The sequence below is a fragment of the Botrimarina sp. genome (assembly GCF_040219535.1).
In the GTDB taxonomy this organism is placed as follows: Bacteria; Planctomycetota; Planctomycetia; order Pirellulales; family Lacipirellulaceae; genus Botrimarina.
This window is the reverse complement of sequence record NZ_JAVJSH010000001.1, coordinates 1-40,944: the sequence shown is the minus strand read 5'-3', so window position 1 is coordinate 40,944 and position 40,944 is coordinate 1. Positions and strand designations below refer to the sequence as shown.

The 40,944-nt window shown below is 68.7% G+C and carries 32 protein-coding genes, 1 tRNA gene and 1 pseudogene; 6 read left to right on the top strand and 28 right to left on the bottom strand.

The window, feature by feature from the left end:
* The 12 genes from RIC11_RS00175 to RIC11_RS00120 all read right to left on the bottom strand — a co-directional run.
* Nucleotides 1-899 (bottom strand): SdrD B-like domain-containing protein (locus tag RIC11_RS00175; RefSeq protein ID WP_350207794.1); only part of this gene is annotated, 899 nt, incomplete at its 3' end.
* A gap of 78 nt (nt 900-977) precedes the next feature.
* On the bottom strand, nt 978-2,021 hold the full coding sequence (locus RIC11_RS00170) for a WD40 repeat domain-containing protein (protein WP_350207793.1): 1,044 nt from the start codon (nt 2,019-2,021) through the stop codon (nt 978-980).
* A 111-nt stretch (nt 2,022-2,132) separates the two neighbouring features.
* Nucleotides 2,133-3,821 carry a hypothetical protein gene (locus tag RIC11_RS00165; RefSeq protein WP_350207792.1) on the bottom strand — a complete coding sequence of 563 codons (1,689 nt, stop codon included), beginning with the start codon at nt 3,819-3,821 and terminating at the stop codon, nt 2,133-2,135.
* Nucleotides 3,822-3,954: 133 nt separating this feature from the next.
* On the bottom strand, nt 3,955-5,802 hold the full coding sequence (locus RIC11_RS00160) for an ABC transporter permease (protein WP_350207791.1): 1,848 nt from the start codon (nt 5,800-5,802) through the stop codon (nt 3,955-3,957).
* 86 nt (nt 5,803-5,888) lie between these two features.
* The gene (locus RIC11_RS00155; protein ID WP_350207790.1) at nt 5,889-6,878 is read right to left on the bottom strand and encodes an ABC transporter ATP-binding protein; all 990 of its coding nucleotides are present in this window, start codon (nt 6,876-6,878) and stop codon (nt 5,889-5,891) included.
* Nucleotides 6,879-7,105: 227 nt separating this feature from the next.
* Complete coding sequence (tyrS, locus tag RIC11_RS00150) at nt 7,106-8,407, bottom strand: tyrosine--tRNA ligase (protein WP_350207789.1); 1,302 nt, start codon at nt 8,405-8,407, stop codon at nt 7,106-7,108.
* A gap of 48 nt (nt 8,408-8,455) precedes the next feature.
* The gene (locus RIC11_RS00145) at nt 8,456-8,857 is read right to left on the bottom strand and encodes a GxxExxY protein (protein WP_350207788.1); all 402 of its coding nucleotides are present in this window, start codon (nt 8,855-8,857) and stop codon (nt 8,456-8,458) included.
* 34 nt (nt 8,858-8,891) lie between these two features.
* Entirely contained in the window at nt 8,892-9,626 is a 735-nt protein-coding gene (gene ispD / locus RIC11_RS00140) for a 2-C-methyl-D-erythritol 4-phosphate cytidylyltransferase (protein ID WP_350207787.1), read from the bottom strand.
* Complete coding sequence (locus RIC11_RS00135; RefSeq protein ID WP_350207786.1) at nt 9,623-10,300, bottom strand: pyroglutamyl-peptidase I; 678 nt, start codon at nt 10,298-10,300, stop codon at nt 9,623-9,625. Before RIC11_RS00135 ends, ispD begins: the two co-directional genes overlap by 4 nt.
* Nucleotides 10,301-10,365: 65 nt before the next feature.
* Entirely contained in the window at nt 10,366-11,364 is a 999-nt protein-coding gene (locus RIC11_RS00130) for an aldo/keto reductase (RefSeq protein WP_350207785.1), read from the bottom strand.
* Entirely contained in the window at nt 11,364-12,440 is a 1,077-nt protein-coding gene (locus tag RIC11_RS00125; RefSeq protein ID WP_350207784.1) for a ferrochelatase, read from the bottom strand. Before RIC11_RS00125 ends, RIC11_RS00130 begins: the two co-directional genes overlap by 1 nt.
* A 132-nt stretch (nt 12,441-12,572) precedes the next feature.
* On the bottom strand, nt 12,573-13,010 hold the full coding sequence (locus RIC11_RS00120; RefSeq protein ID WP_350207783.1) for a VOC family protein: 438 nt from the start codon (nt 13,008-13,010) through the stop codon (nt 12,573-12,575).
* Between the two features lie 94 nt (nt 13,011-13,104).
* Between RIC11_RS00120 and RIC11_RS00115 the strand changes: the two genes are divergently transcribed.
* Entirely contained in the window at nt 13,105-14,466 is a 1,362-nt protein-coding gene (locus RIC11_RS00115) for a tRNA modification GTPase (RefSeq protein WP_350207782.1), read from the top strand.
* A gap of 148 nt (nt 14,467-14,614) precedes the next feature.
* Here the strand turns inward: RIC11_RS00115 and RIC11_RS00110 are convergent, their stop codons facing one another.
* The gene (locus tag RIC11_RS00110) at nt 14,615-16,009 is read right to left on the bottom strand and encodes a POT family MFS transporter (protein WP_350207781.1); all 1,395 of its coding nucleotides are present in this window, start codon (nt 16,007-16,009) and stop codon (nt 14,615-14,617) included.
* A gap of 254 nt (nt 16,010-16,263) precedes the next feature.
* Here RIC11_RS00110 and RIC11_RS00100 point away from each other — a divergent pair, with 254 nt between their 5' ends.
* Nucleotides 16,264-17,148 carry an NOL1/NOP2/SUN domain family protein gene (locus RIC11_RS00100; protein WP_502879361.1) on the top strand — a complete coding sequence of 295 codons (885 nt, stop codon included), beginning with the start codon at nt 16,264-16,266 and terminating at the stop codon, nt 17,146-17,148.
* A 56-nt stretch (nt 17,149-17,204) separates the two neighbouring features.
* On the opposite strand, the gene RIC11_RS00095 is transcribed toward RIC11_RS00100, so the two are convergent.
* From RIC11_RS00095 to RIC11_RS00085, 3 genes are all read right to left on the bottom strand, one after another.
* The gene (locus tag RIC11_RS00095) at nt 17,205-18,650 is read right to left on the bottom strand and encodes an SLC13 family permease (protein WP_350207779.1); all 1,446 of its coding nucleotides are present in this window, start codon (nt 18,648-18,650) and stop codon (nt 17,205-17,207) included.
* 156 nt (nt 18,651-18,806) lie between these two features.
* A complete protein-coding gene (locus tag RIC11_RS00090) occupies nt 18,807-21,245 on the bottom strand; it encodes a YidC/Oxa1 family insertase periplasmic-domain containing protein (RefSeq protein WP_350207778.1) in 2,439 nt (812 codons plus the stop codon).
* A 108-nt stretch (nt 21,246-21,353) separates the two neighbouring features.
* Nucleotides 21,354-22,106, bottom strand: a complete 753-nt coding sequence (locus RIC11_RS00085) for a metallophosphoesterase family protein (RefSeq protein ID WP_350207777.1) — start codon at nt 22,104-22,106, stop codon at nt 21,354-21,356.
* Nucleotides 22,107-22,459: 353 nt separating this feature from the next.
* Here RIC11_RS00085 and tsaB point away from each other — a divergent pair, with 353 nt between their 5' ends.
* On the top strand, nt 22,460-23,206 hold the full coding sequence (tsaB, locus tag RIC11_RS00080) for a tRNA (adenosine(37)-N6)-threonylcarbamoyltransferase complex dimerization subunit type 1 TsaB (RefSeq protein ID WP_350207776.1): 747 nt from the start codon (nt 22,460-22,462) through the stop codon (nt 23,204-23,206).
* A gap of 13 nt (nt 23,207-23,219) precedes the next feature.
* Here the strand turns inward: tsaB and hemL are convergent, their stop codons facing one another.
* Together hemL and RIC11_RS00070 are read right to left on the bottom strand one after the other, a co-directional pair.
* Nucleotides 23,220-24,521: a glutamate-1-semialdehyde 2,1-aminomutase gene (gene hemL, locus RIC11_RS00075; RefSeq protein ID WP_350207775.1), complete on the bottom strand. Its 1,302-nt coding sequence runs from the start codon at nt 24,519-24,521 to the stop codon at nt 23,220-23,222.
* 57 nt (nt 24,522-24,578) lie between these two features.
* Nucleotides 24,579-26,312, bottom strand: coding sequence for a serine/threonine-protein kinase (locus RIC11_RS00070; protein ID WP_350207774.1), 1,734 nt, complete (start codon nt 26,310-26,312; stop codon nt 24,579-24,581).
* Between the two features lie 192 nt (nt 26,313-26,504).
* Here RIC11_RS00070 and RIC11_RS00065 point away from each other — a divergent pair, with 192 nt between their 5' ends.
* Nucleotides 26,505-27,215 (top strand): hypothetical protein, encoded by a 711-nt coding sequence (locus tag RIC11_RS00065; protein ID WP_350207773.1) that lies wholly within the window; start codon nt 26,505-26,507, stop codon nt 27,213-27,215.
* 23 nt (nt 27,216-27,238) lie between these two features.
* On the opposite strand, the gene RIC11_RS00060 is transcribed toward RIC11_RS00065, so the two are convergent.
* Nucleotides 27,239-28,519 (bottom strand): HEAT repeat domain-containing protein, encoded by a 1,281-nt coding sequence (locus tag RIC11_RS00060; protein ID WP_350207772.1) that lies wholly within the window; start codon nt 28,517-28,519, stop codon nt 27,239-27,241.
* A gap of 294 nt (nt 28,520-28,813) precedes the next feature.
* Here RIC11_RS00060 and RIC11_RS00055 point away from each other — a divergent pair, with 294 nt between their 5' ends.
* Nucleotides 28,814-29,644, top strand: coding sequence for a hypothetical protein (locus RIC11_RS00055; protein ID WP_350207771.1), 831 nt, complete (start codon nt 28,814-28,816; stop codon nt 29,642-29,644).
* 24 nt (nt 29,645-29,668) lie between these two features.
* On the opposite strand, the gene RIC11_RS00050 is transcribed toward RIC11_RS00055, so the two are convergent.
* The 6 genes from RIC11_RS00050 to RIC11_RS00025 form a co-directional block, all read right to left on the bottom strand.
* Nucleotides 29,669-31,306, bottom strand: a complete 1,638-nt coding sequence (locus RIC11_RS00050) for an AMP-binding protein (RefSeq protein WP_350207770.1) — start codon at nt 31,304-31,306, stop codon at nt 29,669-29,671.
* Between the two features lie 117 nt (nt 31,307-31,423).
* Nucleotides 31,424-31,678 (bottom strand): hypothetical protein, encoded by a 255-nt coding sequence (locus RIC11_RS00045; RefSeq protein WP_350207769.1) that lies wholly within the window; start codon nt 31,676-31,678, stop codon nt 31,424-31,426.
* 50 nt (nt 31,679-31,728) lie between these two features.
* Nucleotides 31,729-31,801 (bottom strand) — tRNA-Lys (locus RIC11_RS00040).
* Between the two features lie 82 nt (nt 31,802-31,883).
* Nucleotides 31,884-32,957 carry a tyrosine-type recombinase/integrase gene (locus RIC11_RS00035; protein WP_350207768.1) on the bottom strand — a complete coding sequence of 358 codons (1,074 nt, stop codon included), beginning with the start codon at nt 32,955-32,957 and terminating at the stop codon, nt 31,884-31,886.
* 55 nt (nt 32,958-33,012) lie between these two features.
* A complete protein-coding gene (locus tag RIC11_RS00030; protein ID WP_350207767.1) occupies nt 33,013-33,369 on the bottom strand; it encodes a hypothetical protein in 357 nt (118 codons plus the stop codon).
* Between the two features lie 62 nt (nt 33,370-33,431).
* Nucleotides 33,432-33,644, bottom strand: a complete 213-nt coding sequence (locus tag RIC11_RS00025; protein WP_350207766.1) for a helix-turn-helix domain-containing protein — start codon at nt 33,642-33,644, stop codon at nt 33,432-33,434.
* Between the two features lie 232 nt (nt 33,645-33,876).
* Between RIC11_RS00025 and RIC11_RS00020 the strand changes: the two are divergent.
* Nucleotides 33,877-34,251 (top strand): annotated as a pseudogene (locus tag RIC11_RS00020) (hypothetical protein); the annotation flags it as partial.
* Between the two features lie 402 nt (nt 34,252-34,653).
* Here the strand turns inward: RIC11_RS00020 and RIC11_RS00015 are convergent.
* The 3 genes from RIC11_RS00015 to RIC11_RS00005 are packed head-to-tail and all read right to left on the bottom strand — an operon-like array spanning nt 34,654 to nt 40,782.
* Nucleotides 34,654-38,034, bottom strand: coding sequence for a helicase-related protein (locus RIC11_RS00015; RefSeq protein ID WP_350207765.1), 3,381 nt, complete (start codon nt 38,032-38,034; stop codon nt 34,654-34,656).
* A gap of 1 nt (nt 38,035) precedes the next feature.
* A complete protein-coding gene (locus RIC11_RS00010) occupies nt 38,036-39,538 on the bottom strand; it encodes a hypothetical protein (protein ID WP_350207764.1) in 1,503 nt (500 codons plus the stop codon).
* Nucleotides 39,539-39,579: 41 nt separating this feature from the next.
* Nucleotides 39,580-40,782 carry a GmrSD restriction endonuclease domain-containing protein gene (locus RIC11_RS00005; protein ID WP_350207763.1) on the bottom strand — a complete coding sequence of 401 codons (1,203 nt, stop codon included), beginning with the start codon at nt 40,780-40,782 and terminating at the stop codon, nt 39,580-39,582.
* Nucleotides 40,783-40,944: the final 162 nt, after the last annotated feature.

The following is a 40,944-nucleotide window of genomic DNA, read 5'->3' as shown; positions in this document are numbered from 1 at the left end:
CCCGCCTCTAGGTCGGTGAAGCGGTAGTAGCCCAACGCGTCGGTCGTGGCGTACACGCCCGTCCCCTGCCCCGACGCGTCGATCAGCTCGAGCGTCACCCCGCCGATCGCCTCCTCCCCCGCGTCCCGCAAACCGTCGTCGCTGCGGTCGTGGTACACGTAGCCAGAAAGGCTGGCGTACTCGATCTGCGCCGCGCGGGCGACGGCGCCGGCGGTGCGGTCCGTGAAGTCGTCGCCCGGCTGGTACGCGTCGTCGGGGAGTTGGCTCAGCTCGGCGCCGGCGGCGGATTCTTCGGCCGCGAAGGTCGCGTCGAACGCGTCGAAGTAAAGGGCCTGGACCGAAAGGTCGACGTGCCCGGGCGCGCTGAAGTTGCCGGTGAGGATGCTGCGTTGGAACTCGGCGCCTTCGACCAGCGAGTTGGTGTCGATCGTGTCGCCGGCGACGAACTGCGCCTCGTCGACGTCGACGCTGAACACGAGCACCTCGCCGGCCTCGAAGCCCTCAAAGGTGAACGCGATCGCGGTTCCGCCGTCGAGCACCTCGACGCCCGTCACCTGGAAGCCGACCGACTCGACGACCGACAGGCCGACCGACTTGAAGGAGCCCGGCTCACCGGGCTCGGTGTCGAAGAACACGTCGCCGGTCGATAAGCCGTCGCCGAGCTTGTCGCCGTCGATCACCAGGCGGTCGAGCGTGGTCCCCGCGGCGCCGCCGACGAACGAGACCTGCAGCAGGTCGGGCTGGCTGTCGTCGCCGGTAGCCTCTTCGAAATAGACCGAGCCGAGCAGCACGTCGGCCGCGAGCATCTGCCGCGGCTCCATACGCTCGACGCTCGCGCGGCGCGGCGCCTTGGGCAGGCGGCGGGCTCGTCGATTCAGCAGCGAGGAGATCAATCCCACGGGTTTCCTCCTTGAAACCTCGGTGAGCGGTCGATTAGCGGCGTGGCGACGCGATCCCTCGCGGCCCCGCGGCGACTGTTAGCGTTTTCTCGCGGCCGCGTCGAGCGCCGCCGCGGCCGCACGCGACCCGGCCCCCTCGACGTTCCAAACCCGCACGGTCGTGTCGAACGACCCCGACGCGAGCAGCCGCCCGTCGGCCGACGCGGCCAGCGCGGCGACCGTGCCCGTGTGGCCCTCGAGTTCCGCAACCGGCGAGCGGGCCGCGGTGTCCCACAGCCTCACGCTGTCGCGCGTGCCGCCAACCGCTAGCAGGCGGTCGTCTAGGAAGGCGACCGCGTGGACCTTGCCGGGCCGCACGAGCAACTCATCGGGCGCGTCGCTGATGGTGAGGCCGCCGGCCGGGGCTTCGGACAGCCGCCACAGCCGCACCGCGGGGCCGTCGCCGCCGGCGGCCAGCGTGGCGCCGTCCGGCGAGAAGGCGAGCGCGCGGACGCGCCGGTTGTCGCTCGGCAGGTCGCGCGGGCCGCCGCTAGCAACGCGGTCCCAAAGCCGCACCACCCCGTTGCGCCCCGCGGCCGCGATCAGCCGGCCATCGGGCGAGAAGGCGACGGCACGCGTGTCTTCGCACGGGCATCCGTACTCGGTCGAAAGGGTGGGCGCGCCGGCGCGGGCGTCGAACACCCGCAGCTGGTCGCGGAAGCCGGCGGTCGCGAGGCGCTCGCCGGCCGGGTCGATCGCCACCGCGAGCAGCGCCCCCTCGGCGAGCCTGCGGCTCGCGGGGCGGGCGGTGGCGGAGGCCGGCTCCCACAGGCAGAGCGTGTGGTCGGCGGCCACGCTGGCCAGGCGGTCGCCGCCGGGCGTGAAGCGTATGGCGCGGACCCAGTCGGTGTGGCCGCTGAGCCGGCCCACGAGGCGGCCGGTCTCCGCTTCCCACACGCGCAGGCAGTGGTCGTCGCCGCCGGCGGCGACGAGCCTGCCGTCGGGCGAGACCGCTACGGCCGTGACCACCGCCGGGCGCAGGTCGGCGCCGCCCTGGTCGGCCATCGACAGCACGATCGGCTCGCGCGCCATCGCAACGACGCACAGGCCGAGAACCACCGCGGTGAGAAGTGTTTGCCGCACGCCAGATGCTCCGCAATGTCGCCCGAGGACACAGACTCCTCCTCGGTATCGACCCGCCGCATCGGGCGGCCTCAGCCAAACAGCCGATCGTGCGGCGAACGAGCGGCGCCGTCAGCTAGCATCTTCTTGGCTCTCGTCCGCTTCGGGTTCGGGGCTCACGCGCGAGTCGCCGCCCTCGGGCGTGCCGGCGGCCGCTTCTGGGTCGGGCGGAAGGTTGGCGTCGGCCGGGTCGGCGGGGGTCGGCGACGGGCCCTGGCCCGCGGCCCGCTCCTTGAGCTCGGTCGCGAACTCTTGCTCGGAATCGAAGTACTCGATGATCTCCCAGAGCGGGAAGTCATCGGGGAACGGGTAGTCGCCGGCTTCCAGGACCTTCTTGTAATCGTAGATGTCGTACATGACGTCGTCGCCGGTCGTGCCCGAGGGGTCCTTCAGCTCGGGGAACTTCTCGAAGACCTGCGCCCACTGCTCGAAGGCTTCTTCGTACAGCTCCTTGGCGCCCTCGGTGTCGGTCTGCTCGCGGAAGAGCCGCTTCGCGCGGAAGATCTTCTCCCTGGCGGTGACCGCTTCTTTCGTCTGTTCGAAGACGGTCCGCAACTTCCAGTAGTCGTAGTTGGTGGTGTCTTTGTAGTTGCGGGTGAAGCGGAGGAGCTTCTCGGTCTCGGCCAGGTCGGCGGCGACCTGCTTGGCTTCGCGGGCGACCGACGGGTCGATCTGTTCGATTTTCTCGGCGATTTTCGTCGGGGTGAGCTTGATGAGCTCTTGCGCTTCGAAGGCGAGCTGCATCTGGTCGCCGGTCCGTTCGCCGATCGGCGTGTCGAGGGCCTCTCGTTGCTCTTCGGTGAGCTGCTGGCGGAGTTCTTCTTGGAGCATCGACTCGACGTCCTCGGCGAAGCCGACAAGGACCTCGCGGAGCTCCGCCGCCTTCTCCTCGAGCTGCTCCTCCTCGCCCAGGCGGAGGATCGGGCCGGTGGAGTGCTGGATGGGCGTCTGGCCGAAGTCGACCCACTCGTCCTCGGCCACGCGCCACGCGGCCACGGCGCGTTCGAACAGGCCCTCGTTCTCGATCGCCTCGGCGTAGTTCATCTGAGACTTGGCCGGGCTCGCGTAGAAGATGTTGGGGCTCTTCTTGCCCAGGCTCTTGCCGCGCTGGTCGACCGCGGCGATCGCTTCGAGGTGCGCGTCTTTGCTGAGCAGCCAGTTGTCGCGTTGCCGCGGCGGTCGGTCCTCGGGGTGGTACTCGTCGTCGGCCTTGAAGAGCCGGCGGTACTGCTCCTTCTCGTCGGAACGGCCGATCTTCTGGCCCAGCACCCAGCCCAGCTCCCACAGCAGCTCGGGGCTGTCGCGGTTGTACTCGGTCCCTTCCTCGAGGAACTCGATGCCGCGCCGGACCCAGTAGTAGCGGTCGCGGTAGTCGTCGAACTCGACCGACACGTTGTAGCTGAGGTTCCAGCTCTGGTACTTCCAGAAGGTGATGAAGTTCGGCTGCAGCTTCGCGAGCTGCTCGAGGGTGGCCGTGAGGTTCGTCCAGTCCTCGACCTTCTTGAAGTGCACCGCGCGGTCCCACAGCAGGTTCACGGCCAGCCCCCGCAGGCCGAGCGTGGCGAGCTTGATGGTCTCGCTCGCCGGGTCGATCTCGCCCAGGTCGGCCTGGCTGAGCTCGTTCTCGTCCTTCAGCTGCGCGAGCGTGCCGCCGGGGGAATCGACCGTGGCCGGCGCGCTGAGCAGCGAGAGCGGGAACAGCAAGACGGCGATCGCGACGCCGTAGGCGACCTTGCGGAGGAAGCTGCTGCGTTGGTTCATAGCAGATCGGCCGGCGCGAGAGCGGCGCCGGGTCGCGGTGGGTCGGTTGGTTGATTGCCCGAGGCAGGATCCGGGCCGCCCTGTGCCGAGGGCGTTGGCCCCGGGCGGTGCGACCGTCGGCTGTGGGGCCGTGCTATTTGGCTAGCTCGCGGGTGCGGAGGAAGAAGTAGCCGATGACCGCCGCGCCGAGCACGTAGACCGCGCAGACGACCAGGTCGCGGACGAGCGCGTCGGTCGGGATGGAGTACCCCTCGGCCACGTAGCGGACACGCCCGAGGTAGGTGCTGAAGTCCGGCAGCACGTACGAGAACGCCTGCATGCCGGCCTTGAGGGCCTCGTCGGCCGCTTTCATCAGGTCGATCGCGTCGAAGCTGTTTGGGTCTTGGCTCTTGAACGGCGACATCACGTTCATCTGGGTCACCAGCCGCACGAGCGATTCGACCGGGCCGCCGCCGTAGTTCTGGCCGGTGGCGATCTTCACGAACGTCTCGCGGAAGAACCCGAGCAGGATGAACGAGACCGTCGCGACCATGGCGATCGGCCCGTTGAGGAACGTGCTCGCGGTGACCGCCACCGCGACGACGATCACCATCTGCATGCCGATCGCCAGGTAGCCCTTCACGAAGTTCCACAACGGCGAGCCCTCGGGCAGCCGCAAGAAGCAGTCCGCTTGCGCGAAGCCGAAGTACTGCGCCCGATCCAGGCACTGCACGACGACCTCTATACGGCCGTCGCTGCTGATGAGGTCGTCCAGAATCGTGATTTCGTCTTGTTGCGTGTCGGTCTGCTCGTTGGCGAAGTCGAAGGTGTCGACCGTGGCGTCTTGGGCGGTGAAGATCTTCAACGACGTGGCGACGTCGGTCTCCGGGTTCCGCAGCTGGATGCTCCCCTGGATGCCCTCCTCGATCTGCCCGATGTACGAGCGGTACACGCGGACGATCAGGCCGATCGGCAGGTAGAGCCCGCCGTCGGCGCCCTCGCGGAGCACCGACCGATTGACGCCGTCGAACGTCCAGATCGCCGCGGCCGGCGTGGCGCCCGGGATGTAGCTGCGGTAGCCCCACTCGGCGCCCACGCTGATGCCGCGGCCGGTGCGGGCGTTGTCGCGGTTGATGAAGCCGAGCGAGCCGTACTTGGGCACCCGGGCGCGGATGAAGCCCTCGGCGGGGCCGACCGTGTACCGGTCGTCGTCGGCGTCGACGGTGTGGATGTGGCCGAGGGCCGCGTCGGTGACCCCTTTGCCGTCGACGCCCACGGTGAACGTGTGGCGGTGGAAGGCGTCGAAGCTCGTCGCGCCGCCGGAGCCGATCGGCTGGCCGTCGATGCCGGTGATCGGCTCGAGCGTCGTCGCGTCGACCGAGTGGGTGTGCGCCAGCGAGCCGGTCACGAAGAACCAACTGGCCACCGCCATGATCGCCAGGAGCACCGCGCCGATAGCGGAGAAGCCCAGCATCCGCCCCAGCACGATGTCGCCCGATCGGACCGGCTTGGTCGCCACGGTGTAGATCGTGCGGCTCTTGATGTCGCCCGGCAGGCTGAACGCCGCCAGCAGCAGGGCCATCAACAGCAGCAGGTAGGTGGTGGCCGTCATCACGAAGCTGAGGTACAGCCGCGCGGGCTCGGGGTTGTCCGTTCGCAGGTACCAGCTCGCGAACAACAGCACCAAAGCGAACACCACCAGCGCCACGAGCACGCGCCGGCGCAGCGACTCCTTGATCGCCAAGCCGGCCAACGCGCCGATCCTCCGGGCCGACAGGCGCGTGAGGTCGGTCGCGCCGCCGCGGAGTGTTCGGTAGGTGATCTCGCCTGCCGCCACCGGGCCGTGGCGGATCATCGACACCAAGAACCCGCCCACCAGCCCCAGCACGAACAGCACCGCGGCCAGCACCAGGAACTGGAACAGAGCCCCGTCGATGAACGAGTCTCCCTGCCCTTGCCAGAGCCACTCGAAGAACGGGAGGACTTGCTTCTCTACAACCATCGGGCGGTAGGGTCTCTAGAGGGCCAGCTACAGCGGCGGCGGGCAGAAGGGGACATCTCGGGCGAGCCGCAACGCGGCCGCCGGCATCAGGACGCGCCGCTGTCGTCGGGACCGGGGTCTCCCCCAGCGTGGTGGTGCGCGCCGACCACCCGACGCCCGGGCCGAACCTCGCTGTCCCGAACGATCGACAGGAAGAGCTCTTCGAGCGTGGTCGTCGGGTTGTCCAGCTCCAGCAGCTCGCCGCCGTGCCGCTGGATCACGTCCCGCAGCTCGTTGCGGCAGTCTTCGCTGAGGTTGCGGGCGCGGATCTGCGTGACGTCGGCCACCGTCAGCAGCGAGTCGACGCGGCCCAGTTCTTTCAGCTCGCCCTGGTGGAGGATCGCGATCCGGTCGCACACGTCTTGAACGTCGGCCAGCAGGTGGCTGCACATGACGACGGTTTTGCCCTGCGACTTGAGCTGCAGGATCATGTCTTTCATCTCGCGCGTGCCGATCGGGTCCAGGCCGCTGGTCGGTTCGTCCAGCAGGATCAGGTCGGGGTCGTTGATCAGCGCCTGGGCGAGGCCGATCCGGCGGGTCATGCCCTTGGAGTACTCGCGCAGCTGCCGCTTGCGGGCGCGTTCGATGCCGACGAGTTTGAGCAGCTCGTCGATCCGCTGGCGGCGGACGTCGGCCGGCAGGTCGAACAAGCGGCCGTAGAAGTCGAGGGTCTCCTCCGCGTTGAGGAACTTGTACAGGTACGACTCCTCCGGCAGGTAGCCGATCCGCTCGTTCTTCGAGACGTCGGTCGCTTGCTTGCCGAACACGAGCGCCTGCCCGTCGGACGGGAAGAGCAGCCCGAGGAGGAGTTTGATCGTGGTCGATTTGCCGGAGCCGTTGGGCCCGAGCAAGCCGAACACCTCGCCCGGGTAGACCTCCAGGTCGAGCGCCTTGAGCGCGCGAACCTTCTGCCGCCCCCAGAAGTCACGGTAGACCTTCGAGAGGGCGCGGGTCTCGATGACCGGGTTTTGGGTCGCGACGGTTTCGGGCTGCGAGGGGGCGTCGTCGGCAGCGGCTGCGGCGGGGGCGCCAGACATCGGCGGACTCGTCAGAGGAATAGGGTCGCGGGAGTGGCGGCGAGTGGCCTGGGCCAAGCCGGGCTTCGTGGCGAGCAGTTCGGCGTAGCCAGCTGTAAGTCGATTACCGGGAACGAGTTAGCCGTGGGCGCTGCCCGGCGAGCCTGTCACTATAGGCGGCGTTTTACCAGCTCCGCAAGCAGGCGACACGGGCCCGCCGGCCTCCGGAGGGCCACGGAGCCGCCGACTCAGACGAGCCGCAGCAGCGCGTACCGCTTGCGGCCGCTGCGTAGCACGATCACCGACTCGCTGGCCAGGTCGGCCTCGGTCAGCACGGCTTCGGCCGACTCGATCCGCCGGTTATTCACGTACGCGCCCCCCTGGGCGACGGTTCGCCGGGCCTCGCCCTTGCTCTTGGCCAGCCCGGCAGCCACCAGCGCGTCGACCACGCCGAGTCCCTCGCCCGCCAGCGCCGCCCGCGGCGACTCGCCGGAGGGCACGTCGGCGAAGATCTCGGCCAGCGCGCGGTCGTCGAGGCCGCTGACTTCGGCGCCGAAGAAGATCTCGGTCGCCCGCCGCGCGGTGGCGAGGCCCTCCTCGCCGTGGACCAGGCGGGTCAATTCTTCGGCGAGCCGCTTCTGGCTGTCACGCTTTGCGGCGTCGGCCTCGCGGGCGGTGTCGAGCTGTTCGATCTCTTCCAGGGGGCAGTCGGTCAGCCTCCGCAGGCAGGGGCCCACGTCGGCGTCGTCGACGTTGACCCAGTACTGGTAGAACGCGTAGGGGCTGGTGCGGGCCGGGTCGAGCCAGATCGCGCCCGACTCGGTCTTGCCCATCTTCGTGCCGTCGGACTTGGTGAGCAGCGGCCAGGTCATGCCGAACAACTGCCGCCCGCCGGGCTGGCTCACTCCCATCCGCCGCGCGAGGTCGACGCCGGCCGTGATGTTGCCCCACTGATCGCTCCCGCCGGCCTGAAGGTCGCAGCCGTGCTCTTTGGCCAGGTGCACGAAGTCGTACGCTTGCAGGAGCATGTAGCTGAACTCGGTGTAGCTCATGCCGCTGGCCGAGTCGTCGCCGCGGCCCAGGCGGCTCTTGACCGAGTCCTTGCCGAGCATCACGTTGACCGGGAAGTTCTTCCCGATGTCGCGCAAGAAGTCGAGGTACGACCAGGGGCCGGTCCAGTCGAGGTTGTTCAGCAGCAGGGCCGGCTGGGACGCGGCGTCGAAGTCGAGGAAGCGGCGCATCTGCTCGCCGATCGCGGCCACGTTCCGCTCGAGCGCCGCCTTGTCGAGCAGGTTCCGCTCGGCGCTCTTGCCGCTCGGGTCGCCGATCATGCCCGTCGCGCCCCCCACGACGGCGATCGGCCGGTGCCCCGCCCGCTGGAACCGCCGCAGCGTGATCAGCCCCATCATGTGGCCCACGTGCAGGCTGTCGGCCGTGGGGTCGAACCCGGCGTAGAGCGTACGCGGCCTCTCGGCGAGCCACGCGCCGAGGGAGTCGTCGGTCGTCTGGTGGACGAGGCCGCGGGCTTTGAGTTCGCTAAAGAAATCCATGGGTGGGTCGTTATTGCCCGCGAATGACGCGAATTTACGCGAATAGAGTCAGGTCGTGCGGCGTCGATCGGACAGGGCAAGCCGTCTCGGCTCGAGCTTGGGATGAGAACCGAAGTTAACCAGGATGCCTAGCTGCAGTCCCGTTGCATTGAGGTAGTTGAGCACCTGGGCGTCGTGCTGCTGGACCAGTCGATCGACGGCCTTGATCTCGATCAAGATGCGTTCGAAACAGATGAAGTCGGGGCGATAAATCTGCTCCAGTTTATGCCCCCGATAGGTCAGGTCGACCGCAGGCTGGGACGTGAACGGGATGCCTACCTCGCCGAACTCGATCGCCAAACACTCTTGGTACACCGCCTCGAGGAAGCCGGAACCCATCCTGTTGTGAACCTCAAAGCATGCGCCCATGACCAGGTAGCTCTCATCAGGGAAGAGCATCGGCTGCTCCATTCGCGCGTATTAGCGTCATTCGCAGGCAAGCCCGCTATCGCCAGAGGTCGTCGTCGGCGAAGGGGTTCGCGCCGGGGGGCTTCGGGCGGGGGCGGGCGGCTAGGATGGCCTCGGCCAGGGCCAGGTCGTCACGGCTGGTGATCTTGAGGTTCTGGGGCGAGCCTTCGACGACGGCCACCGCTTCGCCGAGCCGTTCGATGAGCTGCGCGTCGTCGGTCACGGCGACGCCGGCCGCTTCGGCGAGGCCCCGGCGGTACAGGCCGGCCTCGAACACCTGCGGCGTTTGGGCGGCCCAGAGGCCGTCGCGCGACTCGGTCGACGCGACCCGCGCCCCGGCGACCCGTTTGAGTGTCGCGGTGACCGGCGCGGCGAGGATCGCCGCGTGGTGCGCGACCGCGGCGGCGAACACGCGGTCGACCTCCGCGTCGGTCACCAGCGGACGGGCCGCGTCGTGGATGGCCACGTGCGTCGCGTCGTCGCGCAGCCGGGCGACCGCCGCCGCGACCGAGTCGGCCCGCTCCGCGCCCCCTTCGACCACCTCGATCCCCATGAACGCGACGTTCGCCCCGTACTTCCGCGCGAACTCCTCGCGGTCCTCCGCCGCCACGACCAGGATCGTTTGGCACACGTCCGCGCGCGACGCGAAACGCTCGACCGAGTGCATCCACACCGCGCGGCCCGCGAGCATCGCGAAGGGCTTCTTGTGGTGAGGGTCGGCGAAGCGGCTGCTCTTGCCGGCCGCGAGCACGACCACGGCGAAACGACTCACGCGGTCGCCTCCGAGCTGTGCGGCGCGGCCGCCCCCTCGGCGACGCGGCACGCCGCGGCGCAGGCCTCGGCCGACCAAGCAACCAGCAGCCGCAGCGCCAGGGCGCTGATCTCGGTCGGCAGGGAGGGCGTCTCACGCGCCTCGGCGGCCGCCTGCGACACGTCGAGCGGCAGGTGGACGAAACCGATCAGCGGCCGCTGGCCGGACGTCGCTGTGAGGTGGTGCGACCAGTACATCGCCGCGTTGCAAAGGTAGTCGCCCGCGTGCAGCGACAGCTCGGCGGGCGCCCCCGCGTCGCGCAGCCGGCGGGTCCAGTCGCCCAGCGGCAAGCCGCTGCGGTACGCGGCCGGGCCGTCGGGTTCCAGCGGGCGGGCCGCGTCGGAGCGGTCGCCGCGGTCGCGCCGCGCGTTCAGGGCGAATTGCTCAAGCCGGATCGCCGCCGCGCCGGCCGCTTGGCCAACGTGCAACACCACGTCGTACCCGTCGGCCAGGTCCGACGACAGCCGCGGCTTCAGCTCGTCGTAGTCGACCGGGTAGAGGCGCGTCGTGACTCCCAGCTCCCCGGCCGACGCGAACCCCGACAGGTCGCGCGTCAGCGACTGCAGCGCGAGCCAACTGGCGTTCTCGTCACGGCCGTCGAACGGGCGAAACGCGGTCAATAAAAGGCGGGCCATGCCGCCGATTGGACTCGAAACCCCCGCCGGCAGCAAACGGGCCGACGAGAACCGCCACGCCGCCGCTAGCGGAACGCTCGTTTCACCTCGGCGTCGCCCCGGGCGGTGATCGCCGCCTGGATGGCCGCTGCGGCTCTCTCGCCGAGCGGTTCGCTCATCGCGGCGGCGGTCTCGGCGATCTGCTCTGGCCGCTTCGCGCCGCAGAGGACGCTCGTCACGCCCGGCTGGGACAACGTCCAGCGGACGACGAGCGTCGCGACCGCGACGCCCTCGTCGGCGGCCGTGTTGCGGATCGCGTCGAGGAAGTCCTGGTTGCGCCGCCACTCGTCGCCTTGGTACATCGGGTACTCGCGGCGGCTGTCGCCTTCGGACAGTTGGTGGTCTCGGTCCATCGAGCCGGACAGCAGGCCCTTCATCAGCGGCCAGTAGGTGACGACCGCCACGCCCTTCTCTTGGCACCAGGGGATCGACTCGGCCTCGATGTCGCGTTGCAGCATGTTGTAGGGCAATTGCACCGCCGACAGCGGGCAGGCCTCCGCGAACCGCTTCGTTTGGTCCAGGTCGCAATTCGACGCGCCGACGGCGCGGGTCTTCCCCTCGGCCATCAGTTCCGCCAGCGCGCCGGCCGACTCTTCGACCGGCACGCCCGGGTCGGGAGAGTGCAGGTAGAGCAGATCGACGCGGTCCGTGCCCAGACGCGTGAGCAGCTCGTCGCACTCCCGGCGGAGCGTGTCGGGGCGGGCGTCCTGCTCCATGCTCGGGTCCTTGCCCGGCGTCGGCTGGGCGAAGTGGATGCCCACTTTCGAGGCGATCACGACCCCGTCCCGCCGCCCGGCGAGGGCCTCGGCGAGGATGCGATCGCTCTCGCCGTCGGGTCCGTACACGTAGGCCGTATCGAAGTGGTTGACGCCCGACTCGAGCGCCGCGCGGACCGTGGCCACGCCCGCCTCGTGGGTGGCGCCGAGGGTCGTCACGCCGGCCAGCGGCCAGCAGCCAAGCGCGACCGGCGTCACCTCGACGCCCGACGCGCCGAGCGGCCGGCGGTCTTTCGGTGGTTCGGCCATCACTTGCTCGCGGCAGCGGGTCGGCCCACGCCGGGCGGGCGCCCCGGCGTGTACAGGCAGCAATCGACGGGGCACACGTCGTGGTTGGCCGGGTACTGGCCCAGCGCGGGGCGCTCGGGCGACTCGCCGCGCTCGGTCGCGATCCGCTCTTCGATCAGCTCACGGATCATCCGGATCGCCCGCGGGTGCGTGCCGATCGTGGCCGCGCGCACGAGGTTCACTCCAAGCTTCTCGCATAGTTCGCGGGCCTCGGTGTCGAGGTCGAACAGCACTTCCATGTGGTCCGACACGAAACCGATCGGCAGGATCACGAGGTCGTCCAGCCCGCCCTCGCCGTGCAATTGCTCTATCCGGTCGCACACGTCGGGCTCCAGCCACGGCTGCTGCGGCGGGCCGCTGCGGCTCTGGTAGACCAGCTCCCAGTCCGGGTGGCCGGCGGCCTCGGCGGTCAGGCGGCTGGCTTCGGTGAGCTGCCGCTGGTACTTGCAGTTCTCGGCCATCGACAGCGGGATGCTGTGCGCGGTGAACAGCACCTTCGCCGCGCCGCGGCGCTCTGCGGGGATCTGCTCGAGGGCCTGACGCAGGTGGTCGGCGTTGGCCTCGATGAAGCCCGGGTGGTTGTAAGGCATCCGCAGCTTGTCGACGCGCGGCGCGCGGCCGACCTTCTCCTGCGCCGCGGCGACGTTCTCTCGGTACTGGCGGCAGCCGGAATAGCAGCTGAACGTGCTGGTGAAGAATGCGATCGCGCGGCGGACGCCGTCGTCGGCCATCCTTTGGAGCGTGTCGTCGAGCATCGGCGCCCAGTTGCGGTTGCCCCAGTAGATCGGCAGCTTCGGGCCGTGCTGGTCCAGTTCCGCCTGGAGCGCCGCGATCAGCCGGCGGCACTGCTCGTTGATGGGGCTCACGCCGCCGAAGTGCTGGTAGTGCTCGGCGACCTCGAACATCCGCTCGCGCGGCACGTTCTTGCCACGCAGCACGTTCTCAAGAAACGGCATCACGTCGTCGGGCCCTTCGGGGCCGCCGAACGAAACGACGAGCACCGCGTCGTACGGCAAGTCAGCGTTTGTCGCAGCCATGGTTTCCGGGGCTAAGAGACAGAATCCGGCCACAAAAGCGGCCTCTTCACACCGTAGACTCGACGACTGCTTTCGCCCAGCAGGCGCCGCGACGAACCCTCCCGGCGCCCTTGGCGCTCTTGGCGGTTCAAGTCACTGCTTCGCGAACAGCTGCCCTTCGATGTCGCGGAACGCCTTGAACTCGAGCGCGTTGCCGGTCGGGTCGAGCAGGAACATCGTCGACTGTTCGCCCGGCTGTCCGGCGAAGCGCGTGGTCGGCTCGATGACCCACTCGACCTGCTGCGAGCCCAGGCGCTCCGCCAGCTCTTGCCACGGCTCGGGCCTCAGGACCACGCCGTAGTGCGGCACCGGCACGCCGTGGCCGTCGACCGGGTTGAACAGGTGGCCGACCTTGCCGTTCGGACCGAGGCCCGGATCGTGGTGGACGACGAACTGATGGCCGAACAGATCGAAATCGACCCACGCAGAATCGCTGCGGCCCTCGGGGCAGCCAAGAACGCCGCCGTAGAACGCGCGGGCCTCGGCCAAGTCGCGGCACGTCACGGCGATGTGGAACGGGGTGAGATTCATCGTCATGCGGCGGGGGCTAGTGGGCGGGCCGGACGGGTGCGGGTCCGTTAGCATAACGGCTGAGCCACAACCGCCGACCCCACGGCGCCCGCGTATGCCCACGCCCGACCCGACCGACACGATCGTCGCGATCGCCACCGCGCGGGGCCCGGCCGTGCGCGGGGCGATCCGCCTGTCGGGGCCGGCGACCTGGTCCGTGCTGTCGCGGCTGGGCCTCCGGGCCGACGCGGCCGAGCGCCCGACACGGTTCGCCCGGCGGTCCGTCCGCGCGGAGTTAGCCGGCTCGGCTCGAGAGATCCCGGCCGACGTGCTGGTCTGGCCCAACCAGCGGAGCTACACCCGCCAGCCCTCGGCCGAGATCCACACCGTCGGCGCCCCGCCCGTGCTCGACGCGATCGTCAGGGCGTGCACCGACGCCGGCGCGCGGTTGGCGGAGCCGGGCGAGTTCACGCTGCGGGCGTTCCTGGCGGGGCGGATCGATCTGACGCAAGCCGAGGGCGTGCTGTCGGTGATCGACGCCGACGACCAAGCCGAACTCCGCGGCGCGCTCACGCGCCTGGCGGGCGGCTTGTCGACGCCGCTCGACCGGCTGCGGGCCGACTTGCTCGGCCTGCTCGCCGACCTCGAAGCGGGGCTCGACTTCGTCGAGGAAGAGGACGTGCGGTTCATCGAACCGGACGAGCTGCGGCGGCGGCTGGGCGACGCGCTGGCGCTGGTGGGCGACACGATCGAGCAACTCGACCTGCGTGGCACGGCCCAGCGGCTGCCGGTAGCCGTCATCGCCGGGCCGCCGAACGTCGGCAAGAGCAGCCTGTTCAATGCCCTGGTGGAGCGGTTCGCCATCGGCGCCCGGCCCACGGCCTTGGTGGCGGACCAGCCCGGCGTGACGCGCGACGCGGTGTCGGCTGTCGTTCGGCTCGGCGGCCAAAGCGTAGAACTGCTCGACACCGCCGGCGACGACCACCAGCCGTCGATCGACGCGATCGATAGCGCAGCCAGAGCGGGCTTGGCCGACACACTGGCGAAAGCCGACGTCGTGCTGCGGTGCTACGCGGCAGGCGCGGCCCCCCCAGCCGCTGGGCTGGGCGGGGCGACGCTCACGGTCGCGACGAAGTCCGACCTCGCGCCCCCCTCGGCCGCCCAGCGGGCCATCGCCACCAGCGCCCCGTCGGGCGCGGGGCTCGACGACCTGGCCGCAGCGGTCGAGCGGGCGCTGAGCGGCGGCGGGCGAAAGGTCACGGTCCTGGGGATCGCTTCGGATCGCGCCCGCTCCGGGCTCGAGACCGCCCGCGACGCCCTGCGGCGCGCCCTCGCCACGGCCCACGCGGGGGCCGGCGAGGAGCTGGTCGCGATGGAGCTGCGCGAAGCGCTCGACGGGCTGGGGCGTGTCGTCGGCAAGGTGGTGACCGACGAGGTGCTCGGCGAGGTCTTCGGGCGGTTTTGTATCGGGAAGTGACGCCCCAATCGCTTCCGAGGCCTTGCTCGTCTGCTGCGTTGTGATTGCAACCGCGGATGACACGGATAGCACGGATGGCCGTTTGGTCGGCCCTCCGTGGCCCGAACAAGGCGGCGAATTTCCCGAGCCATCGCGCCGCCGGGTTCGGTCAGACGTCGCGCGGGTCGGCGCTTGGATCGTCGTCGCCTTGCAGGTACGTGTCGCCGCGGTAGGTCAGCGACCAAACGACGTACACGACGGCCGTCGTGAGCATCAGCCCGGCGAAGAACCAGTGATAGTTCTCCCCTTCCAAGACGGCCACGCCCCGCGACTTCTGCTCGACGATGTAGTCGTTGACGTAGACCGTCACCTTGTTGCCGAGAAACACCGACAGCAGGTAGAGCCCCATGACGAATGACTTCATCACCTTGGGCGCTTGCGTGTAGGAGAACTCCAGAGCCGTGATGGACACCATGACCTCCGCCGCCGTGATCACGACGTAAGCCAGCACTTGCCAACCGATGTGCGGCTCGCCCCCGGCGTCGATCGCACGCTGGATCAACGCGCTGATGGCGAACGAGACCGGCGTCAGCAGCATGCCGACGCCGATCTTGCGTAGCGGCGTGAGCGTCCACACCCGGTCGACCGCCGGGTAGATGAAGAGAGTGAAGAGCGGGATCAACAGCATCACGAGGATCGGATTCGTGGCCTGCGACTCGGCCGGGTTGAGCTCGAACCCGAAGACGATGCGGTCCATCGACTTTGCTTGCTCGACCCAGGTGCTCGACGTCTGGTCGAACAGCATCCAGAAGGCCGCTACGAGCACGAACAGCGGGGTCAGGTTGGCGATCGCCCGCCGGCCCGGTCGGCTGACGACCGCCCGCCATAAGTCGGCGCCAGCGGGCGGGACGTGCACAAACTTGTTTCGGCCTAGCCAGAAGACCAGGGTCGCGATCGCCATGAGCACGCCGGGCACCGCGAAGGCGACACCCGGCCCGTAGTTCTCCAGCAATCGGGGAACCACGAAGAAGGCCCCCGCCGAGCCGAGGTTGATCGAGAAGTAGAACCAGCTGAACACCTTCGGCAGCAGGCGCTTGTTCGACTGGCCGAACTGGTCACCCACGTGCGCCGACACGCACGGCTTGATCCCACCGGTGCCGATCGCGATCAGCGACAACGCGCAGAACAACGCGGTGCGCGGCGCCATGTTGGTGAACGTGGGGAAGTCGACCAGCGCCATCACGCCGTGGCCGAGGCAGTAAACGAGCGACAGGTAGAAGATCGTCCGGTACTTGCCAAGGATCCAATCGCTCAGCACGGCGCCTGCGATAGGAAACAAGTAGGCCGCCGCCACGAAGTTGTGGTACCAGATCCGGGCCTCGGCCTCGCCCATCGCGTCGAGCTCGCCCGAGGCGTTGAGCAGGTGCTCGGTGAGGAACACATACAGAATCCCCCGCATCCCGTAGAAGCTGAACCGCTCGGCCGCCTCGTTGCCGACGATGTACGGCACGCCCGGCGGCATGCCGGTCCGGCTCGGGTCGGGCTGCGTGCGGTGCTCGGACAACGCTGAGTCGGCGGCGGGGGGCGGCGGCGGGCATCGGTGGGACGGCCGGGATAGCGGCGCGCCCGCGAGGACGCGACAGTTTAGCCCAAGCCCTCCTGTGTGCGTGACCCCAAACCGGCGAGCGGCCCCCCGTTGCCCACCCTCGATCCACAAACCGGCCTGCCGGCGGGCTTCGTCGATCGGCTCCGCCGGATCACCGGCGCCGACGCCGACGCGGCGCTCGCCTCGTTCGCCGCCGATCGCCGCCCCGGCGTGTGGGCCAACCCGCTGCGTGGCGAAGAGCGGCCTCTCCCGTTGCTCGCCGGATTGGGCGTCGAGGGCGAGCCGTGCGAGTGGCTCGAATCGGCCGCGACCATCTCAGCTGCGGACAAGCCAACGCTCACCGCCTCGCAGCCGGTGGCCGAGGGCCGGCTGTACCCGCAGGGCCTCTCCAGCATGCTCGCTCCCCTGGTGCTCGACCGCGGCCGGGCGAAGCGGTGCTCGACCTGGCCGCCGCTCCGGGCGGCAAGACGCTGCACCTGGCCGCGCGGATGCGGCTGGAGGGGGAGCTGGCGGCGGTCGAGCCGGTCCGCGACCGCTTCTTCAAACTACAAGCGAACCTCGCCCGCTGCGGCGCCGGCGAGTTCGTGCGGACCTTCTCTCACGACGGCCGCGACGTCGGCCGCAAGACCCCCGACCGCTTCGACGCGGTCCTGCTCGACGCGCCGTGCAGCAGCGAGGCCCGCTTCGATCCGCGCCGGCCGCAGTCGTTCGCCTACTGGGGGCCGCGCAAGCTGGCCGAGTCGGCCCGCAAGCAGAAGGCCCTGCTCCGCTCCGCGGTCGACGCGGCGCGGCCCGGCGGACGCGTGCTCTACTGCACCTGCTCGTTCGCGCCGGAAGAAAACGAGCTGGTCGTCGCGCACACGCTGCGGCGGATGGCGGGGCGGGTCGAACTCCGGCCGCTGGGCCCCGCCCTGCGCTGCTTCCGCGCCGGCCTCGTGGAGTGGGAAGGGAAAACCCTACCGAGCGAGTTGGCCCACACCGTCCGCGTGGCGCCCGACCGGCGGATGGCCGGCTTCTACCTCGCGCTGCTAGAGAAGCGGGCGGCGAGTCGCCCAACGCCGGCGGGCCGCGCCGAGCAGCGGCGGCGGCGCGGCTGACGCGAGTTTTTGCGACGCCGCGTGCGAACGCGGGACTCCGAAACCCTCGTGATGGCCTACGACAGCCACCCGATCGCCAGCCACGCCCACAGAGTCACGAGTGGCGGGGCCAGCAGGCCAACGACCAAGCCGCCCTTGAGCATGTCGGCGACCCGGAGCCGGCCGCTGCCGTACACGATCGCGTTGGGTGGGGTCGAGATCGGCAGGCACATGGCCGCCGAGGCGCTCAGCGCGATCGGCACGGCGAGCCGCGCGTCGCCGCCGGTGGCCTCCATGCCGCCGAGCACCGCGATCGCGATCGGCAGGACCAGGTTGGCCGTGGCGGTGTTGCTCATCAGGTTGGACATGACGATCGTCGCGTAGCCGAATCCGATCGCCAGCCCCACGGGGGGCAGCCCGCCGAGGGGCAGTTGCTCGACCGCCCACGCGGCCAGGCCGGTCTTCTCCATCGCCACGCCCAGCGACAGCCCGCCGGTTATCAGCAGCAGGATGTCCCAGGGGAGGCCGCGGATGTCTTCGCCCGACAGGATGCCGGTCGTGGTGAGCGCGACGATCGGCACGAAGGAGATGAGCGTGGTCGGCAGGCCGTGCAGCGGGCTGGTCATCCACAGGCCGACCGTCACGACGAACGTGCCCACAACGACCTGCTGCTTGTACAGCGGCGCCGCATCCGACGCGACGCCCGGGTGAAACAGGATCCCGTCCGCTTGGCTGAACGCCGATTTCCTCATGTGCACGAGCACGAGATAGAGCCAAGTGACAGCGAGAAGCACGATAGCCGGCGGCACAGCGATCAGCATCCATTCGGCGAAGTTGACGGCCGAGTCTCCCCGCAAGAGCCCGGCCGCGATCGCGTTGGGCGGGGTGCCGATCACGGTGCCCATCCCGCCCACGTTCGCCGCGAAAGCCACGCCCAGCGCGAGCGCTCTGGACACCCCGTCGTGCGGCTCGCGCGCGGCGAACAGCGGGGTCATCATCGCGAGCACGAGGGTCGCCGTGGCGGTGTTCGACACGAACATCGACAGCACGGCCGTCACGAGCATCACGCCCATCAAGAGCATCGCCGGCCGCTGCCCGAACAGCCCGAGCGCCCTGGCGGCGAGCCAGCGGTCGAGGCCCGTTTTCTCGGCCGACTCCGCGAGGCAGAACCCCCCAAAGAACAGCCAGATTAGCGGGCTGCCCCACGGCGTGATGAACTGCTCCCAGTCCTTGGGACCCGTCGCGAACACCCCGTCCGGCCGGCCGAGCAACGCGATCAACCAGCCGATCGCGAGCAGGCTGGTGGCGAAAGCGGGGATCGCCTCGGTGATCCACATGCCGGCCGAGAAGATCAGCACGAACAACGCGCGGTGGCCGGCCTCGGACAGGCCCTCGTAATGCGGGAAGAAAGCGACCGCCGCCGCCACGGCCATACACGCGGCGGTCGTCACCAACGCGCGGACCTGTGAGAAGCGGAACAGGCCGAGCAGGCGCATGGCCTCGTTGCGGCCGCCGTGGAGCATCGTCGGAAGCGGGGGGCTGGTGGGGGGCGATCGGGGGGGCGGGGCAGGCTGCGTCAGCGGCCGCCATCCGCTGCGGCGATATGTTGCCGCTTGGCCTCGCTCGAAACAAGCGCCGCGGCGATAGGACGCACCCGCGGGCCCCCCCCGACGCGTGCGTCAGCGCTTCTTCTTGCCGCGGGCCTTGGCTTTCTTCGCCGCGTGCTTGGCCTTCGCGCCGGCGCCGTTCGCGCTGGGCGTGTTCTTCGCCGGCGAGGGCTTCTCGGCGGCGCCGGCCGGCGCGGCCACGGGGGTCGGCTTGGGCAGCATCTTCCGCTCGGCGATCCCCCACAGGCTCGACACGATGAAGTAGATGCACAGCCCGCTGGGAACCTTGAAGAACATCAGCCCCATAAAGAGCATCATGTACTTCATCATCTTCTGCTGCAGCGCGGCCTGCTCGTTGGCCGGCGGCGGCATGAACATCTTCTGCTGCAGCAGGAACAACGCGCAGGTCGCCAGCGGCAGCAGGTTGAAGTACGGGCCGAAACCGAGGATGCCCTCGCCGTTGTCCATCCACAACGGCGTGATCGGCGACCAGTCGATGAATTGGTCCGGCGCGGCCAGGTTGCCGCAGAACCGGATCGCGTCGGAGAACAGCGGCTGTTGCCGCAGCTCCACGTCGACCGCCAGCGCGCGGTACAGCCCCATGAAGATCGGCAGCTGCAAGAAGATCGGCAGGCAGCCCGACGCCGGGTTGTAGTTGTGCTTGCGGAAGAGCTCCTGCTGCGCCTGGGCGCGCTTCTGCATGTCTTCTTTGTAGCGCTCGGCCAGGCGGTCAAGCTCGGGCTTGAGCTCTTGCATCTTGACCATGTTCTTCGCCGAGTGGCGGCTGATCGGGAACATGGCCATCCGCACGCAGAGCGTGAGCAGGATGATCGCCACGCCGTAGTTGCGCACCACCGCGTGCAACGCGTGCAGCAGCCAGAGCATCGGCTTGGCCGCCCAGCCGAACCACCCGTAATAGAGCACGCCGTCGAGCGAGTGGTCGGGGTCCCCGGCGGCCGAGTAGGCCTCGAGCAACTCGGGCAGCTTGGGGCCGGCGAACACCCGGTAGCCGTCGTTCAGACGCGAGCCGTTCTCGCCGGCGGCGGCCAGCGTGACCGACTCGCGCGTGAGCACGATCGAGCTGTTCTGCCAGCGGTCTGCGTAAGACGAGTCGCCGATGCGTTGGGTCGGCAGCACCGCGCGGACCTCCGACAGCCACACGTCGGTCAGCCGCTCCTTCTTCGGGATCACGAACGACGAGAAGTACTGCGCGTCGACCCCGGCGAACGCCAGCGGCTGCCCCTGCCCCATGCGGGGGACCTCGCCCTTGGCGACCTGGGGCGCCGCGAACTGCGTCAGCCGATCGCCCGCGAAGCGGACCACCACGTCGCGTAGGCCGAACGACCCCCAGTCGCCGAAGAAGCTGCCGTCGCCGCGGCCGATCTTGTTCGCGTACCAGAAGCCCTCGATCGGCAAGCCGTTGGGCCCAGCCAGCTCGTAGGCGATCGTCTGCTGCTCGCCCGACAGGTTGCGGACCTCGACAGAAAGGTCGAAGTGGTACGACGGATACGCGTTGTCGCCGAGCCGCTCGTCGGGCGTGCGCACGACCTCGAAGCGCTTGGCGAACTCTAGCCCCAGGTCGGCCAGCCGCAGGCGCAGCGTGACGCCCTCCGCGTCGCGCTGTTCGACGGTCCAAGCCTCTTCCGCCAGGCGGCGGTTGGCCTCGTCTAACTGTGGGTCGCCGGCCGCGCCCTCGGCGCCCCCAACGGCCGACGCGCGTCGGCCGTTGAGCGAATCGATCCGCACCACGAACGACAACGCCGACTCGAAATCCATCGGCGGGTCGGGCGTGTGCAGGCGGACGTTCTCGATCTCGGGGCGGATCAGGTCGAGCGGGTGGCGGCCCAGCCGCCCCGACAGGGCGACGAGCTCGCCGTCGCGCTGGACGCGCAACTCGAACGCGTCTCGCGGCCTCGACTGGTCGAGCGCCAGCAGCAGCTTTCGCGCGTCGTCGATGGGCAGGTCGACGTCGCCGGCCACCAAGCCGGTGATGACGTCCCCGACACGCAGCCCCGCCGCGGCCGCCGGAGATCCCTCGCCGACCATGTTCACCAGGGCGCCGCCGCTGTCGGCGTCGGTCGGCGCGAGCTGGCCGAGGTAGCCGCTGCGGTTGTCCAGGTCGCTGTAGTTCTTGCTAGAGAGCGACAGCCGCTCGACCCCCGCGCCGGCGTTGTTCACCGTGAGCAGCATCCGGTAGGGGCTGTCCGCGGCGACCGAGCCGAGCGTGATCAGCTGCGCTTCGGCCGGGGGCTCCTCTTCGATGCCCTCGTTGCCCGGTGCGGCGATGGCCGGCTCGGCCTCGGCGTCCGGCGGGGCCGGCGCGGCGGCGCCCTCGCCGTCCGCCGCGATCTGCTCGGCGGCCGGCTCCTCGCCCGGCTCGGCGACCGGCGGCCGCACGAACGCGCTCTGGTAGAACATCAGCAGCGTCACGGCCAGCAGCAAGAAGACCAGCATCCGCTGGTCCGGCGGTTGCTGGTCGCGTCGTTGCGGGCGGCGTTGCTGGATACTCATTCGCCTGGAGTGTGGTTCGATAGCCGACGCGCGGTCGGCGGGCCCGGCGGCCCCCCGACCGGGGCCGCGGCGCGACGGGCGAGACCCGCTGCCCGGGCCGTTCGCGCTTCAGCGTCCTTGCTTGATCCGGTCGCCCAAGAAATTGTCTAGTTCCGGCGTGGCGTAGATCAGGTCCGCCGTTGCGTCGATGTTGTAGTCGACGCGGTGGAACGTCACCCGGTTGTCTTCCTGCACCACGTAGCACGCCCGGGGGTCGCCGTCGCGGGGCTGGCCGACCGACCCCACGTTCACCATGAACTTCTGGTCGGTCACCTCGAACACGTAGTTTGTCTCTTCGGGCGTGACGAAGTTGCGGCTCTCGGTGAACACGCCCGGCACGTGGGTGTGCCCCTGGAAGCAGCCGTGTTGCACCAGGCTGAACAGCTTCTCCATCTTCTTCTGATTGTAGATGTCTTCCGGGAAGACATACTCGTTCACCGGGTTGCGGGCCGACCCGTGAACGTACAACCAGCCCCCGTCCCGCTGGATGCGCGGCAACGCGCCGAGGAAGTCCCACCGCGCGTCGATCTGGTCGCGGTCGCCGCGGGCGCCCTCGAGCTGCTCGCGGGTCCAGAAGATGGCCCGCTCGGCGCCGCTGTTGAAGCCCTCCGGGTCGAACAACGCGCCCTGGTCGTGGTTGCCCAGCAGCGAGATACGGCACGAGGCCATCACCGCGTCGAGGCACTCGCACGGCTTCGGCCCGTAGCCGATGATGTCGCCCAGGCAGTAGGTCTCGTCGACCCGTTGCTCCTTGATGTGCGCCAGCACGGTTTGCAGCGCTTCGAGGTTGCCGTGGATGTCGCTGATAATCGCTCGTTTCAAAGCGAACACCCTCCCCGGACCCCGGGACGTTGGCCTTGCCCGACTCCGGGACCCGGCCGATTGACGAAGCTTACCCGACTAACGATGCCTGATCGATTGACGCCGCCTGATCGATTGACGCCGCCCGACCGATCGATGCTGCCCGCTCCCCGCAGCACGCCGGTCGGCGCCGCCGTGCCAATCGAGCCTCGGCGTGCCGGACGACCCACGGCGTGGCTGCAACCAGCGCCAGCAGAATATTAGCATGCCGCCGACGGGCGCCGCCGCCTACCGGCCGGGCCCCGACACAACGATCGAAGCCAAAAAACTAGACCCGCAACGGACTTCGGTCAACCTAGCTCGCCGCCGACCCAATGACCACACCTCCCGGCCCATGGGCCGATCTCCCCCCACAAAGCGCCGCGCAGGGCCTCTGGCTGGGCGTCGAGACCGTTGGCCTGTCGGGCTCGGTCGCACTGGCCGAGGTCACGCAGGAGGGCTGCGAGCGGCTCGAAGTCGCGCCGCTCGACCGGTCCGCTCGCTCCGCCCAGACCCTCGCGCCGGCGATCCAGCAGGTGCTGGCCGACCGAGGCGCCGCCGCCCGTGACTTGGCGGCGATCGCCGTCGCGGTGGGGCCCGGCTCGTTCACGGGGCTTCGGGTCGGCGTGGTCACCGCAAAAACGCTGGCGTACGCGCTGGGCGCCGCGGTCGTCGCGGTCGATTCGCTCGAAGCGCTGGCCGACGCCGCCGCGGCTCAGATCGACCCGGCGACAGTTGGCGACCTGTGGACGCTGCTCGACGCGCACCGCCAAGAGGCGTTCGCCGCTTCGTTTCGCCTCGCCGACGGCGTCCCTTGCCGACTGACCGCCACCCGCCGGGTAACGCTGAGCGAGGTCGCCGCGCTCGTGGGAGCGGAGTCCGTGATCGCCGCGCCGGCGGAACTCAAGCTGCCCGGCGTCGAAGCAGTGGGCGCTCGGCGAATCGCTTGCGAGCCCGACGCCGGCGCGGTGCTCCGCGTCGCGTACCGGCGCTGGCGCGACGGCGCGGCCGATAGCGTGATGTCGCTCGCCCCGCAGTACTACCGGCCGAGCGCCGCCGAGGAAAAGCTCGCAGGGAGCTGACCCGCTCTGCGCCTCACGCCGAGGCCGCAAGCGCCTCGCGGGCCGCGCCGACCGTGGCGTCGATGTCCTCCTCGGTGTGAGCCGCCGAGATGAACATCGCCTCGTATTGGCTGCACGGCAGGTAAACGCTCCGGTCGAGCATCTGCCAAAAGAAGCGGCCGAAACGCCCGGTGTCGCACTCAGCGGCGTCGTCCCACGAGCGGACCGGGCCGTCGTGGAAGAAGAGCGTCACCATGCTGCCGACCCGCTGAACCACGTGCGGCACGCCCGCGTCGCGAGCGGCCGCCGCGAGGCCTTCTTGGAGCCGCGCGCCGAGCGACTCGAGCCGCTCGTACGGCGGCGTGTCACGCAGCGCGCGCAGGGTCGCCGCGCCGGCGGCCGTGGCGAGCGGGTTGCCGCTGAGGGTGCCGGCCTGGAAGACGGGCCCCTCCGGCAGGACCTGCGCCATCACGTCCGACCGGCCGCCGTACGCGCCGACCGGCAAGCCGCCGCCGACGATCTTGCCGAGGGTGGTCAGGTCGGGCTCGATGCCCAGCCGCGTCTGGGCGCCGCCGAGGGACAGGCGGAAGCCGGTCATCACCTCGTCGCACAGGAGCATCGCGCCGTGCTCCCGCGGCAGCCTGTTGAGCGTGGCCAAGAACTCCTCGCTGGGGACCACCACACCCATGTTGCCGCAAACCGGTTCGAACGCGACCGCGGCGATCTGGTCGCCGTGCCGAGAGAACGCGTCCTCCAGCGCCTGCGGGTCGTTGTAGGGCAGCACCAGCGTGTCGGCCGAGGCGCCGGGCGTGACGCCCGGCGAGTTGGGGACGGACAACGTCGCGGCCGCGCTGCCCGCGGCCACCAGCAAGCTGTCGACGTGGCCGTGGTAATTGCCGGCGAACTTGATGATCCGGTCGCGGCCGGTCGCGCCGCGGGCGAGGCGCAACGCGCTCATGGCGGCTTCGGTGCCGGAGTTCACCAATCGCACGCGCTGGATCGAGGGCACGCACTCGATGATCAGCTCGGCCAGCTCGCTCTCGCCGACCGTCGGCGCCCCGTAGCTGGTGCCGAGCCGCATCGCCGCGGCGAGCGCTCCGATGACCGGAGGGAACGCGTGCCCGAAGATCATCGGGCCCCACGACCCGACGAAATCGAGGTAGCGGTTGCCGTCGAGGTCCCACAGGTGCTGCCCCTCGGCACGCGCGATGAAGACCGGCTCTCCGCCCACCGCGCCGAAAGCCCGCGCTGGGCTGTTCACCCCGCCGGGCATCAACCGCCGCGCTCGGGCGAACGCTTCGCGGCTGCGGGCGTAGCGGGCGGAGTCGGCGGGCATCGGCGGGGTTCCTCGGTGAAGGGATCGCGGTCGCTCTGCTTGCTACCGCAACCGCCCTCACGGGGCAACGGGCGGGGCGTCGGAACGCAGCCGGTCGACGAGCCGCTGCGCGTCGCGCCGGACCCCCTCGGTGGCGGCCACATCGGGCGTGAGCTCGAGCACGGCCCGGGCCGCCTGCAGCGCGGCCTCCGGCTCGCTCTCGGCCAGCTGCTCGGCTTGGTCCAGGCGCTTGCGACAGAACTCGGCTAGCTCCTCGGCGTCGGAGGCCGACCGCTCTCGCAGCCGCTGCGCCTCGGCCCGGGCGAGCTCGGCCAGCATGGCGTCCTGCGTGTCGGTCCCCACAGCGAGCAAGTCCGCCACGCTCTCGAACGCGTCGACGCCCGCGGCCGGGTCCTCGGCCGCTACGCGGGCGGCTTGGCGGTGGAGCGCTTCGGCGATCGACAGCCGATCGTCGCGGCGCCCGGTGAGCCGCTCTAGCTGCAGCCGTTGGCGGAGCTGCAGCTGCCGCAGCGTCCGCGCCCACTCGGTGACCTCCTCCGCGCGGGGGTCGTCCGGGAAGCGCTCGACGAAGCGGTCGGCGGCATCGGTTGCGTCGGCCGACACGTCGCGCGAGAGGACACTCTGCTCAACCTTTGTGTAGAGCGAGTCGGCCGTCGGCGGGCGGAAGGCCCACCAAGCGATCGCTGCCAGCGTGCCGAGCGTGAGCACCAGCGCAACGGCCTGGCCGACCGCGGCGCTCGTTTCCGACTCGGCGGGCTCGGACGGCCGATCGTCGGCCACCGGGACGCTCGTGTAGTGCCCTCTAGCCGCTGTGGCCGGCGGCGGGGTCGCCCCGCGCGGCCGCACCAGGCGGTTGTACTCGGTGGCGTCTTGCGTTTCGGCGAGGCCGTTGTCGGCCGCCTGGTCGCCCGGCTCCGGCGGCGTGATCGCGTCCTGCGACTTGCGGAGCTCGAAGTCGTCCTCCGCCACGCGCGACAGCGCTCGGCTCATCGCCTCCAACCGCCGCGCCACGACCGCCGTGTTCGGGAACCGATCGGCCGGGTCTTTCTCCAGCAGCTTCGCGATGATCCGCTCGAGCTCCTCCGGCGCGTCGGGGGCGAAGCGGCGGACCGGCTCGGGCACCGCGTAGCGCTGCAGCTGCAGCATGGCCGGCATGTCGCCCGCCCGGAACGGCGGGCGGCCCGCCAGCAGCGCGTAGAGCACGCCGCCGAGGCTGTACTGGTCGCACCGCGCGGTGACCGGCTTGCCCGACGCCTGCTCGGGCGACATGTAGTCCGCCGTGCCGAGCACGCCGCCGGCCATCGTGACGCCCGTCGAGCCGAACACCCGCGCGATGCCGAAGTCCGCCAGCTTCGGTTGCCCCTCGGCTGCCAGCAGGATGTTCGCCGGCTTGAGGTCGCGGTGGATCACGCCGTGGTCGTGCGCGTGCTTCAGCGCGCGGCAGACCTGGATCGCGATCTGGGTCGCCTCGCGCCAGGTGAACCGCCGCCCCTGGCGGAGCTCCTCTTCGAGGCTCGACCCCTCGACCAGCTCCATAGCGAAGAACAACGCGCCGTCCTCTTCGCCGTAGCCCAGCAGGCGGACGATGCCCGCGTGGCGGAGCGCCCGGAGCGATTCGATCTCCCCCTCGAACCGCTCGCGGAACGCCTCGGTCAAAGCCAGGCGCGGATTGAGCACCTTCACGGCGACTTGCTCGCCCGTTTCTTCGTGCGTCGCGCGGTAGACCGCCCCCATGCCGCCCTTGCCGAGCGGCTCGCCGATTCGATAGGGACCGAGCGTTTCGGCGGTCATCGCGTGCGTGGCGCGGGAGTGGCGGGAGGGACCTTTGAGCCTAAACGGCGCCCGGCCCGGCCGCTAGCTGCGCGGGCGTGGGGCAAGCGGGGCCCGGCGATTCGCTCTTGCTCCGCCCCTCGCCGGGGGCCTACAAGCCGCGACGGAACCGTGTTCGCCCGTCGCCTGCCCACCCCGCCCCAGGCCCCTGCTATGACGCCCTTGTGGCTCGCTGCGATCGCCGTGGCCGGAATGCCGACCGCCGACGCGTCGCCCCCCGCCGCGCCGGTCGCCGCCGCCGAGACGCTGCTCCCGGGGCCCGCCCCAGAGCCGCCCGCGGCGGTCGCGTCGAGATGGGGCTTCGCCGACCGGATCGCCGCGCTCGAGCTGGCGCTCGCCACCACGGTGGTCCAACAATCCGATCGCTGGCGCTTCGGCGCGCTGCGGGCCGAGGCGAGCGAGTTGTACGCCCTCGCGCAGAACGACCGGCAACGCGCGGCGGCCAGCTCCGTGGCCGAACGGATCGAGAGCTTCGCCGCGATCTCCGAGCGGCACAGGCGGCTCGCGTCGGCGCCCGCGCCAGCCGGGCCGGTCGATCGGCCTCGGCCGGCCGCGGACGGTTCGGACCTCGCGCCGCCCGTTCGGCTAACCAAAGCCCAAGCCGATAGCCAGCAGCGGCACGACGTGGTCGGCGTGCTGCGGCCGGTCGTGTCGAAGCGGCCCGACGCGCCGCGTTGGGCGATCGTCGACGAGCAGGGCCGCCTGGCGGCGCTGGTGACCCCGTCGCCCGAGAACTCCCAGCGGCTCCAGCGGCTCGCCGGCCGCCGGGTCGCGCTCGACGGCCGCCGCGGCTACCTCTCGGAGCTGCGGCAGAACCACATCGTCGCCGAACGCATCACGCCGCTGCAGCCGCTGCGGCGTTGACCCGCCCGCTCAGCCGCCGCGGGCTATCGCTGCAGCCTGGCGCGGAAGGCCTCGGCCAGACGGCCGACCCTGGGGTCGACGTCGTCGGTGGCGAGCCGCCAAGCGATCCGCACCAGCTCCTCGCTCGACGCGCTGCCCAGCGCCGAGATCGCCGACCGGCGGACCTCGGCCGACGGGTCCTTGGCGAGCACGATCAGCAGCTTGGCCGCGTCGGGCGACCGGCTCACGAGCAGCTCCTCGGCCAGCGCGACGCGGCGGGCGGCGTCGCCGCTCGCCAGCGGCTCGAGCTGGTCGGCTGCCACGCTCGTGTAACCCCGGCTGAGCACCTCCGCTTGCAGCGCGAGCAGCCGGGCCGACGCTTGCCGCGTCGCCGGATCGGTCGCTTCCTCTGATGGATCAGCCGAAGCCGGCCCCCGAGCCGTCAGCGACTCGCCACCGCCAGCCCCCGCCGCGCCAGCCTCCACGTAAGCTCGGAAGCAGGCGACCAGCAGCTCGCGGTCCGACAACTCGGTCACCGGCGCCGCCGGTTCGGCTTCTGGCTCGGCCGCCGATCGCCGCCAATCGAGCCTAGCCGTCGCGGGGCTGGGCACAGCGGCGGCCGGCTCGGGAGGAGCGACCCGCACGACGAGCGTAGGCTCGGCAGGTGGCGGCGGCGCGTCGGCCGGACGACGGGCCGCCGCTTGGACGGGTGGCTGCTCGCTCGGTGTGACTTGGTCCGTCGCCGCTTCCGGTTCGGGCGTCGGCCGCGCCGGGGGGGCTGCGGCGACCTCGTCCGCGTCGCGCGGGTCGCCCGCGACCGCCAGCCGTTTCGGCCGCACGCGGAGGGCCGCCGTCGCTCTTTCGACGCTAGCGTACAAGGCAAACCGGTCGGCTACGGGACAGAGGCCCGCTTGCTCGACCAGGCGCCGGCTCGCCCACGTCGCCCAATCGGCCCCTGCCGGCGTGATCGGCCCGCGTGCCTCGGCGAAGGCCGCCAGCAGCCGTGTGGCGGTCCGACGGTCGTCGGCGTGATCCAGCCGCGCTGCGATCGCGTTGACCCGAGCCGTGGCCGCCGCCCGCGCACGCTGTCCCGCGGCGCCATCGGCCGAGAGGGCCACCGGCACGATCGCTTCGACCCAGTCGGCGGCCAGCCCGACCGCCGCGATGGCGCCCCCTTCGGCGGCGTGGCGGCCGGCGGCCACGTCGAGCCGCCACACCGCGAGGCGCACAGCCGCTAGCAGCAGAAGCGAGGCCAGCCCCAGCCCGAGCGCCAGCGCGCGGGCCGCGGGCGAAGCGATCAACGGCATGAACCCCGGGCGAAACACGGCGGGAGTGTCGCGGCAGAACGTCGGCGCCGGCAAGGCCGATCCGGGCAGGGCCGCGACCAGCACTCCGATTCGCTCACGCGGCTGCCGGCCATCGCCCGACATACGGTTAGGGCCCGAGCCACGAGCCGGGCCCGGTCAAGAGAAGGGACAGTCGAGAACGTCCGGGTCGGCGGTTTCGTCGACGCGGAAGGCGCCGTTTCCTGGGGGGGAGCTATGGCGTACCGACCAAGCAGGTCGGGCTGCGCGCAGGGTTATCGATGCCGCCGTCGGCATGGCCGCTACGCCGCTCTGATGGCCGCCGCGCTGGCGGCGATGCTCGCCCCCCGGGGGGGCCTCGCGCAGTCCGCCGGCGACCACTCCGACTCGGCCCGCGAGTCGGCGCGGCTGGCGATCCCTTGGCGTGAGCTGGCGCCGGAGGACCGCCGCCGGGTCAGCGAGATCGTGGCCGACGCGTCGCTGTACCGCTGCCTGCCGACGCGCGTGATCGACTGCGACGACCGGCTCTTCGTTTACCTGATCGACCACCCCGAGCTGGTCGTCGATTGCTGGAACGTGATGGGGATCAGCCAGCTGAGCCTCGACGCGCGAGCGCCGGGCAAGTACGCGGCGGCCGACCCGGCCGGAGCGAAAGGCGAGCTGCGTGTCGTGCACCGGTCGGAGGACAACGCCGGCGCGGTCACGATGGTCGTGCTGGCGGACGGCGAGTACCAAGCGGGGCCGATGCCGCACGCGATCTACGGCGGCAGCGTGATGCTGCTGCGCGCCTCGGCGGCCGAGCAAGACAACGGCCGCTGCTACGTGACCGCGCGGCTCGACTCGTTCATCCGCTTCGAGCGCAAGGCCACCGAGCTGGTCGCGCGGACCTTCCGCCCGCTGATCGTGCGAACCGCCGACCACAACTTCATCGAGACGATGCGGTTCGTGTCGCTGTTCTCCCGCACGGCGGAGACCAACCCCACCGGCATGGCGCGGCTCGCGCAGCAGCTCGACTCGGTCGACCCGGCCACCCGTCGCGAGTTCGCCGCCGTGTGCCAAGCCACCTCCGACCGCTACGCGGCCCGACGCGTCCGCGCCGAGCGGGTCGCCCAGGCGGTCGCGCTGCCGCTGTCGGTGATCCGGTAGGCCGGCGGCCGATCGCGTGGCGCCTCACCCCGCGTTCGCGAACCGCTGCTGCGCGACCGCCGCGAGGCCCTTCAAGTCGAGCTTGCCCGAACCGAGCAGCGGCAGCTCGTCGACCTCGGTGAACGAGTCCGGCGAAGGGATCCACAGGTTCGGCAGCCCGGCCGCCTTGAGCGCGTCGCAGACCTCACGCGGCGCCTTGTCGATCGGCAGGTGCACCACGACCAGGCGTTCGCCTTTCTTCTCGTCGGGCACGCCGGTCACGACCGCCAACTGACGCTCCTCGTCCTCGCCGGCGAGGAAGCTCTGGATCTCTTCCTCCACACGGAGGTGGGGGACCATCTCGCCGCCGATCTTGCTGAAGCGGCTCTGCCGCCCGGTGATAAAGATGAAGCCGTCCGGGTCGATCCGCGCCATGTCGCCGGTGACGTACCACCCGTCGCGGACGACCTCGGTGGTCCGCTCGGGGTCGTCCAGGTAGCCCTGCATGAGGTTCGGGCCGCGGACCTCGAGCATCCCCTCCGTGTCGGCCGGCAGGAGCTGGCCGGTTTCGGGATCGACGACCCGCGCCTCGACGCCCGGCAACGGCAAGCCGATGCTCCCCTCGCGCAGGTCGGCCCGCGTGCCGAGCGAGCGGGTCGGCGGGATGTTCACCGACGCGACCGGCGCCAGCTCGGTCGCGCCGTAGCCCTCGACGGGCCGCAAGCCGAACCGCTTCTCGAACGCGTCGGCCAGCGGGATCGGCATCTTCTCCGCGCCGACGACCACCACGTCGAGCGAGTCGAAGTCCTCCGGCGGCACCCGCTTGATGTACGAACGCAAGAAGGTCGGCGTGCTGAGCAGGATCGTCGCGCCGGCCCGCTTGCAGAGCTTGCCGACCTGCTTCGCGTCGAGCGGGTTGAAGTGGTACGCGCCGCCCAGCTCGAGGATCAGCGGCGCCCACAGCGTGACCGTGTAGCCGAACGCGTGGAAGAACGGCAGGATGCCGAGGATCACGTCGCGCGCGTCGAGCTGGACGGCCGTTTCGAACCCGCGGATGTTGGCGATCAGGTTGCGGTGGGTGAGCACCACGCCCTTGGGCCGACCGGTCGACCCGCTGGTAAAGATGATCGTGATCGGGTCCTCGAGCCCCACACCGGCCAGGCCGAGTTGCCTCTCGAGCGTCGCGACCGGGGTCGCGTAGGCCTGCCACGCGGCGGACAGCTTGTCGGACGTCGTGACCTTGTCGCGGAACGCCTCGAGCAAGACCGGCTCGCAACCCAACTCGATGCCGAGCTTGCTCAGGACCTTCTCGCTCGTCAGCACGTGACGCAGCCCGGCCGCCTCGATGCACGCGTTGATCACCTCGGCCGAGGCCGAGTAGTTCAGGTTCACCGCGACCCGGCCGGCGAGCGCCAGCGACGCGTTGACCACCACCCCGCCGTTGGTCGGCGGCAGCAGAACCCCCACCCGCCGCTCGTCGTCCGACAGCACCTCCCGCAGCAACAGCCGGCGCAGCACCAGCGCTTTGGTGAGCAACTGCCCGCCGGTCATCGACACGCCGGTCGAGTCGGTGATCTTCCGCCGGAACCGCGCGCGCTTGCACGCCTGAAGCATTTGGCGTGTCAGGGGGGCCGTGGTGGCCGAGTCGGCGTGGTGGGCCTTGGGCGGCTCGTCGGGGATCACGATGGCTGGCTCGAGAAGGAGGGGCCGGGCTTCGCAGCGACCGCTCGCGCGACTCCCCAGTTTGCCAGAAGTGCTTAAAGCGGGGCAGACCGATACCGCCGACGCCCCCCGGCCCGGTCACCAAGCCGACGGCGGCAGGTCGGCGTCGAGCACCACCGGCTGCAGCCGTTCGGGCGTGCGGAGCACGTCGGCCCGCGTGCGACACCGCCGGGCCCGCCGCGACCGGAGCCACGCTCCGACCGCCGGCTCTTCGATCGGCACGATCTGGGCGATCGCCACCCCCGGCATCGCGCGGCGCAGCGCGGCCTCGCTCGCGTGCGGATCGAAGCCGCCCTCCTCATCGGCCAGCACCAGCAGGGTCACCGGCCGCATGATCGATCGCCCGAGGCGCTCGGGCCGATGAGGGCTTGGAAGAGCAAGAGTGAACCCGGCGGGACTCGAACCCGCGACCCACGGATTAAAAGTCCGTTGCTCTACCGACTGAGCTACAGGTTCCAAGTGGTTTCGTCATATCAACTTACGGCACGTCGGCCAGTCTGTCAGGAGGGTCCAACCCGCCAAAAACCCGCCACGGCGGTCAAACCTCCTTCCGCAGGAACGCCGGAACGTGGATTCGGTTCGCGGTGTCCTGGCGCCGCATCCGTTCCGCCATGTTGACGTATCGGCGGGTGGTCGCGGCTGCTTGGTGCCGCATCAGCCGCTGAAGTACGTCCGCAGGCAGGGCGTCGACGTTAACGTTGGCGAAGCCGAAACGGAAGCGGTGGAACGCGCCGGGGATCTCGACCCCCGCTTCTTTCTTCAGCTTCGCGAAGTGCGTCCACAGCAGCCGCCTGTGCAGGGGCCAGTCGAACACGAGCGGCCCGAAGCCGACAATGTTCTTCACGTGGTCCAGCACGGCGGGGTGCAGCTCGACCCTCGCCTCGCGCTTACCCTTGGTGGCGTCCGCCTCGATTCGTGCCTCTCCCTTGGCCCAGTCGATATCGTCGCGACGCAGCGCGAGGATCTCGCTGATCCGCCATCCGGTCAGGTAGGCGAACGTCAGAAGAGCCGTCCACCAATCGGCCGGCGGATAGTGGCGCCCAGCGGGCTGCGTCATCGCCTTGGCCGCGTTGTACAGCAGCTTGAACGTCGCGTCGTCGATGAACGGCGGGTCTCGCTCCGGCTCGCGCAGGAGATCGAACTCGACCCGATCCGCGATCAGCTTCCACCGCCGAGCCTTATTGAGCGCGCACCGCACGTGCCGCAGGTCTTTATTGACCGTCGCCGGACTGACGCCTTTGGCAATCCGCTTGCCCCGGAACTCGGCGACGGTCGCGGAGTCGACCTCGTCTAGCGAACGCGGCTTGACCGTGTCGTTGAAACAGCGGAGCGAGATCAGGTATTCCTCGCGCGATCGCGGCGCCAACGTCGCCAGGTGGTCCCGCTTGAACCGCTCGACAAACTCCGCCCACGGCATCCGCTCGTGACTCTTCAGCAGCCCGGCGGCCGCCTCGCCCTCGAGCTTCCTCGCGTAGACCTTCGCGGTGGTCTTCGCGCCGATGGACTTCTGTTTCTTCTTGCCGCGGGCGTCGTACCAACCGACCGACCACGGGCACTTCTTGGCGCCGTGTTTGGCCAGCTGCTTGGCGTCCTGGAAAACCCACGCTCGCATGGCTCACCTCCTATCAGTTGAAGTGAAGAGCCTGGCCGCGCGGCCAGGCAGAAAGTCAGTCGTCGTGCGGTGTCGGCTCGGATTTCTCGCGCAGCTCGCTCCACGCGAGCCGGGCCGCGAACAAAGGACTGTGCGCCGCAAGGATTATGCCCCACGGTGGTCCCTCGAATGGCTCCCAGGGATCGAACTGCAGAAGCAGATACCCAATAAGCCCGACGGCTCCTGCAGAGAGCGTCGCCCCCAAAACCTGAGTCCCCGAGCCGCCACGGAACGCCCCCAGCCAGATGGTCAGGAACGCGAGGGCGGGGACGACGAGGAAGCCCGACATCGGCACTTCCTCCGAGATGTTCGACAGCAGCCACAGCGCCGCCGCCAACGGCACGAACGACAGCAGTAGCCGCTGCAGGGTCATGGCTCTCAACTCGTATCTGGCCGCACGACGCCGAACGACACGCACCACCTAGAGCCGCTCGTTCAGCCGTCTCTCAACCTGGTCTTCCGAGTCAACTCGAGCCCGTAGTACCGGCAGAGCGTCTCGGCGTGATCCAGCCGCAACGTGCCGACGCCGTCCGCGAACCGCATCAGCGTCTGCCTCGATACCCCGACCTCCGTCGCTAGCCGCTTGAAGGACTGAGGGTCCTCGATCACCGACTTGCGCAGTGGGCCGGCTATGGGGTGCTCTGCCATGTCCAACTTTATACACTTCGCAGCGCGAACGGTCTAGAGTTGGCCGGTCAAAAAGGTGGGCATCCCTTCCCCGCCAGCGCCGCCGTTGTGCACTAGCCGTCGGAGTTCGCGGCCCGCTGCCCTACGGTCACGCTTGCCCCCCGCGGAGCGGAGCAGCCGCTTGAGGCGTAGCCGATGCGACGGTAGGTGAACCGGTTGCCAGCCACGGCGTCGAAGGAGGGCAACCGACTTCGAGGGCCTGCCGGTCATGAGCTCGCAAGCCAGCTGGCTCATGCCCTACAAGAGGAAGCGCGACGCCGCGCACGTCCCAACGCTTTGGAGGTTTTACCGGCACTGCCTGCAGCTCCAGTCGGCTGCGGGTCTCGACGTCGAGCTATTCGACGCCTGTTGCAGCCTCCGGCAAGTCGGGGTCGTCTCTCTCACAATGGGGATGTTTTGGTGCCGCCCCGAGCCGCGTGACCTGCTGACGGAGGTCTTGTGCGACGGCGCCCGGCGGCTGCTGGCCCAGGCGGTCGAAGCCGAGGTGGCCGAGTGGATCGACTCGCACGCCGACGCGTCCCCGCCAAGCTCCGCGAGGCGTTCGGCCTTAAAGCGGACGACGAGCTGAGCGGATCGCGCCAGATGCGGAGTAAGCGCCGCAAGCCAAGCCAGACCGCCACGGCTTGGCGTCGCTCCAGGCGCCGCCGGGCGAATCCATCGGTCGAGAACGACCGATTTCTGCGCTACGCTCGCGCTTCAGGCGGAAGAGAAATCGAGGGAGCCTCTGCATCGTCACCGCTGTGGCATGTCTGCCTGTGCGGGCCGCCCGAGATCGCTACACCGACCGTCCGCGAGGGCCTGGCCGGCTTCTTCCCTCTGCTCTCACAAGCGTGCCGCCACACCAGCACAGAAATGGGCCGCGGTCAACTGCTTGCCGCTTGGCTCCTTTGGACGACCTGGCGGTCATCCACTCGCGTCAGCGCGCAGGCAACCTCGCACGACCTGCTCGCCGTAGGCCCGATTTCGGTCATTAACCGGATAGGTACTCGAAGCAAATCAGCGTGAGCTGGTCACGATGAAGGCCGAAACACTTGCCGCTGTAGCGGCTTTCTCTTGAGAACTCGTCCGCTAGAGCCTTGATTGCGCCACAGAGAGCGTCGTCCTCTTGGCTCTCACGCCACGTATCGAGAGAAGACCGAACTTTCGCGTGAACTGACTTCCCCACGGGCTGCGACAAGAAGCGGATTGCTGCCTTCGCCGTTTCGCGGTCAACCGACTGCCTGCGAAGAAAATCCTTGAGCTGCTCGGCCGCCACCTGCTGGATTTGATCGACAGTCGTCGGTGCCGCAGCCTTGGCTGATGCCTCCTTGTCGCCGGCGAGGATGTGCTCGATGACCTGCTCTTGGAGCTTGAAGACCTCTTGCGGGCCGATGTAGCGCGGCTCATCGAAACGGCAGGCGATCAGTTGGGCGATTTCGTAGCGGTTCTCCCTAATGGCCCCCGTCGATGCGTCTACATACCGCCAAAAGTGCCGTACGCCCTCACCATCGCTGCGTGGCGCCTGGAAGTAGAAGAACAACCCGTTGCAGTTCTGCCGGCGAAGTCCCGAATGGATCCCGTTAGGAAGAGACTCGGGCGTTTCGCCGCCGTCGCGACTGAGCGATTCCTTCAGTTGCTTTAAGAGCAGTTCCGGCCCCGCCAGCTCAGCCCGCGCCTCTTCTTCGTCGAGGACGGCGCCGTCTTCCTCGCGGACACGGCGTAGCGTATTGAAAGTCCGCGGGTGAACGACTTCACCCAACACGCTGGCGTCCAAGAGGCCGAGGTCATCGATCGTCGAAATGCGATCGGTCAGCCTCTCGACCAGCCGCAGCATGTCCTCCAGCTCTGCCTCTGGGAAGAGGTTATAGATGCCGATCTCTGTGTGCTCGGTGCCAAGCCGGTCGATACGGCCGTTGCGCTGCACCAACCGGATCGGGTTCCACGTCAGGTCGTAGTTGATGATGACGCCGCAGTCCTGGAGGTTTTGCCCTTCGGAGAGTACGTCGGTGCTGATCAGCACGTCGATCGGTTCGCCGCCGACATCGCCGCAGCCGCTGGCGATCGGTGCGAACAAGCCCAGGATGTGCCCGCGCTCCTCTGGGTGGTTGCCGCTGTCGATCCGGCGGACTACCGGGCCGCCCGCCCGCTCGTGCCATTCGCTGCACGCTTCGGACGTGAGCACGCAGTGAACGTATCTTGCCGTGTCTTTGAACGAGCTAAAGACCAGCACCTTCTTGCCGCGGAGCTCGTTCTCCAGCAGCTCCTTCAACCGTTCGAGTTTGCCGTCCGCGTCGGCTAGCGGCGCAGTTTCGCCGTAGAGCGACTTGAGCGTCGTGACGTCTTGCTCCACGTCGCGCACTAGCTTTCGCACCTCGTACTGGTTGAGATCCACCGACGGTAATTCATCGAGGTACGCCTTGACCTCTGCGACTTCGTCGAGTTCGTCAAAAAGGCTCCCCGCGGCGGGGTCGTCTTCATCATCGCGTGCGAGCAAGCGAATCAGCTTCTGGAAATCCTTCGACGAGACGACTTTGTGCTCCAATAGATAGTCGAGATAGGTTTCCTCAAACACCAGCGCGCGGCGCACGCTCTCGCGAAAGGCAAAGATGCTCGACTCGAGCCTCTTCAAGAACCGCGTCTTGAAGATGCCGACCAGCGCGACTTCACGGCCTTCTTCCCACTTGTGCTCTTCTTCGTCACGGATCGCCTCGCGCTTGCGGTACGACTCGATCTTGTACGGCGCCAACGACAGCCGCTCGATCTTGTCCACCACGTCGGCGTACAGGGCCCGGTTCTCGGCGCCGAGCGTGTACTCGACCGTGTGGAGGCGGCGGTCGGGGAATTTGACCGGCTTACCGTTGATGGTCGCGTTAGGGTAAGCCGCGCGGATGAAGGGACGCGTGTTGCGGACCATCACCTCTTCGAGCAGATTGAACAGCACCTCGCCCGGCGACGCCCCCGACTTCGCCAGCTTTCGCCCCTGTCGGAAGTAGGCCCGCAGGTCGCCGATCCCCGCGTCACGGAAGTAGTCGGCCTCGTTCTGAGCAAAGAGGTTGATCTGGGCGTAGAGGTCGTTCAGGTCGTTGTTGATCGGCGTCGCGGAGAGCAGGATCAGCTTCTTCCGCTCGCCGTCGCGGCCGCGTCCGCGGTTGCGTTGGATTGCTTCGTCGAGGGCCAGATAGCGCCCGGTCTTATGGTTGCGGAAGTTGTGGCTCTCGTCCACCAGCACGCAATCGGCATCGGCCACAACGGAAAGGTCGTACCCCTCCCGTCCAAGCTCTTCCATCCCAATCACCCCGGCGGCGATCGTCGCGGTCGCAAGTTCTTTGCGCCACATGGGCCGCAGCGACGCCGGGCAGATGACGACGGCCTTCTGTCGGCGGTGGTAGGCAAAGTCCTCCAGAAGCTTCTTGCCGATCCAGGTCTTGCCGAGGCCAACCGAGTCCGCGATCAGCACACCATCGTAGCGCTGGAGAATACGGCGGGCCTTCTTTACTGCGTCCTCTTGGAACTCGGCGAGGTCCACGGCGCTGCGGCCCAGCGCCAGCGGGTCGTCCCCCAGCTCCTCCTTGAAGTACTCGTACAGCGCCTTGATGTAGACCTCGTACGGCGTGTACTCGCGGGCGCCGAACTTGCTCGCGTCGAGCAGCTCGATCAGCTGTTCCTTGAAGTCTTCCGAGTCGGCCCACTGCCGCTCGTACCACGCAGTCAAGTCTGACACAGCCCGAGCGCCGACCTCGCTCTTAATCCGGCGTCGCTGGGCCTCGGTAAGCGCAGCCGGTTCAGCGGCGTCGGCTGTCGGGGTGAGGTAGCCGAGCTTCTGGGCAGCGTCGAGGTCGGTGGCGGCGTCCTGGTCGGTGTAGACACGGTGGACGAGGTTCAGCTCGCGGTTATGCGTCAGGCCCGGACCGGTGAAGTTGCTCGAGCCGACGATCGCCGCGAACGGTTGCAGCCGGTCGCCGCGGTTAGCAGCGCTCACGCGGTCGTGGTGGAGCAGGTAGGCCTTGGCGTGGAGGAACCCGCGGGCGAAATGCCGGACCTCGACATGGTTTTCCCGCAGCAGCGCGATTAGCCGCTCGACGGTTCGCAGGGTCTCCTCGGTGAAGGGCTCGGCCTCGAGATCGCCGGCGAGCTGTTTGGCGATCGCATGCGGCGAGGGCTTGAGGCCGAGGTCGGTGCCTGTCGCAGGGTCCGAGCCGATGAGCAGCCTCAACGCGCCGACGCCCGCCAGATCGTCTTGCAGCAGACGATAGCCCGAGACCGCGAAGTAGGCCGTCGCCACATCGAGCGGGCCGCCGGGGCACTCGGCAAGAGCCTCTCGAAGCGCGTCAGAAAGTCGATGCTTTTGGTTGTCGAGGACAGCCGGGATCATGTCACGTTCCGGGTTTGCGTCCGACCCATCCTACGACTGTCTTCTTCATGCTCGGATCGTACTCAAAATAGATCCTGACGCAGTGGTCCGGCGAAGTCGCAGTAGAAGGCTTTTGGTGCAGTTCGAAGGTTTGTGAGTGCTCTGCAGACACTTTCCACGTACGCTTGGCCATTTCTGCTGGAGAGTTCTTGATCGTCTCGGACTCTCCCGAGCAAGGACAGCCCCTGTCGGCAACCCACTTCGAAACATTCTGGCCGAGAGGTCCACTTGCGTGTGCGACTGCTAGCTCGTGGAGTGTGAACAGGCAGTCTAGAATCTTTTGCGGGGGCCCCGCATTGGGCGCAAGACTTTCGATCCCGGTTGGGACATCGTCACCGAATAGAAGAGTCTCGCTGTACCGCTTCTTGGCCAATTCTACCGCTTCCGTAACGGTTGACGGTGGAGCTTCCGTCTCAGGGGCGATCGAATCCTGTTGCGCGATCTGTGAGAACTGAAGAGCTTCCGCCAAGGAGTCCGCCCGCGCAGTCGCGGCATCACGTTCCTCCTCCAGCTCGATGACGCGGAGCTCTAATTTCTCGTTGATCTCATTAAAGTCATTGACGCTCGACGCCTTCGATTTCAGCGCTGCAATTTCTTCTGATCGACTCGCACGAAGTACTCGATCGATATTCGCATTACGCGGTACAGAAAAAGCCGACTGGGCAAGGATTGTCTTGCGGAGCTGGTTGCGGAGTCGCGACGCCGCGTGCTGAGTCGAGTCCGTATTCCACATCAACTTCTGGGCAGTCCACAGTTTGTGGTGGTCGAATGGCGAACTAGTTGGCTGAATGCCAGGCCAATAAAGTCGTATTGCGCCTCCGTAGACTGACCATTCCTTCGTCTTGGTCGTTGTCAGACACCAGGACGCCTCCTGATCGATGCTCGCCACGATCGCGAGACCAACCAGGTCGCTCGCTAGATCGTTACAAATCCCCGGGTGCAAGTCGGCTCCATACTCATTGGAGACCGCGACAACCGGTAGGCTACGCTGGTCGCTCCATACGAACTCGGCGAATCGATCCCCGCCATCCTTGCCTGCAAAGATCGTGGAAGTGGCCGTGACGGGAGTGCCCTTAAACTCCCACGGGGAAGTTTCGGAGATCAGTTCCAACAGAACCCTAGGTCGACGCACATCGAGCCACTGAGGAGACATCGCCTCCGAGGCGGAGGCGAGAACTATCGACAACGCCGTGCCCTCCTCCCATTCGACGGCGTCTACTTCGGTCGTGAAGATTCCATGCTCGACGGGCTCCTTTACGATGAAGCGTTGGACGATCCCCGCGCTCGATAAGAAGTCGGCTCTCTCAACCGTGGCGATCTTGCCGCCGGGGAGCAGGATCTCTTCCGGGCTACCTGCGGTCGTTCCCTTTTGGCCGATCCAGCTCTCGACCTTTTCGATCACTGTCCCGAATGGAACTCGGTCCTCCCCGAGCGACTCGACGCTGAAAGCTGCAAGCCGGCGCATAGCAATTGCCTCCTTGGGAATCCACAGCGAATGACCGTACTCTACGTCGACGACACCTTCGCGCCCTTCTGCCTATTGCAAGTCCCGCAGGCGAGCCAGCCGTTGGTGACGGTCGTCGGGCCGCCTTTGCTGTGAGGTACTACGTGGTCGGCGTCGAAACCCTCCCATGGCACGTCGGCGCCGCAGTACTTGCACTGACCACCATCGCGCCGATAGATGGCGATGCGCTGACCTTCGTCGAAGGAGCGCTGTGAATCGATCGGCACGAGGTCCGGGCAGAACTCGTGAAAGGCACGAAGCAGCACCCGATGACGGAACTCGATCGCTTCCTCGCTGTCGGATGCGTGGGATAGCCGCTCGTTGTATCGCACGAGCTCGTTGTCGTCTTCGTTCACTCGGCGCTTCGCCTCGAAGTCGATCAGAAAGTCTCGGAAGTCACGTTCCTTACCCCGTAGTCGGAAAGCATCCATCAAACTCGAAGCTAGCAGATAGAGCGATACGACGTTCCCCCGCTTCAACTCGGGTGTCCTGTCTGGAAAGCAGCTCTTCAGAAAGTCGTAGACCTTCTTCACTCGCTTAGCGAGCCGACCTGACCCGTCGAAGTTGCACTTCTCCTCGTACATCGCTTGAAGCATGTTATTGCGGACGTTCGTGGGCCCGCCATTCAGCTCAAGCAGCACCGTCTGTGCGGCGACTTGCTGATGTTGCATTCGCCCATTGCCGAAGCGAACCGACTCGAAGAACGGGTGCTCAGATAGCTGTTCGCAGAAGTCTCGCATCTGTGAGACCATAGCGTTCCGCTTCTCGGCCGCATTGAGGGGCTTGCCGTTTTGCAGGCGGCAAAACATCTCGCGGATCTCCGCCTCGTGGGCCCGCTTGATGATCACCACCGAGAACTGATAGAGCTCCACCAATCGGCGTTCTTCGTTCGGCAGTTCGCTATACCGAACGGACCCGTGCTCGGGGCTGAAGCGTTCGCTGAGTGGGTACTCGTCTGCAAAGAACTCCCAGACAGCGCGCAGGCGCTGCTGGCCATCAACTGCCTCGTACTTGAAGGGTCCATCGCCTTCCACTTCGCGGAGATAGAGCTTCGGGATGTCCATCCCACGCAAGATGCTGTCGATCAGCAACTGCTGCTGGGGACGCGACCAGACCGCATATCGTTGGTACGAAGGCGTCGGGTTAATCGTCTCGCGGTAATGCTGGACGCTGACAAGCGGCCAGGTCTCTTGCGTGCGTTCCACGTGCACCTCCTGCCTTGATCGCTATTGACCCTCGCGCGACGAACGAACCCTCGGCGTCGCTAGCACCGTAGCAAGGTGCATGAGACCCAAAGGCAGTGCGGCGGGGCTGGAAGACCGACGCCGTCGCGCTGCGGCGTGCTTCCAAGCAGGGGAGTCCGTCCG

Coding starts and splice junctions, on each gene's coding strand:
- RIC11_RS00165 (WP_350207792.1), bottom strand. CDS start 3,821: ATGAACCAACGCAGCAGCTTCCTCCGCAAGGTCGCCTACGGCGTCGCG.
- RIC11_RS00160 (WP_350207791.1), bottom strand. CDS start 5,802: ATGGTTGTAGAGAAGCAAGTCCTCCCGTTCTTCGAGTGGCTCTGGCAA.
- RIC11_RS00155 (WP_350207790.1), bottom strand. CDS start 6,878: ATGTCTGGCGCCCCCGCCGCAGCCGCTGCCGACGACGCCCCCTCGCAG.
- tyrS (WP_350207789.1), bottom strand. CDS start 8,407: ATGGATTTCTTTAGCGAACTCAAAGCCCGCGGCCTCGTCCACCAGACG.
- RIC11_RS00145 (WP_350207788.1), bottom strand. CDS start 8,857: ATGGAGCAGCCGATGCTCTTCCCTGATGAGAGCTACCTGGTCATGGGC.
- RIC11_RS00135 (WP_350207786.1), bottom strand. CDS start 10,300: ATGGCCCGCCTTTTATTGACCGCGTTTCGCCCGTTCGACGGCCGTGAC.
- RIC11_RS00130 (WP_350207785.1), bottom strand. CDS start 11,364: ATGGCCGAACCACCGAAAGACCGCCGGCCGCTCGGCGCGTCGGGCGTC.
- RIC11_RS00125 (WP_350207784.1), bottom strand. CDS start 12,440: ATGGCTGCGACAAACGCTGACTTGCCGTACGACGCGGTGCTCGTCGTT.
- RIC11_RS00120 (WP_350207783.1), bottom strand. CDS start 13,010: ATGAATCTCACCCCGTTCCACATCGCCGTGACGTGCCGCGACTTGGCC.
- RIC11_RS00115 (WP_350207782.1), top strand. CDS start 13,105: ATGCCCACGCCCGACCCGACCGACACGATCGTCGCGATCGCCACCGCG.
- RIC11_RS00095 (WP_350207779.1), bottom strand. CDS start 18,650: ATGCTCCACGGCGGCCGCAACGAGGCCATGCGCCTGCTCGGCCTGTTC.
- RIC11_RS00090 (WP_350207778.1), bottom strand. CDS start 21,245: ATGAGTATCCAGCAACGCCGCCCGCAACGACGCGACCAGCAACCGCCG.
- tsaB (WP_350207776.1), top strand. CDS start 22,460: ATGACCACACCTCCCGGCCCATGGGCCGATCTCCCCCCACAAAGCGCC.
- hemL (WP_350207775.1), bottom strand. CDS start 24,521: ATGCCCGCCGACTCCGCCCGCTACGCCCGCAGCCGCGAAGCGTTCGCC.
- RIC11_RS00070 (WP_350207774.1), bottom strand. CDS start 26,312: ATGACCGCCGAAACGCTCGGTCCCTATCGAATCGGCGAGCCGCTCGGC.
- RIC11_RS00065 (WP_350207773.1), top strand. CDS start 26,505: ATGACGCCCTTGTGGCTCGCTGCGATCGCCGTGGCCGGAATGCCGACC.
- RIC11_RS00055 (WP_350207771.1), top strand. CDS start 28,814: ATGGCCGCCGCGCTGGCGGCGATGCTCGCCCCCCGGGGGGGCCTCGCG.
- RIC11_RS00045 (WP_350207769.1), bottom strand. CDS start 31,678: ATGCGGCCGGTGACCCTGCTGGTGCTGGCCGATGAGGAGGGCGGCTTC.
- RIC11_RS00035 (WP_350207768.1), bottom strand. CDS start 32,957: ATGCGAGCGTGGGTTTTCCAGGACGCCAAGCAGCTGGCCAAACACGGC.
- RIC11_RS00030 (WP_350207767.1), bottom strand. CDS start 33,369: ATGACCCTGCAGCGGCTACTGCTGTCGTTCGTGCCGTTGGCGGCGGCG.
- RIC11_RS00025 (WP_350207766.1), bottom strand. CDS start 33,644: ATGGCAGAGCACCCCATAGCCGGCCCACTGCGCAAGTCGGTGATCGAG.
- RIC11_RS00015 (WP_350207765.1), bottom strand. CDS start 38,034: ATGATCCCGGCTGTCCTCGACAACCAAAAGCATCGACTTTCTGACGCG.
- RIC11_RS00010 (WP_350207764.1), bottom strand. CDS start 39,538: ATGCGCCGGCTTGCAGCTTTCAGCGTCGAGTCGCTCGGGGAGGACCGA.